General features: G+C 63.7%; 52 protein-coding genes and 1 pseudogene (2 of these 53 running past the window's edge). 30 read left to right on the top strand and 23 right to left on the bottom strand.

What is annotated here, in order from left to right; all coding sequences use genetic code 11:
• The 3 genes in view from ACFOJ9_RS34900 to ACFOJ9_RS34890 are tightly spaced (at most 15 nt apart) and all read left to right on the top strand, a layout consistent with a single transcriptional unit that may run on beyond the window.
• Positions 1-683, top strand: partial view of a mannitol dehydrogenase family protein gene (locus ACFOJ9_RS34900; RefSeq protein WP_378986127.1) — the 3' end only. It extends 796 nt beyond the left edge of the window; only the last 683 of its 1,479 coding nucleotides appear in the window; its start codon lies off the left edge, out of view; the stop codon is at positions 681-683.
• Between the two features lie 15 nt (positions 684-698).
• Positions 699-1,382, top strand: coding sequence for an HAD family hydrolase (locus ACFOJ9_RS34895; protein ID WP_378986125.1), 684 nt, complete (start codon positions 699-701; stop codon positions 1,380-1,382).
• Positions 1,379-2,965, top strand: a complete 1,587-nt coding sequence (locus tag ACFOJ9_RS34890) for an FGGY-family carbohydrate kinase (protein ID WP_378986123.1) — start codon at positions 1,379-1,381, stop codon at positions 2,963-2,965. The genes ACFOJ9_RS34895 and ACFOJ9_RS34890 overlap by 4 nt, the downstream gene beginning before the upstream one ends.
• Before the next feature lie 10 nt (positions 2,966-2,975).
• Here the strand turns inward: ACFOJ9_RS34890 and ACFOJ9_RS34885 are convergent, their stop codons facing one another.
• The 6 genes from ACFOJ9_RS34885 to ACFOJ9_RS34860 form a co-directional block, all read right to left on the bottom strand.
• Entirely contained in the window at positions 2,976-4,064 is a 1,089-nt protein-coding gene (locus ACFOJ9_RS34885; RefSeq protein WP_378986121.1) for an ABC transporter ATP-binding protein, read from the bottom strand.
• A 7-nt stretch (positions 4,065-4,071) separates the two neighbouring features.
• Positions 4,072-5,118, bottom strand: coding sequence for an NAD(P)-dependent alcohol dehydrogenase (locus ACFOJ9_RS34880; protein WP_378986119.1), 1,047 nt, complete (start codon positions 5,116-5,118; stop codon positions 4,072-4,074).
• 15 nt (positions 5,119-5,133) lie between these two features.
• A complete protein-coding gene (locus ACFOJ9_RS34875; RefSeq protein WP_378986116.1) occupies positions 5,134-5,946 on the bottom strand; it encodes a carbohydrate ABC transporter permease in 813 nt (270 codons plus the stop codon).
• Between the two features lie 11 nt (positions 5,947-5,957).
• Entirely contained in the window at positions 5,958-6,824 is an 867-nt protein-coding gene (locus ACFOJ9_RS34870) for a carbohydrate ABC transporter permease (RefSeq protein ID WP_378986114.1), read from the bottom strand.
• Between the two features lie 159 nt (positions 6,825-6,983).
• Positions 6,984-8,255: an ABC transporter substrate-binding protein gene (locus tag ACFOJ9_RS34865; RefSeq protein ID WP_378986112.1), complete on the bottom strand. Its 1,272-nt coding sequence runs from the start codon at positions 8,253-8,255 to the stop codon at positions 6,984-6,986.
• A 241-nt stretch (positions 8,256-8,496) separates the two neighbouring features.
• Positions 8,497-9,414: an AraC family transcriptional regulator gene (locus ACFOJ9_RS34860; protein WP_378986110.1), complete on the bottom strand. Its 918-nt coding sequence runs from the start codon at positions 9,412-9,414 to the stop codon at positions 8,497-8,499.
• A 273-nt stretch (positions 9,415-9,687) separates the two neighbouring features.
• On the opposite strand from ACFOJ9_RS34860, the gene ACFOJ9_RS34855 reads away from it, so the two are divergent.
• Entirely contained in the window at positions 9,688-11,091 is a 1,404-nt protein-coding gene (locus tag ACFOJ9_RS34855) for an MATE family efflux transporter (protein ID WP_378986108.1), read from the top strand.
• Between the two features lie 47 nt (positions 11,092-11,138).
• Here the strand turns inward: ACFOJ9_RS34855 and ACFOJ9_RS34850 are convergent, their stop codons facing one another.
• Entirely contained in the window at positions 11,139-11,294 is a 156-nt protein-coding gene (locus ACFOJ9_RS34850; protein WP_378986106.1) for a hypothetical protein, read from the bottom strand.
• Positions 11,295-11,606: 312 nt separating this feature from the next.
• Between ACFOJ9_RS34850 and ACFOJ9_RS34845 the strand changes: the two genes are divergently transcribed.
• The 4 genes from ACFOJ9_RS34845 to ACFOJ9_RS34830 are packed head-to-tail and all read left to right on the top strand — an operon-like array spanning position 11,607 to position 15,622.
• Positions 11,607-12,149, top strand: coding sequence for a hypothetical protein (locus ACFOJ9_RS34845; protein ID WP_378986104.1), 543 nt, complete (start codon positions 11,607-11,609; stop codon positions 12,147-12,149).
• Between the two features lie 9 nt (positions 12,150-12,158).
• Positions 12,159-13,295, top strand: coding sequence for a phosphotransferase (locus tag ACFOJ9_RS34840; protein ID WP_378986102.1), 1,137 nt, complete (start codon positions 12,159-12,161; stop codon positions 13,293-13,295).
• The gene (locus ACFOJ9_RS34835; RefSeq protein WP_378986100.1) at positions 13,296-14,315 is read left to right on the top strand and encodes a T3SS effector HopA1 family protein; all 1,020 of its coding nucleotides are present in this window, start codon (positions 13,296-13,298) and stop codon (positions 14,313-14,315) included.
• 41 nt (positions 14,316-14,356) lie between these two features.
• On the top strand, positions 14,357-15,622 hold the full coding sequence (locus ACFOJ9_RS34830) for a lanthionine synthetase LanC family protein (protein WP_378986098.1): 1,266 nt from the start codon (positions 14,357-14,359) through the stop codon (positions 15,620-15,622).
• 81 nt (positions 15,623-15,703) lie between these two features.
• Here the strand turns inward: ACFOJ9_RS34830 and ACFOJ9_RS34825 are convergent.
• From ACFOJ9_RS34825 to ACFOJ9_RS34810, 4 genes and pseudogenes are all read right to left on the bottom strand, one after another.
• Positions 15,704-15,861 (bottom strand): annotated as a pseudogene (locus tag ACFOJ9_RS34825) (amino acid ABC transporter permease); the annotation flags it as partial.
• A gap of 53 nt (positions 15,862-15,914) precedes the next feature.
• Positions 15,915-16,876 (bottom strand): IS630 family transposase gene (locus tag ACFOJ9_RS34820; protein ID WP_378986096.1). Its coding sequence is split into 2 segments (ribosomal slippage): positions 15,915-16,535 and positions 16,538-16,876, totalling 960 coding nucleotides; the frame shifts between segments, so codons are not numbered across the junction.
• Positions 16,877-16,966: 90 nt separating this feature from the next.
• Positions 16,967-17,425 carry a nuclear transport factor 2 family protein gene (locus ACFOJ9_RS34815; RefSeq protein WP_378986094.1) on the bottom strand — a complete coding sequence of 153 codons (459 nt, stop codon included), beginning with the start codon at positions 17,423-17,425 and terminating at the stop codon, positions 16,967-16,969.
• 111 nt (positions 17,426-17,536) lie between these two features.
• Complete coding sequence (locus tag ACFOJ9_RS34810; protein WP_378986092.1) at positions 17,537-17,899, bottom strand: hypothetical protein; 363 nt, start codon at positions 17,897-17,899, stop codon at positions 17,537-17,539.
• A gap of 80 nt (positions 17,900-17,979) precedes the next feature.
• Here ACFOJ9_RS34810 and ACFOJ9_RS34805 point away from each other — a divergent pair, with 80 nt between their 5' ends.
• The 3 genes from ACFOJ9_RS34805 (at position 17,980) to ACFOJ9_RS34795 (ending at position 20,783) form a co-directional block, all read left to right on the top strand.
• Positions 17,980-18,558, top strand: coding sequence for a TetR/AcrR family transcriptional regulator (locus tag ACFOJ9_RS34805; RefSeq protein WP_378986090.1), 579 nt, complete (start codon positions 17,980-17,982; stop codon positions 18,556-18,558).
• Positions 18,559-18,605: 47 nt separating this feature from the next.
• The gene (gene fabF, locus ACFOJ9_RS34800; RefSeq protein WP_378986088.1) at positions 18,606-19,901 is read left to right on the top strand and encodes a beta-ketoacyl-ACP synthase II; all 1,296 of its coding nucleotides are present in this window, start codon (positions 18,606-18,608) and stop codon (positions 19,899-19,901) included.
• 66 nt (positions 19,902-19,967) lie between these two features.
• Positions 19,968-20,783: an oxidoreductase gene (locus ACFOJ9_RS34795; protein ID WP_378986086.1), complete on the top strand. Its 816-nt coding sequence runs from the start codon at positions 19,968-19,970 to the stop codon at positions 20,781-20,783.
• A gap of 38 nt (positions 20,784-20,821) precedes the next feature.
• Here ACFOJ9_RS34795 and ACFOJ9_RS34790 read toward each other — a convergent pair whose 3' ends face one another.
• From ACFOJ9_RS34790 to speB, 4 genes are all read right to left on the bottom strand, one after another.
• The gene (locus ACFOJ9_RS34790; RefSeq protein ID WP_378986084.1) at positions 20,822-21,469 is read right to left on the bottom strand and encodes an amino acid ABC transporter permease; all 648 of its coding nucleotides are present in this window, start codon (positions 21,467-21,469) and stop codon (positions 20,822-20,824) included.
• Positions 21,466-22,122: an amino acid ABC transporter permease gene (locus ACFOJ9_RS34785; RefSeq protein WP_378986082.1), complete on the bottom strand. Its 657-nt coding sequence runs from the start codon at positions 22,120-22,122 to the stop codon at positions 21,466-21,468. The genes ACFOJ9_RS34790 and ACFOJ9_RS34785 overlap by 4 nt, the downstream gene beginning before the upstream one ends.
• A gap of 6 nt (positions 22,123-22,128) precedes the next feature.
• Positions 22,129-22,935 (bottom strand): transporter substrate-binding domain-containing protein, encoded by an 807-nt coding sequence (locus ACFOJ9_RS34780; protein ID WP_378986080.1) that lies wholly within the window; start codon positions 22,933-22,935, stop codon positions 22,129-22,131.
• Between the two features lie 80 nt (positions 22,936-23,015).
• Positions 23,016-24,077 carry an agmatinase gene (gene speB / locus ACFOJ9_RS34775; RefSeq protein ID WP_378986078.1) on the bottom strand — a complete coding sequence of 354 codons (1,062 nt, stop codon included), beginning with the start codon at positions 24,075-24,077 and terminating at the stop codon, positions 23,016-23,018.
• A 213-nt stretch (positions 24,078-24,290) separates the two neighbouring features.
• Here speB and gcvA point away from each other — a divergent pair, with 213 nt between their 5' ends.
• The 9 genes from gcvA (at position 24,291) to ACFOJ9_RS34730 (ending at position 34,533) form a co-directional block, all read left to right on the top strand.
• Positions 24,291-25,265 (top strand): transcriptional regulator GcvA, encoded by a 975-nt coding sequence (gcvA, locus tag ACFOJ9_RS34770; protein ID WP_378986076.1) that lies wholly within the window; start codon positions 24,291-24,293, stop codon positions 25,263-25,265.
• 160 nt (positions 25,266-25,425) lie between these two features.
• Positions 25,426-26,730, top strand: coding sequence for a nicotinate phosphoribosyltransferase (gene pncB / locus ACFOJ9_RS34765; protein WP_378986074.1), 1,305 nt, complete (start codon positions 25,426-25,428; stop codon positions 26,728-26,730).
• 168 nt (positions 26,731-26,898) lie between these two features.
• Positions 26,899-28,338, top strand: a complete 1,440-nt coding sequence (locus ACFOJ9_RS34760; protein WP_378986072.1) for a hypothetical protein — start codon at positions 26,899-26,901, stop codon at positions 28,336-28,338.
• A 155-nt stretch (positions 28,339-28,493) separates the two neighbouring features.
• Entirely contained in the window at positions 28,494-29,798 is a 1,305-nt protein-coding gene (locus ACFOJ9_RS34755; RefSeq protein WP_378986070.1) for an ABC transporter substrate-binding protein, read from the top strand.
• A gap of 217 nt (positions 29,799-30,015) precedes the next feature.
• Positions 30,016-30,897, top strand: coding sequence for a branched-chain amino acid ABC transporter permease (locus ACFOJ9_RS34750; RefSeq protein WP_378986068.1), 882 nt, complete (start codon positions 30,016-30,018; stop codon positions 30,895-30,897).
• Positions 30,894-31,856, top strand: a complete 963-nt coding sequence (locus tag ACFOJ9_RS34745; protein WP_378986066.1) for a branched-chain amino acid ABC transporter permease — start codon at positions 30,894-30,896, stop codon at positions 31,854-31,856. The genes ACFOJ9_RS34750 and ACFOJ9_RS34745 overlap by 4 nt, the downstream gene beginning before the upstream one ends.
• Positions 31,853-32,578: an ABC transporter ATP-binding protein gene (locus ACFOJ9_RS34740; protein ID WP_378986064.1), complete on the top strand. Its 726-nt coding sequence runs from the start codon at positions 31,853-31,855 to the stop codon at positions 32,576-32,578. Before ACFOJ9_RS34745 ends, ACFOJ9_RS34740 begins: the two co-directional genes overlap by 4 nt.
• Positions 32,575-33,294, top strand: a complete 720-nt coding sequence (locus ACFOJ9_RS34735; protein WP_378986062.1) for an ABC transporter ATP-binding protein — start codon at positions 32,575-32,577, stop codon at positions 33,292-33,294. Before ACFOJ9_RS34740 ends, ACFOJ9_RS34735 begins: the two co-directional genes overlap by 4 nt.
• Before the next feature lie 156 nt (positions 33,295-33,450).
• Positions 33,451-34,533, top strand: a complete 1,083-nt coding sequence (locus ACFOJ9_RS34730) for a transposase (RefSeq protein WP_056580349.1) — start codon at positions 33,451-33,453, stop codon at positions 34,531-34,533.
• Positions 34,534-34,757: 224 nt separating this feature from the next.
• Here ACFOJ9_RS34730 and ACFOJ9_RS34725 read toward each other — a convergent pair whose 3' ends face one another.
• Both ACFOJ9_RS34725 and pncA read right to left on the bottom strand, forming a co-directional pair.
• A complete protein-coding gene (locus ACFOJ9_RS34725) occupies positions 34,758-36,152 on the bottom strand; it encodes a sodium:proton antiporter (RefSeq protein WP_378986060.1) in 1,395 nt (464 codons plus the stop codon).
• Between the two features lie 256 nt (positions 36,153-36,408).
• On the bottom strand, positions 36,409-37,023 hold the full coding sequence (pncA, locus tag ACFOJ9_RS34720) for a bifunctional nicotinamidase/pyrazinamidase (protein ID WP_378986058.1): 615 nt from the start codon (positions 37,021-37,023) through the stop codon (positions 36,409-36,411).
• A 260-nt stretch (positions 37,024-37,283) separates the two neighbouring features.
• On the opposite strand from pncA, the gene ACFOJ9_RS34715 reads away from it, so the two are divergent.
• From ACFOJ9_RS34715 to ACFOJ9_RS34690, 6 genes are read left to right on the top strand one after another with little or no spacing between them, the layout of a single operon-like run.
• On the top strand, positions 37,284-38,147 hold the full coding sequence (locus ACFOJ9_RS34715; protein ID WP_378986056.1) for an FAD binding domain-containing protein: 864 nt from the start codon (positions 37,284-37,286) through the stop codon (positions 38,145-38,147).
• Positions 38,144-40,960, top strand: coding sequence for a molybdopterin-dependent oxidoreductase (locus ACFOJ9_RS34710; RefSeq protein ID WP_378986054.1), 2,817 nt, complete (start codon positions 38,144-38,146; stop codon positions 40,958-40,960). Before ACFOJ9_RS34715 ends, ACFOJ9_RS34710 begins: the two co-directional genes overlap by 4 nt.
• Entirely contained in the window at positions 40,957-42,498 is a 1,542-nt protein-coding gene (locus ACFOJ9_RS34705; protein WP_378986052.1) for a 6-hydroxynicotinate reductase, read from the top strand. Before ACFOJ9_RS34710 ends, ACFOJ9_RS34705 begins: the two co-directional genes overlap by 4 nt.
• Positions 42,498-43,382 (top strand): UPF0280 family protein, encoded by an 885-nt coding sequence (locus ACFOJ9_RS34700; RefSeq protein WP_378986050.1) that lies wholly within the window; start codon positions 42,498-42,500, stop codon positions 43,380-43,382. The genes ACFOJ9_RS34705 and ACFOJ9_RS34700 overlap by 1 nt, the downstream gene beginning before the upstream one ends.
• Positions 43,375-43,959: an amino acid synthesis family protein gene (locus ACFOJ9_RS34695; protein ID WP_378986048.1), complete on the top strand. Its 585-nt coding sequence runs from the start codon at positions 43,375-43,377 to the stop codon at positions 43,957-43,959. The genes ACFOJ9_RS34700 and ACFOJ9_RS34695 overlap by 8 nt, the downstream gene beginning before the upstream one ends.
• Positions 43,956-44,417, top strand: coding sequence for a MarR family winged helix-turn-helix transcriptional regulator (locus ACFOJ9_RS34690; RefSeq protein ID WP_378986046.1), 462 nt, complete (start codon positions 43,956-43,958; stop codon positions 44,415-44,417). The genes ACFOJ9_RS34695 and ACFOJ9_RS34690 overlap by 4 nt, the downstream gene beginning before the upstream one ends.
• Before the next feature lie 266 nt (positions 44,418-44,683).
• Here the strand turns inward: ACFOJ9_RS34690 and ACFOJ9_RS34685 are convergent, their stop codons facing one another.
• From ACFOJ9_RS34685 to ACFOJ9_RS34675, 3 genes are read right to left on the bottom strand one after another with little or no spacing between them, the layout of a single operon-like run.
• Entirely contained in the window at positions 44,684-45,652 is a 969-nt protein-coding gene (locus tag ACFOJ9_RS34685) for a substrate-binding domain-containing protein (RefSeq protein ID WP_378986044.1), read from the bottom strand.
• Complete coding sequence (locus tag ACFOJ9_RS34680) at positions 45,639-46,964, bottom strand: ABC transporter permease (RefSeq protein ID WP_378986042.1); 1,326 nt, start codon at positions 46,962-46,964, stop codon at positions 45,639-45,641. The genes ACFOJ9_RS34685 and ACFOJ9_RS34680 overlap by 14 nt, the downstream gene beginning before the upstream one ends.
• Positions 46,961-48,544 (bottom strand): sugar ABC transporter ATP-binding protein, encoded by a 1,584-nt coding sequence (locus ACFOJ9_RS34675; protein WP_378986040.1) that lies wholly within the window; start codon positions 48,542-48,544, stop codon positions 46,961-46,963. The genes ACFOJ9_RS34680 and ACFOJ9_RS34675 overlap by 4 nt, the downstream gene beginning before the upstream one ends.
• Positions 48,545-48,764: 220 nt before the next feature.
• Here ACFOJ9_RS34675 and ACFOJ9_RS34670 point away from each other — a divergent pair, with 220 nt between their 5' ends.
• Positions 48,765-49,784: a LacI family DNA-binding transcriptional regulator gene (locus tag ACFOJ9_RS34670; RefSeq protein ID WP_378986038.1), complete on the top strand. Its 1,020-nt coding sequence runs from the start codon at positions 48,765-48,767 to the stop codon at positions 49,782-49,784.
• Positions 49,785-49,884: 100 nt separating this feature from the next.
• Here the strand turns inward: ACFOJ9_RS34670 and ACFOJ9_RS34665 are convergent, their stop codons facing one another.
• Both ACFOJ9_RS34665 and ACFOJ9_RS34660 read right to left on the bottom strand, forming a co-directional pair.
• A complete protein-coding gene (locus ACFOJ9_RS34665) occupies positions 49,885-50,886 on the bottom strand; it encodes an LLM class flavin-dependent oxidoreductase (protein WP_378986036.1) in 1,002 nt (333 codons plus the stop codon).
• Between the two features lie 68 nt (positions 50,887-50,954).
• The gene (locus ACFOJ9_RS34660; protein WP_378986034.1) at positions 50,955-52,115 is read right to left on the bottom strand and encodes an AI-2E family transporter; all 1,161 of its coding nucleotides are present in this window, start codon (positions 52,113-52,115) and stop codon (positions 50,955-50,957) included.
• Positions 52,116-52,347: 232 nt separating this feature from the next.
• Here ACFOJ9_RS34660 and ACFOJ9_RS34655 point away from each other — a divergent pair, with 232 nt between their 5' ends.
• The gene (locus ACFOJ9_RS34655) at positions 52,348-52,965 is read left to right on the top strand and encodes a carboxymuconolactone decarboxylase family protein (protein WP_378986032.1); all 618 of its coding nucleotides are present in this window, start codon (positions 52,348-52,350) and stop codon (positions 52,963-52,965) included.
• Positions 52,966-53,069: 104 nt separating this feature from the next.
• Positions 53,070-53,900, top strand: a complete 831-nt coding sequence (locus tag ACFOJ9_RS34650) for a helix-turn-helix domain-containing protein (protein WP_378986030.1) — start codon at positions 53,070-53,072, stop codon at positions 53,898-53,900.
• A gap of 37 nt (positions 53,901-53,937) precedes the next feature.
• Here ACFOJ9_RS34650 and ACFOJ9_RS34645 read toward each other — a convergent pair whose 3' ends face one another.
• Positions 53,938-54,999: an LLM class flavin-dependent oxidoreductase gene (locus ACFOJ9_RS34645; protein ID WP_378986028.1), complete on the bottom strand. Its 1,062-nt coding sequence runs from the start codon at positions 54,997-54,999 to the stop codon at positions 53,938-53,940.
• Between the two features lie 313 nt (positions 55,000-55,312).
• On the opposite strand from ACFOJ9_RS34645, the gene ACFOJ9_RS34640 reads away from it, so the two are divergent.
• On the top strand, positions 55,313-55,706 hold the 5' portion of the coding sequence (locus ACFOJ9_RS34640; RefSeq protein ID WP_109667244.1) for a DUF6481 family protein. Its footprint extends 35 nt past the window's final position; 394 of the gene's 429 nt are visible here — the first part of the coding sequence; the start codon lies at positions 55,313-55,315; its stop codon lies off the right edge, out of view.

Raw genomic sequence — 55,706 nt, 5'->3', positions numbered from 1 at the left:
TGGAAGACCATTTCACCGATGGCCGGCCGCCGCTGGAAAAGGTCGGGGTGCAGTTCGTGAAGGATGTTGCGCCCTACGAATTGATGAAGATCCGCATCCTCAACGGCGGCCACGCGACGATTGCCTATCCGGCCGGCCTGATGGACATCCATTTCGTCCATGAGGCGATGCAGGAGCCGCTGGTGAGCGGGTTTCTGGCCAAGCTCGAACGGGAAGAAATCATCCCGACCGTGCCGCCGGTGCCGGACACGGTTCTGGAAGACTATTACCAGCTCATCGAGAGCCGTTTTTCCAATCCCAAGATCGGCGACACGGTGCGCCGGCTCTGCCTCGACGGCTCCAACCGCCAGCCGAAATTCATCATCCCGACCATCGCCGACCGGCTGAAGGCAGGGAAAAGCGTCGCCGGCCTGGCGCTGGAATCGGCGCTCTGGTGCCGCTATTGCTTCGGCACGACGGACAGCAGCGCCGTCATCGAACCCAACGACCCGAGCTGGGATCGGCTGCAAGCGACGGCACAAGCGGCAAAGGATGCGCCCGCCGCCTGGCTTGCCATGGAGGACATCTATGGCGATGTCGGCCGAGCGACGGCGTTTGTCGAGGCCTTCGCCCATGCGCTCAACGTGCTGTGGGCGAATGGCACGCGCGCCACGCTGACGCGCTACCTCGCCGGCAAGCTCTGAGACCCACGCAACGCCATGACGCCTGAACTGGTCATCTTCGACTGCGATGGCGTGCTGGTCGACAGCGAGGCGCTCTCCGTCTCGGCGCTGCTCGGCATGATCAAGCTTGCCGGCGGCAGCATTGGCGAGGATGCCGCCTACGAGCATTTCCTCGGCAAGAGCATGAAAAGCGTGCGCGAGATTCTCGGCCGCGAGTTCGGGCTTGAGATCACCGACAGCCACCTGACCGAGATGCGGGTCGAGCTGATGCGCAGGTTTCGCGAAGAGCTGAAGCCAATTCCAGGCGTCAAGGAGATGCTGCCTAAGCTCGGGCTGCCGTTCTGTGTCGCCTCCTCGGGCACGCTCGACCGCATCCGTTACGCGCTCGACGTCACCGGATTGCTTGGGCTGATGGAGCCGCATCTGTTCAGCGCCGCCATGGTGCCGCGTGGCAAGCCGGCGCCCGACCTGTTCCTGCATGCCGCCGCCAGCATGCGAGCCAATCCGCGCAAATGCCTCGTCGTCGAGGACAGCCCGGCCGGTATCGCTGCCGCGCGGGCGGCGGGCATGCGGGTGTTCGCCTTCACCGGCGGCGCGCATGCCGGCAACCCGACCTTGAAAGCGCGGCTTGCGTCGAGTGAACCGGACTTTATATTCGCTGACATGCTGCAATTGCCCGATCTGATTGCAGGCCTGGGAGCGAGAGTTAGAACATCTTGACGAAACAGTTCGTTTGCGCGGTCGATGTCGGCACCGGGAGCGCTCGCGCGGGCATTCTCGACACCAGTGGCACCTTGCTCGGCCGCGCCGAGCAACCGATTGCCATGAACCGGCCGAGGCCCGATCACGCCGAGCATGATTCGCGCGATATCTGGTCGGCTGTCTGCACCGCCGTGCGCACCGCGCGCGAAAAGGCCGGTGTCGAGCCTGAGGATATCTTCGGCATCTCCTTCGACGCCACTTGTTCGCTGGTGGTGCGCGACCGGCAAGGCGGCCAGCTCAGCGTCTCGGTTACCGGCGACAGGCGCTGGGACACCATCGTCTGGCTCGACCACCGCGCCATTGCCGAGGCCGACGAATGCACGGCGAGTGGCCACGCCGTGCTCAATTATGTCGGCGGCGTCATGTCACCGGAAATGGTGACGCCGAAGCTGATGTGGTTGAAGCGCAACCTGCCCAAGACCTGGAATGAAGCCGGCTACCTATTCGACCTGACCGATTTCCTGGCATGGCAAGCGACCGGTTCGCTGGCCCGCTCGCAATGCACGCTGACGGCCAAATGGACCTATCTGGCGCATGAAGAAACAGGTTGGCGGCACGATTTCTTCGAGCTCGTCGGCCTTAGCGATCTTTTCGAGCACGGCAGCCTGCCCGAGAGGGCCAGTCCGATCGGCACCGATATTGGTCAGCTGACGGCGCAAGCGGCGGCAGAGCTTGGCCTGAGCGAAAAATGCCGGGTCGGCGCCGGCGTTATCGATGCCTATGCCGGCGCGCTTGGCGTTCTCGGCGGCTTTGCCGGCGACGAACAGAATATCGGCCGCCACCTGGCGCTGATCGCCGGCACGTCGAGCTGCGTCATGGCGATGTCGCCCGATCCGCAGCCCTTCGCCGGCGTCTGGGGGCCGTATTACGGCGCGGCACTGCCAAAGCTGTGGCTGTCGGAAGGCGGCCAGTCGGCCACCGGCGCCTTGCTCGACCACATCATCCGCTGGCACGGCGCCGGCGGCGAGCCGGATGCCGCCATGCATGCGAAGATCGCCAGGCGTGTCGCCGAACTGCGCGCCACCGAGGGTGAGAACCTTGCCGCGCGGCTGCATGTGCTGCCGGATTTCCACGGCAACCGTTCGCCGCTCGCCGATCCGCATGCCGTGGGTGTGGTCAGCGGGCTGACGCTGGACTCCTCCTTCGACAGCCTGTGCAAGCTCTATTGGCGCACCGCCGTCGGCATCGCGCTCGGCGTGCGCCACGTGCTGGAGGCGCTGAACGAGAACGGCTACCTGATCGATACGCTGCATGTCACCGGCGGCCACACCAAGAACCCTCTGCTGATGGAGCTCTATGCCGACGCCACCGGCTGCACGGTGATCGAGCCGCTGGCCGACGAGGCGGTGCTGCTCGGCACCGGCATGATAGCCGCTACCGCCGCCGGGCTGTTTCCGGACCTCAACGCGGCCTGTCTTGCCATGCAGCAAGGCGGCAGGACGCGCGCCTCGAACCCGAAGTCATCAGGGCGTTTCGACCGTGATTACAGGGTTTTCCTGGAGATGCACCGGCAGCGGCAGATGCTGGACGCCATAAGGTAGCGGAAGCGAGCTACTGCCTCAGCAGGGACACACCCGACGTCGCATCGAACAAATGAAGGCTCGTTTCGTCAACCGTATAACGCACATGGGTGTTGACGACGGGGCATTCGCGGGTGGGCACCAGCGCGCTGATTTCCTTGCCGCCGGAACCGAAAATCACCAGCGCGTCGTTGCCATGAAACTCGATGAGATCGGCCGTGCCCTCCAGAACGCTCTGGCCAGCATCAGCGCCAGCGGTCTTCAGATCCGGAGGCCTGATCCCAAGCACCGCACGATCGACGTGTTGAAGATTGAAGCGCGAGCCTTCGATCGAAAAGACCGCGCCGGCACTGGTCAGGGTCCAGCGGTTTTCCTTGCGGCCCACGGCCACGTCGATGAAATTCATGTTCGGCGTCCCGATGAACCCGGCGACGAACAGATTGCCCGGCCGCTCGTAGATTTCCGCCGGCGAGCCTATCTGCTCGATCCTGCCGTCGCGCAGCAGCACGATGCGGTCGGCGAGCGTCATCGCCTCCAGCTGGTCGTGGGTGACATAGACGGTGGTGGTCTTCAACGATTGGTGCAGCCGGGCGATCTCGATGCGCATGTGGTTGCGCAGCTTGGCATCCAGGTTGGACAAGGGTTCGTCGAACAGGAAGACCTTCGGCGTCTTGATCATGGCGCGGGCAATGGCGACGCGCTGCTGCTGGCCGCCCGACAGTTCGGCAGGCTTGCGGCCGAGATATGGATCGAGACCCAGCGTCTTCGAGACCGCCTCGACGCGCTTTTGTATCTCGGGCTTCGGCACCTTCTGCCGCTTCAGGCCGAAGGCGATGTTGTCGAAGATCGTCATATGCGGATAGAGCGCGTAGTTCTGGAACACCATGGCAATGCCGCGGTCGCCCGGATCGAGATCGTTGACCACCTTGCCGCCGATCGAGACCTCGCCGCCGCTGATGTCCTCCAGCCCCGCCAGCATGCGCAGCAAGGTCGACTTGCCGCAACCCGAAGGGCCGAGGAAGACGACGAATTCGTGCTCCTCGATGGCGAGGTTCAGGTCGCGGATGACGGTCGTGGCGCCATAGGATTTTTCGACATGGGAGCAGGTGATCGCGGACATGGTTCGGTCAGCCCTTCTCGCTCGAAATCAGGATCTGCAGCTTGACGTCTTCCGGCTTTCCCGCGGCGGCCCGCTCGAACGCCTCGATGCTGTCGTCGAAGGCGTAGGTGCCGGTGATCAGCGGGTTGAGGTCGACCTTGCCGGAGGCGATCAGTTGCAGGGCGCGGTCGAAGATGTTGGCGTAGCGGAACACCGTCTCGATGCGCACTTCCTTCGATATGGCCGCCGGCACGTTGAGCGCCACCGGTTCGACCGGCAAGCCGACAAGGACCACCGCGCCACCAGGGCGAACGACATCGAACAGGTTGGCGAATGCCTTCGGGCTGCCGCTGGCCTCGAAGACGATATCGGCCCCCCACTTGTTGGTCGCCTCCGCCACCGCATCGACCAGCGACTGCTCGCCGATGTTGACCGGGACGATGCCGGGATAGCGCGCCGCGATTTCGAGCTTGGGGGCGGAGAAATCGGAGATGAGTACTTTTGAGCAGCCGCCGGCAAGGGCTGCCAGCGCGATCATGATGCCGATCGGGCCGCAGCCGACGACGACCGCCACGTCGCCCGGAACGATGCGCGCACGGGCCGCCGCCTGCATGCCGATGGCAAAGGGTTCGACCATCGCCCCTTCGGCGAAGGAGACATTGTCCGGCAGCCTGTAGGTGAATGCCGCCGGATGGACGGCTTGCGGCGCAAGAATGCCATGCACCGGCGGCGTCGCCCAGAAGCTTACATCGGGGTCGACATTGTAGATGCCGAGTTTTGTTGCCCGCGATGACAGGTTCGGCACGCCCGGCTCCATGCAGACGCGATCCCCAACCTTCAGCGTCCTGACATTGGCGCCGGTTTCGACGATCGTTCCCGACGCTTCGTGGCCAAGCACCATCGGCGCGCGCACGACGTAACTGCCGATGGCGCCATGGGTGTAATAGTGCACGTCGCTGCCGCAGACACCGACCGTGTGGATGGCGATCCTGACGTCGTCCGGCCCGACGTCGAGCGGCAACGCAATCTCGCGCAGGGCCAGCTCGCCCTTTTTCTCAAGAACCAAAGCCCGCATCGTGTCGTCCTCACTTCAAGTCTTTTTCTGCCGGAAAACGGAATTCAGGAAACCGCTGAGCACGCCGAGAAACAAAAGCGGTGGCAGCGACAAAAGCACGACCGAGGCATTCAGGATGCCCCACGGTACGTTCATGCCTTGCTGGGACAGTTCCGAGGCGACGATCGGCAAGGTCTTGGCGTTGGAGCTGGACAGCATCAGCGCGATCAGGAACTCGTTCCAGACCAGCACGAAGCTGAAGGCGACCGCACCGATCAGCGAACGCGCGGCGACCGGCAGTGCGATCCGCCAGAACACCGAATAGGCGCCGTAGCCATCGACGAAAGCGGCTTCCTCGACCTCCTTCGGCACGGCCTGGAAGGCGGGGATGGCCAGCCACATGATCACCGAGATGGTGAGCAGCGAATAGGTGACGATCAGCGCGGCCAGCGTGTCGTAGAGCCCGAGCTGCAGCCAGATCACCATAAGCGGGATGGCCACCGCCACCGGCGGCAGGAAGCGCAGCGACAGCACGAAGAACTGGATGTCGCCGGCCCAGCGGTTGGGATAACGCGCCACCGCATAAGCGGCAGGCAGGCCGAGCACCACGCCGATCAGCACCGCGACGCCGCAGGCGATCACCGAGTTGTAGAGGCCGGTCATGACGCTGTCGCGGCCGATGATGTAGCTGATGTTGGCCAGCGTCGGCGTGAACACCACGCGCGGAACGCGGGTGATGATGTCGACATTGTTCTTCAGCGAATTGAGCGCCGTCCACAGCAGCGGAAACACGGCCATGAAGCCGGCAAATGCCAGCACGGTCTTGCCGATCAGGCGGCCCAGTCTCATGCGATATGGTCTCATGCCTGCACCCGCTTCCACAGCATGGTGAAGGTGATGACGGTGGCGATCATCATCAGCACGGCCATCGCCGAGGCATAGGACACCTTGCCCGACTCGATGAAGCCTTGCGAGAACGCGTACATGTCGAGGGTTTCGGTCGCCACGCCCGGTCCGCCGCGGGTCATCACATAGATCAGGTCGAAGGAGCGCAACGACTCGATCATCTTGACGAACATCAGGCTGATGAGCGGCGCCTTGAGCATCGGCAAGGTGACATAGGCGTGGATCTGCCAGCGCTTGGCGTGATCGAGCCGCGCCGCCTCGATCGGCTGCGGCGGCAAGGTCTCCAGCAACTTCAACACGATGACGGCGAAGAACAGGCCCCATTGCCAGACATCGACGGAAGCGACGGCGAACAATGCCGTCGCCGGCTTGGACAGCGGGTCGAAGATCAGCCCGCCGGTCAGCAGCCGATAGGGGTAGGTGGCGATGCCGTAGAGCGGATGGTAGGCGAACTTCCAGACGAAGGCGGCCGAGACACGCGGCAGCAGAACCGGGATGATGAACAGCAGGCAGTAGATGTTGCGCAGGCGCGGCGATGCGACCTCGAACATCAGCACGCCCAGTCCGATCGCCACGGCCATCGTCGCGACAACGGTGACGACCTCCCACTTCACCGACACCCAGACGGCGTTGAGAAAGCGGCGGTCGAAGAACAGGTCGACGAAATTCGAGAACCAGACATAGGAATAGGCCGTCGAGGAGAGCTCACGGTTCTGCAGGGCGATGACGATCGCGTAGAGCGTCGGCACCATCGACAGGACCAGAAGAATGACGAGCGTCGGCACGACGAAGGTGACCGGCAAGGATGAGCGTCGCGGCATCGGTCTATCCCTGGCTGCGTCTCGAGCGATTGAACATGGCTGGGCCTTTTCGCGCGATGTCTGGCTCAAACGGCAGTGGTGAGAAGGGAGACCTGCGGCGCACAGGCCCCGACATTCGCTTTGAATGCCGCGGACCGCGCGCCGCAGGGGGAGGATGGCTTATTTCTTCACCAGCTCGTTGGCATAGGCTTCAAGCTCGGTGAGACCGCCCTTGATGTCGGTGCGGGTGCCGGTGACCAGTTCCTCGAGGATGATGCCCCAGCGGTCGCCAAGATCCGGCCAGCGCGGATCCTGCCAGAAATTGACCGCCGTGACCTTGCCTGTCTCGGCCAGCGCCTGACCGAGATCGGCGCCGTAGATGCCGGCGAATTCCTTGCTGGACAGGATGCTGGTGCGGTTCAGCTCACCGAACTGGTGGGCGTCGAGCCGCCGCTTCTCGTTTTCCTTCGACGTTGCCCAGGCGATGAACAGGCCGGCGCATTTCTTCGAAGCATCGTCGGCATTGGCCTTTGCCGCGATGGCAAGGCCATGGCCATAGCCACCGCCGGTGAGCGGCGCGGGCGGCGGCAGGAAGCCGATCTTGCCGACCACCTGCGAGGTCTTCGGATCGACCGCCATGCCCGACAGCGGCGTCGATTCGACGAGGATGGCGACCTGGCCCGACAGGAATGCGCCGGTCGATTCATCCCAGCTGCCGGTCTGCGTGCCGGGCGCCGAATCCTTGAACAGCTTCAGATAAGTTTCGGTCGCCTTGACGGCGGCGTCCGAGTTGAAGGCCGGCTTGTCGCCGTCGAACCACTGACCGCCATAGGCCTTGAAGAACGGCATCCAGCGCCAGACATTGGCACCCGAACCGCGTGCGCCGCGCAGCGCGATGCCATATATGCCCTTGTCCGGATTGGTCAGCTTCGGCACGTCGGCGATCAGTTCGTCCAGCGTCTTCGGCGGCTGGATGCCGGCTGCCTCCAGAATATCCTTGCGGTAGACCATCAGGTCGCCGCCGCCGGTGAGCGGCGCGAACCAGACCTTGCCATCATAGGTGGCGACCTTCTGGCGGCCCGGATCGAAATCGGCATAGTCGTAGTCCGCCGGATAGTAGTCGGTGAGCGGGACGATCCATTTCGACGAGGCAAACAGGGCGACGTTGGCTTCGTCGACATAGTAGACGTTGTAGTTGCCGACGGTGGATGCGTCGGCGCGGGATTTCGCCCGGCGGTCGTTCTCGTTCAGATAGTCGATCTGAAAGCTGGCGCCGCTCAACTTCTGGAACTCGTCCTTGGACTCCTCCAGAAGCGTCAGGCCGTCGCGTGGCTGCGCCAGCACCTTGACCGGCGCCGAACAGACCGGCGCCTGCGCCAAAGCGATGGTGGAAACGGTAGCGGAAAGCATAAAAGCTGCGCCAAGGCTGGCAGCAAGCCGAACTGGTTTCATGATCTTTTCTCCTCCAGGAACACGTCGCAGGAAGCGGAAGTCCTCGGGTTACGCGATCCTCACCATCGCCCGAGTGACATGCCACCCATCGCCAAGATGCGGAGTTGTGGAGGACCGCGCTAGAAGCCCCGTTGCAGCAGACCTGTACTTTTATGCATTGTGCAGCGCAAAAACTGGCGCTGGAATACAGCACCTTTCACATGAGTACCGATCGAGCTTGAAACGGTGATTTAGGACACGCTTATGCGCGCAATGTCAGCCGCTGTCGCGACAGCCGTCGATAGGACGACGGCGTCATCTTATGCTTGCGCATGAACGCCCGGTTGAAGTTCGAGATGTTCATGTAGCCGACCTGAAAACAGATGTCGGTGATCGGAATGTCGGTGTCCGCCAGCAGCTTGCAGGCCTGCCAGAGTCTGAGCTTGGCAAGGTGGTCGCTGAAGCTGTTGCCGGTGTTCTTCTGGAAGAACCGCGAAAACGTGCTCTCCGTCATTCCGGCCAGTTCCGCCACTTCCGGCAGCTTCAGATCTTCGGCGAAATGCTGGAACAGATAGGTCAGCGTGCGCTGGATGATGTCCAGCGAGGCGGCATCGAGAACCGGCGAGAAATCCGGTGACGACAACAATTCGTATTCATCGGTCCTGGCGAGAAGATCGACGAGGCGCAGGAAAAGACAGAACCTGCTCAGCCCGCTAACTTCGCCCATCCGCTCCATCAGCTCGGCGCCTTCCAGTGCGGTCTGGCCGTGAAAGACCATCCCGCGCAGCGAGCGTTCGAGGAACGGCTCCAGTTCGCGCAATTCCGGCAACAGGCCTGCCGACCCGCGCAGCCTCTGCGCATCGAACTGCAGGACGATGTCGCGGCCTTCGATCAGCTCTCCCGGTTGCACCGCGGTCACCCAATCATGCGGCAGCCCGCCACCGACGATGGTCAGGTAACCCGGTCCGAACTCACCGATGTGATCGCCGACCAGAACCACGCCGGAGGATTTTCGCAGCAGATGGATCTCGTATTCCGGATGGAAGTTCCAGACATTACGCTCCCAGGGGTAGTCGTCGAGCCGCCACAGGAAACTGTCGCTCGCTTCGGTGACGATATGCTCGAAGGACGGCGCCGTCCGCGGGATCGCGACCGGATTCTTCCTGCGCCTGAACTGCATCCTGCCTCCTGGAAATCCGAGATCTGTCGTCGCACCTCGTCTTTCATGCAATCCGTAGCAGCCCGTCGCCCGCATGTGAAATGCGCCTCGGCGGCAAGCAGTCGCGGTTCGAGTGTTCCCGGCTGGCTCAATCGCTGGCGGCGCCTCCTCTCTTGCCTTCATGTCGCGTTTCGTACAAAAGCTGACGCAAACGCCGCGAAACTGAAGGTTTTGCCGTTTGAAATGCGGCTTCCGGCTCTTGGCCGACGTGCCGTACCTGGAAAGAGCGGAACAATGTCTGCGATCGAAGCCGGCGCTCGCGCGCCGGAAAATCTTTGGCGTCAGGAAATCAGGGCGACGCTGGCGCTCGCCTGGCCGATGGTGCTGACCAATCTCGGCCAGACCGCGATGACGGCCACCGACGTCATGATGATGGGTCGTCTGGGGCCGGATACGCTGGCCAGCGGCGCGCTTGGCGCCAACCTCTATTTCATGCCGCTGATCTTCGGGCTCGGCCTGATGCTGGCGACCTCGCCGATGATCGCCACCGAGCTCGGCCGCCGCCGCTATTCGGTGCGCGACCTGCGCCGCACCGTGCGCCAGGGCCTGTGGCTGGCGATCCTGATCTCGATCCCGATCTGGCTCGTGCTTTGGCACGGCGAGGGCATTCTGCTGGCCATGGGCCAGGAACCGGCGCTCGCCCATCAGGCCGGCATCTATCTGCGCTGGCTCGAATGGGCGGTGTTGCCTTTCTACGGCTATATCGTGCTGCGCTCGTTCATCTCGGCGCTGGAGCGGCCGGGCTGGGCGCTGGTCATCGTCTTCGTCGCCGTCGCCTGCAACGCCTTCTTCAACTGGGTCTTCATGTTCGGCAATCTTGGTATCCCATCGATGGGCATTGCCGGTTCGGGCCTTGCCACCTCATTGTCCAGCACGCTGATGTTCGTCGGCATGGCTGTTGTGGTGATGCTGGAGAAGAAGTTCCGCCGTTACCGTCTGTTCGGCCGCTTCTGGCGCGCCGACTGGCCACGCTTCAAGGGCCTGTTGCGGCTCGGCATGCCGATTGCCGGCATTCTCGCCTTCGAGGTGACGATCTTCAATGCGGCAGCGCTGCTGATGGGCCTGATCGATGCGGATTCGCTGGCCGCGCACGCGATCGCCATCCAGATCGCCTCGATCAGCTTCATGGTGCCGCTCGGCCTCAACCAGGCGGTGACGGTGCGCGTCGGGCTTGCGCACGGCGCCGGCAATCCGGAAGGCGTTTCGCGCGCCGGCTGGACTGCCTTTGTCATCGGCGTCTCGTTCATGGCGCTGATGGGGCTGGTGATGATCCTGTGGCCGTATCCGCTGATCAGCGCCTTCATCGATCTGAGCAATCCGGCCAATGCCAGGGTGATCGCACTTGCCGTGTCGTTCCTGGCCTTTGCCGCGCTGTTCCAGGTCTTCGACGGCGCGCAGGCGGTTGCCGCGGGCATGCTGCGCGGGCTGCACGACACCAAGGTGCCGATGATCTACGCCGCGATCGGCTATTGGGGCATCGGCCTGCCGCTCGGCGTGCTGCTCGCCTTCCATTTCGGCCTGCATGGCGTCGGCATCTGGATCGGCCTGTCGTCGGGGCTGGCCGTGGTGGCGGCGCTGCTGCTGGCGCGCTGGCTGCGGCGGGATCGGATCGCGCCGCCGGTTGCATTTGGTCACTGAAGCAAAACAGCCGCCGACGCCCGGCGGCCGTTTTGTCCTGATGACGCCTACTGCTTCAGGATGGCGAGGAAATCGGGCACGTCTTTAAGCGCCGCTGCATGAGCGGCCGGATTTAGTCCTGCATGAGTAATCCCGTCGCCATTGGCCGTGAAGGCCAATCCCTTGATCTCGTGAAGCTTCTGCGCCTCATTTGTCGAAATCATGATAGGCGCCGGGATAGAGAAGGAGCTTCACGACAAATCACAGTTGCGTGGCGAGTGATCCGCGCCCTTCATTGTTCGGGTGCTGTGTCGTTGAGCGCCCAGGAGATTGATTTCGTACCAGTCGCGACCGACAAATGCCGCGGTGACCGCATCAGGCCGTTATTGTCATTCTTGCCGGCACGTAATTTTTGCTTGCCAATTCTATAAGCGGGCCTCATTCTGCAAGTCATTGCACTGCAATTCCATCAATTGTTCCTGCAGGGCACGGTGATCCATACGACGCAGACCAAACACCGTTGAGGGGAGGAAGCCGTGGCTGTTTCCAAGGGCCGTAAAGGTCCGACCGATCCGGGGAAGCCTTCCGATGTTGACCTGACCATGCACCCGCTCGTTACGCGGCTTAATCCCGATGGCGATAGCCCGCCCAGCACGCTGATGCTGGTTGGTTACCTTGGCCCATCCAAGAAGTCTGGCCGTATCCGGCTGTATCTCGACCTGACCTTCACCGGCTATGTCGAAATTTCCACCGAGGCGATCGTCGCCACCCATCCCGTCAACAAAGAGGACGAGAACAGCCCGACGCAAGTTTTCATCCTTGACGATGCGACGCTCGATCTCGTGCACAATGTTGTGCAGACCGTTGGAGCGAACTATCTGCGTGGGCGTATTGCCGAGGCACACATGGCCGCAGCGAAGCCGGCGGGAGCGCCGCTGGCGAACAATCAGCGCGTCGCGGGTACGCGCGCCAGCGCGAATAACGCCGAGTACCTTGCCGGTACTTTCGAGCTCGGCTGCTACACGCTGGCGGGCACATTGTGCCTGACCTGTACGCCGACGTTCATTTGCCCCCAATAGCAGCCTCTCTTGAACGCCCGTCTTCTGGACGTCGACGATGCTGTGCCGTACCTGCTGGGCTGTGGGCTGATCGATAGCGACGCGATCGTCGAAGGCGACCTGACGATCACCAGCACCATTCGCCGTAACCGTAACCTTCGGGTAGACGGGCCGCCCGGCCGCAGATATCTGGTCAAGCAGGCCGACGGGGCCAAAGCCGGCGACCAGCAGACGCTGCGCCATGAGGCCTCGTTCTACAGCTTCTGCCATCGCAGCCTCGCCCGCACGCCGATGGCAAAGCTGCTGCCGCGCCTCGTGCATACCGACGAGGAATTGGCGCTTCTGGTGCTGGAGCTATTCAGCGGAGCCATGCCGCTCTGGCAGCATTATCTTGCGCAGGCCGAGCTTCCGCGTCCCGTGGCTCGGGAGTTAGGCCGTGCGCTCGGTCTGTTGCACGCGACCTTCCGCGCGCCGGCAATGGCCGGCGCCGAACCCCTCAGCCAGTTGCCTCGCGAGCCGCCAGGTATGCTGCGGGTGCACCAGCCGAGTGTCGAGTGGCTGGCTGTGATCAGCGCAGCCGGCTTTCAGATGCTGCGCATCATCCAGTCTCGGCGACGCTTCTCCCAACAGCTCGACGGTCTGGCGCGGCTGTGGCAGGACGACACCGTGATCCATGGCGACGTCCGAGCCGATAATGTGCTGGTCCTGTCGCCTTCGGGCGACGAGCCGGTCATGCTCCGGTTGGTAGACTGGGAACTGGTGCAGCACGGCGATGCCGCCTGGGATCTCGCCGCGGCGCTGCAGGACCTCGTCGCGCTCTGGGTCAACACGCTGCAACTGCCCACGACGGCACCGGTGTTGGACCTCGAGCGGGCGAACGCGCAGGCACGCTATCCCTGGTCGATGGTGCAGGCCATGCTGCGTTCTCTGTGGCTGGGATATCGCGGCACGGCCGGCCTCGATGCCGACAGCGCCAATGCCCTGCTGCTGCGGGCGGTGCAATTCTCGTCGGTTCGCCTCATTCAGGCGGCGCTTGAATCGACGCAGCAGGCGCCCGCGTTAACCTCGCAGGCGGTGCTGCTGCTGCAGATCGCAGCCAACATCCTCGACGACCCCGCGTCCGCACAAGCGCGTTTCTATGGCATTCCGCTAGGTCTGGATACCTGAATGGCCGCGCTTCACCCCGACTGGCTCGCCGCGATCGATGCCGCCGAGATCCTCGGACCCACTCGCTATCGGGTCCTGGAGCAGGTGCGCAATGTTCCTGCCGGCGAGGGCGAAGCGCCCGGAAGCACCCAGCACCGCCGGCGTCCCCCACCGCCCCTGCTGCGCGCGTTCGAAGCGGAGCTTTATGCCCGGCTGTACGTTCGCCCCGGCCTGGTCGAGCCGGCGCGGATCACACCTGAAGCCGATCGCGACTTCGTGATCGCGCTGTCAGCCGCCAATTGCGGGCGCGGCGGCTGGGAACCGGGGTGGACCATCGCGGCGCCGACCGGCGTTGCAGGGCAGATCGGCGTGATGAAAGACGGCCTCATTTTCCGCGTGGCGTGGCACGATGTCCGCGCCAGCCCTGGCGGTCTGCATGCCGGCAAACCGTGCCGCGTTCGCATCGCCAAGGAGTTCCGCAACCTTATGCCGCATTTCTATGTCGCGGTCGGCGACGGCGATACCGGCGAGCCAGAGCCACGTCCGGCCATGCGAATCTATTGGCACCTCACAGCGGAGGCCGCAGCGCCTTTCATCAGCTCGGTGACGCAGCATCTTAACGCCCATGGCGTGCCGTTCCGCGCCAAGGTGCTTCGCGCGCCGCAGGCGTATCATCGCGCCGATGCCGGCGTGCTTTATCTGGAGCCGCGCTGGTATCGGCGCGCCGGCAACCTTCTCGCCATTGTCTATCGCGAGGTGGCGGACGGCCTGCGGGCCGAGACACCCTTGTTCGCGAGGCGGCTGGCGCGGGGTCTGGCACACGCCGAGGACCCGGGCAACGGGCAGAGCTTCGGGCAGCATCGCTGCCACCTCGTCGCGCTGGCCGGCTGGTCTTCGTTCGCCAGGCATGAGACCATGCGTGCGGCGCGCGCGGCCACGTTGGCGGCCATCGTCCGGGCGGCTGGTCTGGATCCGTCGCGCCCCCATCTCGGCCCGGGCTCGCGCGACTACCATGCGGTCAAGCAGGCACTGGATGGGTAACAGCGAAAAAGACACGCTGCCGGGCGATGACAGGTGCGCTCGTGAGCATCTTCCTTGAGGCCGCCGCGCGGATCGGCACCGCTGTGTGCCGCTCCGCTCATTGGGACCGTGAAGGCGAGCTCTGCAATTGGGTCGGCCGTCTTGCAATGGTCGCGACGTCGGACGGCGAGGTGGCGAACCCGCAAGCCGGCGCACTCGGGCCGGAGCTCTATGGCGGCACGAGCGGCGTCGCACTGTTCCTCGCGGAATTGTTCGGCCGCACCGGCGAGCCGGAATTCGGCCGCACCGCGCTCGGCGCCGTGCGCCGCGCGCTGCGCCAATGCGAGCGATCACCGAACCCGATCGATGGCGGATACGCCCTGTCCGTGTTCGACGGCGCGCTCGGCGTCGCCTATGCCGCCTGGCGGGTCGCGCTACGGGTCGAGGCTGACGGGCTGGCAGAACACGCCTGTGCGCTGCTGATCGCTGCGACCGAGGTGCGACGGGCCTCGCATCCGCTCGATGTGATCGGCGGCAATTCCGGGGCGATCGCTGCCTTGCTGACACTCCACCACGCCGGCGTCTGCCCGGACGGTCGTGACCTCGCGGTCGGACTTGCCGAGGAACTTTGCCGCGTGGCCATCCGCCGGAACGATGTCGCGATTTGGCAACAGCCGGGTGGTGCGCGCGTCGAATCGGTGCCTCTGACCGGCTTCGCGCACGGCGCCGCCGGCATCGGTCTCGCTTTGCTCGAAGCCCATGGTGCCACCGGGCGAACGGATTTCCTGGAAATCAGCCGGCGTGCATTCGCCTATGAGGACAGGCTGTTCGAGCCTGTTGTCGGAAACTGGCCTGACTTCCGTTGTGTCTCGGGCATGGGTCATGGGGACGAGCGGCCGCCTTATGCGGTCGCCTGGTGCCACGGCGCGCCCGGCATCGCACTGTCACGGCTGCGCGCCATGGCGCTCGACCCGGCGCGCCGCGACGATCTCGCCGCAACTGCGCGCGCCGGCCTGCGCACGACGCTCGACACTGCCCGCCTATGGAGCCGCGGTGACGTCACGCTGTGCCACGGACTTGCCGGCCTCAGCGAAATCCTGATGATCGCCGGCCTCACTCTCGACGACGAGACTTATGCCGGCGCCGCGCAGACCATCGCCCGCGGCCTGATCGAGACCTATTCGGAGCGCGGCAACTGGCCTACCGGAACCGGTGGCCCGACGCCTTCGCTAATGCTTGGCACCGCCGGTATCGGCTACCACTTCCTGCGCCTCGACGCGCCGGAGCTTATCCCCACGATCCTCGTACCTGGCAGCCAGATTTGGTAAATCCGTGGGGCATGGGCCGTGGCGGGCCGTCGTCGTCAGTCGCAATAGAACTTGTTTTTGGAGAGCGCCGAGTTTCGCACGAATGGCGTTGGAGGTCCGCATCAGTTCCTCGAAACCTATGATCGAGGTCAGCGCCGTCGACTTGATGAGCTGCACCAGGAAGCGACGGTGGGCGCGCGGGTGATCGAAAAGGCCTGCGGCAGGATGATCAGCCGGAGCTCCCGCAGATAGTGCAGGCCACTGGGTGATACACTCGCGGCGACGTAACCCGGCGGGCTCGACTGCGCTTCTGCTAGAGCGGGATGAATTTAGGTTGGGCATATCCGGCCTCAGTGAAGTAATTTCGGCATTCGGTTGAAGTGACGGTGCCGAGGATTTGGCCGATGGCGTCACAGACAGTTTCGACTGTTCGCTTGGCAGCCTTGCGCAGCCAGTGCTTGAGCTTGGCGAAGAGCTTCTCGATGGGGTTGAGGTCGGGCGAGTATTTCGGCAGCAAGAACAGCCTGGCGCCGGCTGATCGAATGGTGCGGCGCACGGCCTTGCCCTTGTGCGAGCCGAGATTGTCCATGATGACGATGTCGCCGGACTTGAGGGTTGGGACAAGAACCTCATCGACATAGAGCTGGAAGCGCTCGCCGTTGATCGGTCCGTCGATCAGCCATGGTGCTTCGACACGGTCGTGGCGCAGCACCGCCAGGAAGGTCATGGTCTTCCAATGGCCGTGCGGCACCTTGGCTTTGATCCTCTCGCCGCGCGGCGCCCATCCCCTGAGTGGAGCCATGTTGGTTTTGGTCCATGTCTCGTCGATGAACACCAGGCGGGAAGGATCGATACGATCCTGATATTTTGCCCACTGTGCCCGCCGGCGCGCCACATCTGGGCGATCCTGCTCGGCCGCGATCAGCGTCTTTTTTTGTGACTGAGCTTCTCGGCGTGGACGAACTCCCATACCGAGCGGTAATCAACCTTCAGGCCGCGCTCAGCCAGTTCGGCCACCAGTCCGCGCAACGTGAAATCAGCGGCCCGGCAGCGCAGCAACAGCCACTCCCGATGCTCTCCGGCAATGTTCTTCGGTCTGTGCCCACCCATCTTGCCGGGCGCAAGACTGCTCGTCTCGCGCAAGCGGCTTACCCATCTGATGACGGTGCTGATCCCAACCCCAAAGCGCACTGCTGTCTGCCGCCGCGACAGCCCCTCCTGCTCAACTGACGCTACAACCCGTTCGCGAAGATCCATCGAATAAGGCTTGCCCATCCATGCCGGCCTCCTTGTCCAGCCAGCATGTTGAATCAGATTTGCAAGCCTTAGGGAATCCCATCCGATTCAGCCTCAATTCATTCCGCTCTAGCTTGTTATCTGTTCGGCGACAGCTTCTTCGAGGCCGGCTGCCGCTTGGGCGGCGAGACCGCGAGCCGCTGCCTGTGAATCGTAAAATTCCTCGAGCGCATGGACCCTGCCCCACCGCAGCGTGAACACGTGAAGACCACGGTTGACGTAGGACGTGTCGCCGTTGAGCAGGGTTGCGGTGCCATCCCACTGGGCAAACACGGTGGTATGCCACGGCCAGCCCTTCACCCAGATGTGGTTGACCGTGAGATGGAGAGTGGGCAGAACACGGCCGAGGCGCTCAAACCACCGGCGCAGGGCTTCCTTGTCGCGGCGTTCCCCACCAAGCGCGTGGGCGCCACCAACCCGGTGATGGACATGCGGCGCGATGGCCTTCACCGCCGCATCCCAGCGATGATTGTTGACGTCATCGAAGCTCTGCCGGATCGATTTCTCGACAAAATAGCTATAAAGCATGTGACTTCTCCTCCAAACTCATTGGTGGCATGATCGAAGGCCACCCTGTGGCGCGCCATTCCGACGCGAGAGCCCCGGCCAGCATCACGCGGCCGCGGTCTGCGCGTCAGGTCAGGGCATTGTCGCGTCGGCCCGCAGGGATGTGTCAGCCTCGGTCGAGACCGTCACCTCCTTACCGGACCTTGAGAACGCGTAAAGCGAGCCCGGGTGGCCAGGTATGGAAAACGCCACGGAGTCGCTGTTGGCGAGGCCCATGACGACCCGCAGCGGATCACCCCCCGCCTTCGGCGCGAAGGTGGCGGTGACCTCCAGAAGGTCGCCGTCGACCGGGACGTAGTAGGCCACCATGTCTAGGTGTCCCTCGTGCAGGCTGCCGCCCTCGATCGGGCGTCCGATGGTGGCTTCCTCGGCAAGAGCCGGGGTTGCAAGAAACAGCGCTGCCAGCAGCGAGGCGTTCAGGGTTTTGCGGATCATCTCATTTGTCCTTTTTAGATTGCGTTCGCCCTCTATATATGTTATAGATTACGAATGCAATCTAAAAAAAGGAGATGACGATGCGCGTAAGTCGCACTCAAGCTGCGGAAAACCGCGAGACCGTGATCAACGTGGCAAGCCGCCTTTTTCGGGAGCGCGGCTTTGACGGTATCGGTCTCAAGGATCTGATGAAGGGGGCCGGGCTGACCCAAGGCGCCTTTTACAAGCAATTCGAGTCAAAGGACGACCTAGCGGCGCAGGCATCCAGGCGTGCGATGGAAAGCGCTACGCACCGATGGTCGGTCGCGACTGCGGCAAGCCCTGAGGATCCGCTCGGCGCGGTGACCGCGTTCTACCTCAGCATGGACCATAGCGGAGAAAAGAGGGACGGTTGCCCAATCGTGGCGCTCGGTTCGGATGCCGCCAGACAGGGCCCGGACGTAAAAGCGTCGTTCGAAGCCGGCATCAAGGAGCATCTCGAGATCCTCGGCCGTTTCATTGCCGAGGCCAATGCCGAGGAGGCCGGCGGCAAGGCCATGGCTATTCTCTCGACAATGGTCGGTGCGGTGCTCCTCTCGCGTGTCGTGAACGATCCTGACCTCGCGCAGGCCTTTCTGGATGCGGCGGCCGATCAGGTTCGCGAAACAGTGGCCATCTGAACGGTGCGGCGTAGCGGCGCCGGCACACCAAAATGATAGGAGAGCAGATGCGACGGATTGTCGTCACCGGCATGGGAGCGGTCACGCCTCTGGCCGCCAATGTCGAAGCGTCATGGTCACGCCTGCTTGCCGGTCGTTCGGGCATTCGCAGACTTCCGGACGATGTGGTGGGAGACCTGCCGGCGAAGATCGGCGGCGTGGTTCCCTCCTTGGACGAAGATCCGGAAGCAGGTTTTGATCCCGATGTCATCTTGTCCGCGAAGGATCAACGCAAGGTAGATCGGTTCATTCTCTTTGCGCTGGCGGCAGCAGAAGAGGCGCTTGCGCAGGCGCAATGGAAGCCTGCCCTGGAAACGGATCGCCTGCGCACGGCCACGATCATCGCTTCAGGGGTCGGCGGGTTCCCCGCCATCACCGAGGCGGTGCGCACGGTGGACCTGCGTGGCGCTCGCCGCCTGTCTCCCTTTACGGTGCCGTCCTTCCTGGTGAACCTCGCGGCGGGCCACATCTCGATCCGTCATGGTTTCAAAGGTCCACTCGGCGCACCGGTGACGGCGTGCGCGGCGGGCATCCAGGCGATCGGCGACGCCGCCCGCCTTATACGCGCAAACGAAGCCGACATCGCCGTGTGCGGCGGAACGGAAGCGTGCATGAACACCGTCAGTCTCGGTGGTTTCGCCGCGGCTCGCTCTCTTTCCACCGGCTTCAATGAGGCACCCGCTCAAGCCTCGCGCCCTTTCGACACATCGCGGGACGGCTTCGTCATGGGCGAAGGAGCCGGCGTGCTGGTCATCGAGGCGTTGAGCCACGCGTTGGCGCGCGGCGCAAGACCGCTCGCCGAACTCGTCGGCTACGGCACGACGGCGGATGCCCACCACGTCACCTCCGGGCCTGAGGACGGCGACGGCGCGCGCCGGGCCATGCAGATCGCGATTGCCCAGGCTGGGATTTCGCCACGCGAGGTTCGTCATCTCAATGCGCATGCGACCTCCACGCCGGTCGGCGACCTGGGTGAGATCGAAGCGATCAAGAGCGTGTTCGGACACGATTTCGCGATTGCTGTCAGTGCAACGAAATCGGCGACCGGACACCTGCTCGGAGCGGCCGGCGGGCTTGGTGCCATCTTCGCGATCCTGGCGCTCAGGGATCAGGTGGCGCCGCCGACACTCAATCTGAGTACTTCCGATCCGGCCGGCGACGGCATCGACTTCGTCGCAAACGCGCCCCGGCCCATGGAGATGGAGTACGCGATCTCCAATGGCTTCGGCTTTGGCGGCGTGAATGCCAGCGCGCTATTCAGACGCTGGAACCTTCCGGCGAGCGCCGGAGGCAGTCATGACTGATGCCCTTTGCGCCGACCTTTCATGCTTCTCCAACTCCGATCCAACACAAAGAAAGATTTGATTCCGATGAACAAGACCAATGCTGGCGTCGCCCTCGTGACAGGGGCATCATCCGGTATCGGGCGGGCTACCGCCGATGCCTTGCTAAGCGCCGGCTTTCGCGTATTCGGAACCAGCCGTCGCACGGCCTCCCAACCATCCGACGGCGTTACCATGCTGACCTGCGACGTGACCGACGACGCGGCCGTCGCGAAAATGGTCGATGACGTTCTGGCCAAGGCCGGACGCATCGACCTGCTTGTCAACAATGCCGGCATGGGTCTGTTTGGCGGCGCGGAGGAGTCCTCGATCGCGCAGGCCCAGGCGCTGTTTGACGTGAACGTCTTCGGCGTTTTCCGCGTGACCAACGCGGTGTTGCCCGCAATGCGACGCCAAGGGAAGGGCAGGATCGTTAATTTGAGTTCGGTACAGGGGTTCATCCCCGCTCCCTATTTCGCGCTCTACTCGGCGACCAAACATGCCATCGAGGGTTATTCCGAGTCGCTCGATCACGAATTGCGCCCGTTCGGCATTCGCGTTTCGCTGGTGGAGCCCGCCTATACCCGCACATCATTCGAGGACAATCTCGCCGCCCCCGATCAGTTGCTCGATATCTATGACTCCGCGCGCGCCGGCATGACTACATCAGTGCGGAAATCGATGGAAAAAGGCGATGCGCCCGAAGTGGTAGCCAACACCGTTTTGGCCGCAGCGATCGATCCCGCTCCGAAGAGACGCTATGCGGCGGGAAAAATGGCGCGCCAGGTCAGTTTCCTGCGCCGTTTCGTCCCCGCGTCCGCATTCGACAAGAGCCTGCGAGAGCAGCTCGGGCTGCCGGCCTGAAGTCGAGCGCTAACCGTAAGGACAGCTGCCTTGGCGCGTCAGCGCGCCGGCATCCGCTTCTCAAGCCGCCGCGCATATTGCGTCAGCGGGAAGCACATGACGAAGAAGATCAGCGCCACCAGCCCATAGACCTTGAACGGTTCGAAGGTGGCGTTGTTGATGGCGTTGGAGGTTCGCACCAGCTCCTCGAAGCCGATGATCGAGGTCAGCGCCGTCGATTTGATCAGCTGCACCAGGAAGCCGACGGTCGGCGCACGGGTGATCGAAAAGGCCTGCGGCAGGATGATCAGCCTGAGCTCCTGCAGATAGTGCAGGCCGAGGCTGGCGCCGGCGTCCCATTGGCCCAAGGGCAGCGCGGCGACGCCGGAGCGCCAGATTTCGGCAAGATAGGCGCTGGCGAAGAAGGTAAGGCCGAGCGCCGCCGCTGTCCACGGCTCGATGCGCAGGCCGAGCATCGGCAGGCCGAAGAACATCAGGAACAGCTGCATCAGCAGAGGCGTTCCCTGGAACAGGGCAATGTAGCCGGAGGCTATGCGCCGGCTCCACTTGTTCTTGGCGATCCTGAAGAACAACACGATCAGGCCGACGATGCCGCCGCCGATGAAGGCGGCCAGCGACAACAGCACCGTCCAGCGGGCGGCGAGCAGCAGGTTGCGCACGATGTCCCAGAAGGTGAATTCGATCATGACACGCCAGCCCCCAGGACGCGGCGTCCGCCTGACACCAACAGCCGGCGCAAGGCCATCGACAGGACGAGATAGACCAACGTCACAACAAAATAGGTCTCGAAGGAACGGAAGGTGCGCGCCTGCAGCATGTCGGCCTCGTAGGTCAATTCGCGCACCGCGATCTGCGACACCACGGCGGACTCCAGCATCATGATGACGATCTGGCTGGTGAGCGCCGGAAAGATCACCTTGAGCGCCTGCGGCAGCACGATCTTGATGAACACCTGGCGTGGCCGCAGCCCAAGCGCGAGCGCTGCTTCCGTCTGTCCGCCGGGCACGGCGTCAAGCCCGGCGCCGACGATCTCGATCGTGTAGGCCGCCATGTTGAGCGTCATCGCCAGCATGGCGGCCAGCATCGGGTCGAGCCGGATGCCAAGGCTGGGCAGCCCGAAGAAGATGAAGAACAGCTGCACCAGGAACGGCGTGTTGCGGATGATTTCGACATACCAGGCGATGGCCTGCTTGAGCAGCACCGGGCCGTTTCGGCGTCCCGCGGCACCCAGGATGCTGAGGAACGTTCCCACGAGCGTGGTCACGGCGATTAACAGGATCGTCGTGAGTGCACCGCGCGCGATGTCGCCGACAGCACCTGGAAGCCAGGCAAAGGCCACGGAAACTTAATCCTTGAGGTTTTCGGGATTGAGCGGCGTCTTCAGCCAGGCTTTCGAGCTTTCGTCCAGCTTGCCGTCGGCCAGCATCTTGGCGACGGCATCGTTGATCGCCTTCTTCAGGCTGTCCTCATTCTTGTTGAGGCCGATATGCGAAGGCGAGGTCAAAAGCTGGAATTTCTGCTCCGGCTTCAACGCGTCCTGCTTGGCCAGCACCTGCGCGCCGACATCGTTGCCGACGACCATCAGCTGTGTCTGGCCGGAGATGAAGGCCTGGATCACCGAATTGTAGTTGTCGAAGCGCTTGATGTCGGCCGACGCCGGCGCTGCCTCGGTGAGCGAGGTGTCTTCCAGCGTGCCGCGGTTGACGGCGATCGACTTGTCGGCAAGGTCTTCCTTGGCCTTGACCGCAAGTGCCGCCGGACCGATCACGGCGATGTAGTAGGGCGCGTAGGCGGCAGCGAAGTCGATAACCTGCTCACGTTCCTTCGAGTAGCCGACGCTCATCAGGATGTCGACGCGATGGTCGTTGAGGTACGGGATGCGGTTCTGGCCGGTGACGGCGACGGGATTGAGCTTCACCTTGAGCGTGTCGGCAATGTATTGCGCGACATCCATGTCATAGCCCTTGAGGCTCATGTCGGCGCTGGCCGAGGAGAAGGGCGGGAAATCGGCGAAGACGCCGACATTGATGGTGCCGGCCTTGGTGATGTCCGCCAGCGCATCGGCGCCGGCGGCCTGAATTGAGAAGCCGAAACCGGCCGTGCCAAGCATCAGCACAGCGGCCATGGAGGTAAATGTCTTGCGGATTGTCATTTTTATTCCCCTCTGGAAGCTTTGTTTGTTTGGGTCGGCCGCCGGCTCCAGCGCGGCGGCCGCCTTTGCTTTTCTGAACGTCAGGCTCCCTTGCCTGTTATCGCCGGGCTGAACACCATCAGGCTCAAGATCTCGAACAGCACCTGTGCGGCGGCATGTGCCGTGTTGGTGGTCGCGTCATATTGCGGCGCCACCTCGACGACGTCGCCGCCGACGATGTTGAGACCTTTCAGGCCGCGCAGCAGTTCGAGCACTTCGCGCGTCGTCAGCCCGCCGACTTCGGGCGTGCCGGTGCCGGGCGCGAAGGCCGGATCGACGCTGTCGATGTCGAAGGAGACGTAGGTCGGGCCGTCGCCGACAATCTTGCGCGCCTTCTCGATGATGGCCGGAATGCCGAGGCCGGTCACCTCCTCGGCATGGATCACGGTCATGCCGGACTCGTAGGTGAATTCCCACAGATATTCGGCCGAGCCGCGGATGCCGATCTGGATCGTGCGCGTCGGATCGAGCACGCCGTCAAGCACGGCGTTGCGGAACGGCCCGCCATGGTGGAATTTGGTCATGTCGAACAGGCCACTGGTGTCGCAATGGGCGTCGATGTGGATCAGGCCGACCGGAGCCTTCTTGCCGACGGCCTTCAGGATCGGGTGGCTGATCGAATGGTCGCCGCCGATCGAAAGCGGGATGACGCCGGCATCGACGATCTGGTTGGTGCGGCGCTCGATATCCTCATGGCTGATCTCCAGCCGGTAGCGGCTGCGGAACGGCGTGTCGCCGATGTCGGCGACCCGGAGCTCATGCGTCGGCGCGCATTCCAGCACGTGATTGTAGGGACCGATGCGCTCGATGGCGCGCAGCGCCCTTGGCCCGAAACGGGAGCCTGGCCGGTTGGTGACGCCGAGGTCCATCGGCACGCCGATCATCGCCACCTGCAAATCGCCGAAATCCGGATTGTCGGCCGATATTTCGCGGTAGGGCGCGGCGAGGAAGGTCGGGATGCCGGAATAGGGCGCCAGCCGCGTGCCGCTCTTGGAAAAGATCTTGTCGGCGACCTTGCGGAATTTCGGGTCGAACATCTCGCCGCCATGGCTTTCACCATATTTGCGACGCAACGCGTCGAGCTTGCCGCGATCGTAACCCATCTGCACTCCTCCTGCCGGGCTGATGCAGTGCGACCGTTGGTGATGCCTGGCGAACCGACCGTCATCCGGCCGGGTCGCTGTCCCGCTGGCTGCCTGCAGATTTCACGTCTTGATGCTGTTCCGGGCTCAAGTGTCTGGCAGCCGCATTGAAAAATCAATTGATATTGTTAGGGTGTTTTCTGTGAGAAAATCTCACAATAAACGTGGATGTTCATGGCCCAACGCCTGCCGCCCCTCAATCCGCTGCGCGCCTTCGAGGCAACGGCCCGGCATGGCTCGCTGACCAAGGCGGCGAGTGAGCTGAATGTCACGCACGGCGCCATCAGCCACCAGATCAAGGCGCTCGAGCAGTCGCTCAGTGTCAAGCTGTTCGAGAGGGTCGGCCAGCGGGTCAAGCTGACACCGCATGGCGCGGAACTTTTGCCGGCGGTATCGACCGCCTTCGACAGCATCGCCGCCGCCACCCAGCGCATGACAAGGCCGGCGAGCAGCGGCACACTTTCGGTCTCCTGCGTGCCGGCGCTGCTGTTGCTGTGGATGACACCGCGGCTCGGCAGTTTCATGGCGCAATATCCCGACATCAGGCTGACGCTTATTCCCTCCAACGATCCCAAGGATCTGCGGGCGCCGCATATAGACGTCTGCGTGCATTATGGCGACGGCAGCTGGACCGATTGCTGGATGCGCAAATGGTCGGGCCTCGAACTGTTTCCGGTGGTCAGCCCGACCTTGATCAACAACCGCCCGATCCGCAGCGTCAGGGATCTCGCCGACCATGTCTTCCTGCATGGCGACGACGGCCGCGAATGGCACACCTGGCTGGCGGCCGCCGATGCGCTGGATCTGGAGCGGGGCCGCCGCCATCACCTTGGCGATGCGCGCATGGCGACCGAGGCGGCGGTGCATGGCCATGGCGTGGCGTTGGGCGACTCCGTGACGGCAAGCGCGCTGCTGGCCAGGGGCATGCTGGTCGCGCCGTTCAGCCTGTCGGTGCCGGCGGTCGACGATTTCTATGTCGTCTGCCGCAACGAGATGAGAGCGACGCCGATCGTGCAGGTGTTCATCGACTGGCTGTTTGCCGAGAAGGCGCAGGATGACGGCCGCGCCGACGCCCCGGTGGCGGGCCGCATCGTCAGCCGCCGCAAGCGTCCGGCGCTCAGGGTCATCGGCGCCAAAACCGGAACCTGACCCCGGCCCGCGGCTTGCGGCAATCGTCGGCGGTCGTTCAGTCCCATGCAGGGTTTTCTTTTTGTCGGGCCAGCCTGAAACCGGGCAGCGCTTTGGCCAATTCGATGCTATGAGGCCTGTCGCGGTTGTGGATGGCAGGCAGCAAAGGCGGTGTTGAAACATGGCTAAGACCGATATTGCGCGGCGGGTCTACAACCACACCTGGAAGCTCGATCCGATCGTGCGCAGCCTGCTCGACACGGATTTCTACAAGCTTCTGATGCTGCAGATGATCTGGGGCATGTACCCCAAGGTCGACACCACCTTCTCTCTGATCAACCGCACAACTTCGGTGCACCTTGCCGATGAGATCGATGAGGGCGAGTTGCGCGAGCAGCTCGACCATGCCCGCACGCTGCGCTTCTCCAAGAAGGAGATGATCTGGCTCGGCGGTAACAATTTCTACGGCCGCAAGCAGATCTTCGAACCGGAATTCCTCGCCTGGCTGGAGAATTTCAGGCTGCCCGAATATGAGCTGTCCAAGCGCGACGGCCAGTATGAACTGACCTTCAGCGGGCCGTGGATGTACACCACGCTGTGGGAGATTCCGGCGCTCGCCATCATCAACGAACTCCGATCTCGCGCGGCCATGCGGGCGTTCGGGCCTTTCGCGCTCGATGTGCTCTATGCCCGCGCCAAGGCCAAGATGTGGGCCAAGACCGAGCGGCTGAAGGCGCTGCCCGGCATCCGCATCTCCGACTTCGGCACGCGCCGGCGCCATTCCTTCCTGTGGCAGCGCTGGTGCGTCGAGGCGCTGAAGGAAGGCATCGGCGAGGCGTTCACGGGTACCTCCAACGTGCTTCTGGCGATGGACAACGACCTCGAAGCGCTCGGCACCAACGCGCATGAACTGCCGATGGTGTTCGCCGCCCTCGCCAATTCGGAAAAAGAGCTGAAACAGTCGCCCTACAAGGTGCTGCAGGACTGGCAGCGCTACTATGGCGGCAATCTGCTGATCGTGCTGCCCGACGCCTTCGGCACCGCCTCCTTCCTGCGCGACGCGCCGGACTGGGTGGCCGACTGGACCGGCTTCCGCCCCGACAGCGCGCCGCCGATCGAGGGCGGCGAAAAGATTCTCGCCTGGTGGCGCGACAAGGGCAAGGATCCCCGGCAGAAGCTGCTGATCTTCTCCGACGGGCTCGAGGTCGAAACGATCGAGGAAACCTACCGACACTTCAAGGGCAAGGTGCGCATGTCGTTCGGCTGGGGCACCAATTTGACCAATGATTTCGAGGGCTGCGCGCCAACGGAAACCAACAGACTGGACGCCATATCGCTGGTCTGCAAGGTCACCGAAGCCAATGGACGCCCGGCGGTCAAGCTTTCCGACAACCCGGCCAAGGCGACCGGCGACGAGAAAGAGATCGAGCGTTATATCGGCATTTTTGGGCAGAAGGACCGCGTGGAGCAATTGGTCAAGGTGTGAGGGAGCGGGCTCGTCGATAGTATGAGTTCCGTCGGGCCCCCCTCTGTCCTGCCGGACATCTCCCCCTCAAGGGGGGAGATTGGCGGTTTCTCTGCCGGCGCTTCCCTGGCAACGCTGGAAATTGGTGAAGGCGAAGATGACGGCATGATCTCCCCCCTTGAGGGGGAGATGTCCGGCAGGACAGAGGGGGGCGCCGTGGAGCGCCGTCATCTGTCGTTGGCCTTAATGCTTGCCGCCTTGTGCCTCGCCTCACCCACCTCCGTCTTCGCCCACGCCTCCGACCGTGGCCATGTCCTGCTTCTCCCGACCGGCTACTATCTGGTCGGCGGCGCTTTCGCCGTGGCCGTCAGCTTTCTCGTATTGGCGCTGTTGCCGGCGGATTGGCTTGACCGGTTCTGGCGCCGGCGCCAATCCTGGTTCGCGCTCGGCGATGGCGCCCGCACCGCCATCAGCCTGATATCCTTTGCCGGCTTTGCAATTCTCATCGCCGCAGGCCTTTTCGGCAGCCGCGACCCGCTTTCCAATCCTCTGCCACTGGTAGTCTGGACGCTGCTATGGGCCGGCGTCACCCTGCTGCAAGGCGTCTTCGGCGATCTCTGGTCATGGCTCAACCCTTGGGTTGGGCCGTGGCGCCTTGCCTCGCGCCTGTTGGGCGCAAGCAATGAAGGGAGATGGCGTCTCCCGCGATGGATCGGCTGCTGGCCGGCTGTCATCTTGTTCTTCGCCTTTGCCTGGTTCGAACTCATCGATCCGGCGCCCGACGATCCGGCGCGGCTGGCCTTGGCCGCCGGCCTCTACTGGCTGCTCACCTTCCTTGCCATGCTGGCGTTCGGCTATCGAAACTGGAGCCGCAGCGGCGAATTCCTGACGGTCTTCTTCTCGATGGTGGCGCGGTTCGCAATCGTGGAACGGAACGAACATGGCCGGCTTGCACTTTGCTGGCCGGGCGCCAAGCTGCTTGCCGCCGAGCCATTGCCGACCAGCGGCATCGCCTTCTTGCTGCTGGCTTTGTCATCGGTATCCTTCGACGGCCTGTCGAAAACCTTCTTCTGGTTTGGCCTGTTCGGCATCAACCCGCTCGAATTTCCCGGCCGCACCGCGGTGATCGGCAGCGGCACTCTCGGGCTCGTGCTGACATTCGTGCTGCTTGCCGGGGTGTTCCTGCTTGCCGTCTGGGCCGGCCAGCGTCTCGCCGGCAGCGATCACACCCTCGGCCAGGCGGCTGGGCTGCTGGTGTGGTCGATCGTGCCGATCGCGCTCGCCTATCATGTCGCGCATTATCTGACGGCGCTGCTCGTCGACGGCCAATATGCGCTTGCCGCGCTCTCCGATCCGTTCGCGCTGGGCTGGAACCTGTTCGGCACCGCCGACATGCAGATCGAGACCGGCATCGTTGCCGGGGCGGACTCGGCGTGGTGGCTGTGGAATGTCCAGGCCGGCGCCATCATCCTTGGCCATGTGCTCGCCGTCCTCGTCGCCCATGGCTTCACCTGGCGCCTACACCCGCAGCCCTCCCGCGCGGCACTCAGCCAGTTCCCGCTTACCTTGCTGATGATCGCCTACACCGTCTTCGGCCTCTGGTTGCTTGCCACGCCGACCGCCGGATGAGAAAAAGGGCGGCCTCGATATCGTTGGGGAAAGCTCGCTTGCCACACCAAGGCTTTGGTGATTTAGTTTGTACACATGCAATTTTTTGCATCTTCTGAGCGAGGATGCCGAAGCCGCCTTATCGTTGGTCAAGACTGAAAAACAGGGGAACGAACATGGCTGACAAGAACGGATTTTTCGACCTCTCCAAGACTGCCCTCACCCGCCGCACGGCGCTGAAGGGGTTGGCCGCGGGCGCCGGCCTCGCCGTCGCCCCCGGCTTCGTCCGCTATTCCCAGGCGCAGAGTTCGGCGCCGATCAAGATCGGCTTCCAGTCGCACCGCACCGGCATCGGCGCCGCCTATGGCCGCTGGTACGAGAAGACGACGGCCGCCGCGGTCAAGGCGATCAATGCCGCCGGCGGCATCAATGGCCGCCAGGTCGAGGTGATCATCGAGGATGACGGCACCGATCCCGGCCGTGGCGCTGAAGTGGTCGGCAAGTTCGCCACCCAGCACAAGACCGACATCGTCTTCGGCACGCTGTTCTCGCATGTCGTCATCGGCTCGGCGCCCGCCGCCGGAGAGGCCAAGATCCCGTACTTCGTCGTCAGCGAAGGCCACCATGTCGCTTCGACCAAGCTCAACCGCTATGTCTTCCAGCCCGGCATCACCGACGTGAAGAGCCAGATCCAGTCGATGGCGCCGTGGATCGCGGCCAATGCCGGCAAGAAGGTGACGCAGATCTTCCCGGATTTCGCCTTCGGCTACGACCATCGCGACTACCTGCCGCCGGCACTGAAGGCGCAAGGCGCCGAGGTCATCGCGCAGATCGCCATCCCGCCGACGGAATCGTCCTTTACCAAGTATTTCCCGCAGATTCCGGCCGAGACCGAAGTGATCTATCACGTCATGGTCGGCCCGGCCGTGCTCACCTTCGTCAAGGAGCTCGGCGAGTTCTACGGCTCCAACCGGCCGCAATTGTTCGGCTTCATCGATTCGCTCGAAGCCACCGACATCAACAGCCCCGGCCTCGAATTCTTGGACGGCAGCCATTTCTGGGAAGGCTCGCCGCGCTATGCGCAGGCCGATGATTCCGAGGCGCAGAAAGCCTATCGCGCCGCCGTCGGTATCGACGACAATGGCGCCGCCGTCGGCGACCCCAAGGACGTCTCCACCGCAGCCCACATGTTCGGCTGCTGGGAAACGCTCTACGTCGTCAAGAAAGCGATGGAAGATGCCGGCTACAAGGGACCGGAAGACCGCGCCAAGCTGGTCGAAGCCACCGAAGCGCTGACCGAATTTGCCGAAGGCCCCGAGCATCCGCAGGGCCCGAAAACCTTCAACGGCAAGATCCACCAGTGCTTTGGCATCCAGAACATCTCCAAGGTCGAAGGCGGCAAGCTCAAGGTCGTGCATAAGACCAAGATCGAGGATGGTCTTTACGAGGCCGAAGGGGATTATACGACGCAGGCGCTGTGAGTCTGACCGCCCAGCAAGCGTGAGCGCCAAGCCACCCCCCTCTGGCCTGCCGGCCATCTCCCCCGCAAGGGGGGAGATCGGCGGTTCGTGCGGCGGCGCCTATCTACCGGCATTGACGATTGGCGAAACCTTGCGTGAAATCCAATCTCCCCCCTTGCGGGGGAGATGTCCGGCAGGACAGAGGGGGGTGCTCTTGGCACCTACGTGTGCATAACCAATGCACTTCGGTCCCCACCTCCTCCTCGCTGCCCTCGAAGGCCTCGTCACATCAGCGGTGCTGGCGCTGACGGCGCTTGGCCTGTCGCTGGTGTTCGGCGTCATGCGGGTGGTCAATGTCGCGCATGGCGAGTTTTTCATGCTGGGCGCGGTGCTCGCCTGGGCGATCACAACCGCCATCGGCGGCCACCCGGCGCTCGGCTTCCTCGCGGCTTTGGTGATTGCGCCGCTGATCGTCGGCGCCATTGCGCTGGTCGCCGAACGGCTGGTGCTGCGCCGGCTCAATTACAATCCGGAAGCCACCATCGTCGCCACCATCGGCATGCTCTACATCATCCAGCAGCTGGCGCTGTCCTTCTATGGTCCCGAGGCGCGGCCCGTCGAGCCGCCGTTCAGCTACCGCATCCTTTTGCCGTGGTTCGGCTACTCCGGCTACAAACTGTCCATCATCGCCACTTCGGCGCTGCTGCTGATCGCGACGTGGCTGGTGCTGACGCGCACCAAGATCGGCCTCATCATGCGCGCCACGCAGTATGACAGCGAAACGGCACAGGCCTTCGGCATTCCCGTCGGCCGTGTCTATGGCGGCGTCTTCGCGCTCGGCGCCATGGTGGCGGCCATTGCCGCGGTGCTGATCGTGCCGATCAGCCAGGCGCATTATTTGATGGGGCAGGATCCGCTGCTGCTCTCCTTCATCGTCGTCATCATCGGCGGCCTCGGCTCGCTGCGCGGCACGGTCGTCGCAGCCGTGCTGATCGGCCTGTCCGACGGCATTATCTCGATGTTCTTCTCACCGACGCTGGCCAAGATCATCGCCACACTGCTCGTCGCCATGGTGCTGGTGTTCCGCCCGCAAGGCCTGTTCGGGACGGCGTCGCGATGAGCGAAGCGTCGCCGGCCAAGGCCTATGCCCTGCATCTCGGCGTCATCGCGCTGCTCTTCGTGCTGAGCTTCCTGCTGCCGGACTACTATCACGGCCTGCTTGCCCGCATCATGGTGCTGGCGGTCTTTGCCATGGGCTACAACATGCTGTTCGGCTATGTCGGCCTGCTCAGCCTTGGCCATGCCATGTTCTTCGCCGCCGGGCTCTATGGCGCCGGCCTTGCCGTCATCCAGCTCGGCTGGGGCGTACCCCTGGCCTTCCTCGGCGGAATTGCCTGCGGCGCTGCCCTGGCGTTAGTGATCGGCTTGCTGGCACTGCGCACGACGGGTGTCGCCTTCATGATCGTCACCATGATGTTCGCCCAGGTCTTCTACCTCCTCATCCTCTATTTCGCGTCATGGACCGGCGGCGACCAGGGCATGGTCGTGCCGCAGCCGGCGCGTGTCCTTGCTTTCGGCGCGACGTCGCTCGAGCTCACCAATCCGACCGTGCGCTACATGACGGCGCTCGGGCTGTTTTCGATCGTGCTGCTCGTCACGCTGGCTATTGTCCGCTCCAGATATGGCCGCGTGCTGGTCGCCATCCGCGAGAACGAGGAGCGGACGAAGATGCTGGGCTACGACACGTTCTCGAACAAGCTCGCCGCTGTCGTCATCTCCGGCACCATCTGCGCGGCCTCGGGGGCCGCCTATGCGCTGCTGTTCGGCTATGTCGGATCGAGTTTCGCTTCGGTGCAGTATTCGATCCTGCCACTGCTGTGGGTGCTGCTGGGGGGTGCTGCCACAACGCTTGGGCCGCTGATCGGCACGCTGTTCATGTATTACGTCATCGACATCACCAGCGGTTACACCTCCGCCTATCTACTGATCGTCGGCATCGCGCTCATCCTTTTGGTGCTGTTTTTCCCCAAAGGCATTCTGGGCAGCATCCGCCAGCGCTGGCTTGGGTGGCTGCCATGATGCCGCTTTTGACCACCAAGGATCTGTCGCGCAATTTCGGCGGTCTGCGCGCCGTCGACGGCGTCGACTTCGCGCTGATGCCGGGAGAGATCCGCGCCGTCATCGGCCCGAACGGCGCAGGAAAAACCACCTTCGTCAGCCTGGTCAGCGGCCGCATCCAGCCGTCTTCCGGCATGATCGTCTTCGACGGCGCCGACATCACCAGCCAGCCGGCCTATGTCAGGGTGCGCCAGGGCATCGCCTACACGTTCCAGATCACCAGCGTCTTTGCCAATCTCTCCGCCTACGACAATGTCGCGCTGCCGGTGCAGCGGACTTTGAGCGATGGCCGTTCGAAGGGTGCGGTGCGCGCTGGCGTCATGTCGGCGCTCGAACGCACCGGCCTGGCCGACCGCGCGCACATGCCGGCCGGGCAGTTGTCCTACGGCCATCAGCGCCTGCTGGAAGTGGCGATGGGCCTGGCGCTGAAGCCGCGCCTGCTGATCCTCGACGAACCGACGCAAGGCTTGGCCGACTCTGAGATCGACAATTTCATCGCGCTGGTGCGCGAGATCGCCAAGAACGCCACCGTGCTTCTGATCGAGCACAACATGCCGGTTGTCATGCAACTCGCCGACCGCATCACCGTCTTCAACGCCGGCAAGATCCTGGCCGAAGGCACGCCCGAAGCGATCCGCGAGGACGTGTCGGTGCAGGAAGCCTATCTGGGGACCGCCCCATGACTGAACCTAAGTCTCAAACACTGACCATATCGGGGCTCGACTGCTTCTATGGCGAGGTCCAGGTGCTCTATGGCCTCGATCTGGTGCTGAACAAGGGCGAGGTGCTGTGCCTGTTCGGCCGCAATGGCGCCGGCAAGACGACGACGCTCAAGGCTATCATGGGGCTGGTTCCCTCAAGCGCCGGCTCGATCAAACTGGCTGGCCTAGAGTTGACCGGGCTGCCGGCGCATGAAGTGCCCAAGGCCGGCGTCGCCTATGTGCCGCAAGGCAGGCGGCTGTTCGCCGAGATGACGGTGGCGGAAAACATCGAGATCGGCCTGATGGCGCGCGGCAAGGGCAAGGCCGTGCGGGAAAATGTCCTCGACCTTTTCCCGCTGCTGCGCCAGCGGCTCAGGCAACGCTCTGGTACTCTGTCCGGCGGCGAACAGCAGATGCTGGCGATGGCGCGGGCGCTCTGCCTCGAGCCGCAGGTGCTGCTGCTCGACGAGCCGACCGAAGGGCTGATGCCGTCGATGATCGCCAAGATCCGCGAGACGGTGTCGAAGCTGCGCGACATGGGCGTTTCGACCATCCTGGTCGAGCAGCGTGTCGATGCGGTGCTTTCGGTCGCCGACCGCGTTGCCTTCATCGAAAACGGCCGCAACCGCGAGACGGTCGATGTCGAGGAGTTGCGCGCCGACCCGTCGGCGGTCAGGCGGTATGTGGGGGTAGGTTGAGGATCACCCTCCCCCTTGTGGGGAGGGTCGCTGCGAAGCAGCGGGGCGGGGGTGCGGCGCAGACCCCCACCCGGACCTTCGGTCCGACCTCCCCACAAGGGCATATGCGCTAAGATAGGTGTTGCAGTGGGGAATCGGTTGTGATTCTACGCTGCGATGACTCACGAATCGCTTGTAGATGACGGCTGGGCCGAGACGATTGAGCTCCTCGGCGGTGAAGAGTTGATTGCAGGGAGTGCCCGCGAGACGAAGGCGTTTCTGCGGCCGCGGGGCGTCAGGTCGGCTACTGATCTGTTGCGCCTGACACTGGCTTACTGCCTTGGCAAGGTGGGCATGCGGGGCGTCGTGGCCTGGGCGGCGGCAAGCGGGATCGCCGACATCTCGGACGTGGCGTTGCTCGGCCGGCTGCGCAATGCAGGGCCGTGGCTGCAGCAGTTGATCGGGCACCTTTTGAAGCGCGAGGAGGAAGGCTTGCCTAAGGGCCGGCTGATCCGCATCCTCGATGCGACATCGGTTGCCAAGGCGGGTGTGCATGAGAAGAAGAACAATGGCCTTTGGCGTATGCACTGCGCCTTCGATCTTGAGCGCGAGCAGTTCGATTTCCTCGAGATCACCGACCAGAGCGAGGCCGAGCTGATCGACCGCGTGCCGGTGGTGCCGGGCGAGATCCGCATCGGCGACCGCGCCTATCTGCAGGCCGAGCGGATCGCAAAGGTCATGGCGCAAGACGGCGACGTTGTCGTGCGCGCGCCGTGGAAGAATGTGCGATGGCTCGACGCCAACGGCAAGGCGTTCGATCTCATCGGCCACCTGAAGAGCTGCCGGGAGGAGGTCATCGAAACGCCTGTCTGGCTGGGCCTCAAGAAGGGCGAGCCCCTGAAGATGCGCCTGATCGCCTTGCGCAAATCCGAGGCTGCGACACAAGAAGCGCGGCGCAAAATCAACAAGGAAGCCAAGGCCAAGGGCAAGCAGGTTCAACCGGAGACGCTGATTGCCGCCGGCTTTGTCATCCTTGTGACCTCGCTTGACCAGGAGGAGTTTCCCTCCGGCACAGTTCTCAAGCTCTATCGCATGCGCTGGCGCATCGAGCTCGCCTTCAAGCGTCTGAAGAGCCTGATCGGACTGCGCGCGCCTCCAGCCAAAGACCCAAGGATCGCAAAGCCTTGGATTCTTGCCCACTTCCTCATCGCGCTTGTGACCGAACCCCTTTCGCAGGAGTTGGGTGTCTCTCCCCCTTGAGCGACGGGCGCCCGCTGCTGTGGCGCGCCACCCGCCAGATCGTCGCCTCTCTGATCGCAGCGATCTTTGCTCAACCTCCCTTGGCAGCCCTGCGCCAAAATCTCCATGCCTTGCGACATCGATGGCGTGAGCCACCACGAAAGCGCAAATTTCAGTCCATGCCGAAGCTATCTTAGCGCATATGCCCTCAAGGGGGAGGTAGGGGCTTGGCGCCCTTCGCCGACTCACCCAAAGAATAGGATTCCAGCGACCAGGAATATCGGGATCAGCACCAGGCCCGACCATGCCATATAGCCGAAAAAGCCCGGCATCTTCACGCCGCGATGCCGGGCGATGGCATAGACCATGAAGTTCGGCGCATTGCCGATATAGGTGTTGGCGCCCATGAACACCGCGCCTGCCGAGATCGCCGCCAAAGTCGAGGCGAACTCCGTCATCAGATGCCGTGGGTCGCCGCCGGCAAGCTCGAAGAACACCAGATAGGTCGGCGCATTGTCGAGGAAGGACGACAGGGCACCGGTCAGCCAGAAATAAGCGAGATCGTTGGGCGTGCCCGAGGGCGAAGTGACGAGGGCGACCAATGGCGCCAGCGCGCCGTCATGGCCGGCCCTTAGGATGGCGATCACCGGCACGATGCAGATGAAGATGCCGGCAAACAATTTGGCCACCTCTGCTATCGGACCCCAGTTGAAGCCGTTCGCTTCCCGGTGGCTCTTGTATGAGAGCGGAAGCGACAGCAGGGCCAGCGCCAGGATGATGGCGTCACGCACCAGATTCTGCAGTTCAAGACTGACGCCGAACACGGAGAAGCTGACGCCCGGCTTCCAGGCCGCCGACAGCAGGATGGCGCCGATCACACCGGCCAGGAGCGGAATGTTGGCCAGGCCGCGCAGACGCACCTTCGTGTCCGGCGTCGGATCCTTGATCTTCGGCGCGCCAGCCTCGCGCCGGTGCAGGATGATGTCTATGCCTAAGAAGACGGCCAACACGACGCCGCCGACGAACAGTGTCTCGCGGTAGAGGTTGGCGGTCGTCCAGAAGAAGTCGACGCCGCGCAGGAAGCCGACGAACAACGGCGGGTCGCCCAAAGGTGTCAGCGAGCCACCGATGTTGGAAACCAGGAAGATGAAGAAGATGACGACATGGGCGTTGAACGGCCTGTTATCGTTGGCGCGCAGGATCGGCCGGATCAGGATCATCGAGGCGCCGGTCGTGCCGATCACCGAGGCCAGCAGTGCGCCGACCAGCAGCAGGCAGGCATTGACCAGCGGCGTCCCGTGGATGTTGCCGGCAAGCAGGATGCCGCCTGAAATCGTATAGAGCGCAAACAGCAGGATGATGAACGACATGTATTCGGTGAGCAGCGCATGCAGCACCGCCTCGGTTGCCTGGGGGATACCGAAGGCAAATGCCAGCGGCACAATCACCAGTGCCGCCCAAAGTGCTGCGATCTTGCCGTAGTGGTGCTCCCAGACATGGTGGAACAGCAGCGGGCCGGTGGCGATCGACAAGAGCAGCCCGGCAAAGGGCAGCCCCCACCACAGCGACATCACGGCGCCGGGCAGACCGTGTTCCTCCGCCGCGAGGGCCTGTGCTGGAAACAGCGTGGCGGCAATCATTGCAGCACATGCTGCCCACAGGGGGACCGGATATGAAAAAGGCCCCCTCATCCGGCCGCTACGCGGCCACCTTCTCCCCGTTGGGGAGAAGAGACGAGCTTCGGCGCCGGCGACCTCCTCTCCCCTCGGGGAGAGGTCGGATTGCCCCGAATTGCCCTTCGCAATTCGGCTGGCAATCCGGGTGAGGGGGTTCCTACCCAAGGGCGTTGACCCTGCCTTGGGGCATCTACTCTTTACCTGTTGCCCCACGGTCCGTTCAATCCGCCAAATGGTCTTCGAGCGTCACGCCGGCGCCGCGCATGCGCTGCAGCATTGTATCGAGCGAACCGTTGAGATCGATGCCACGGCAGGCATCGAGCCGGACGGTGGTTTTAAAGCCCTGGCTGACGGCATCCAGCGCCGAGAAGCCGACGCAGAAATCGGTCGCCAGGCCGACCAGGGTCAGCGTGTCGATGCCGCGCTCCCGGAGATAGCCGGCAAGGCCGGTCTGCGTCGTGCGGTCGTTCTCGAAGAAGGCCGAGTAGCTGTCGATATCAGGCCTAAATCCCTTGCGGATGACGAGCTCGGCCTTGGTCCAGGCGAGGCCGGAATGGAAATCCGAACCGAGGCTGCCCTGGATGCAATGGTCCGGCCACAGCGTCTGCTGGCCATAGGGCATTTCGATCATCGTGAAAGGCTGCGCGGCCGGATGGCTGGAGGCAAAGCTGGAATGACCGGCGGGATGCCAGTCCTGCGTCAGCACGACATGGTCGGTTCTCCGGATCAGGTCGTTGACCAGCGGCACGATCTCGTCGCCGCCGGCAACCGCCAGCGCGCCGCCCGGACAAAAGTCGTTCTGCAGGTCGATGACAACAAGCGCTTCGTCGGCCATGGGGCTTCCTCTTTTGTATGCAGGCTCCAGTGGAAAATGCCGCTGCCGCGACCGGAGGCAGAAACTCGACCAGATGGCCGGCCGCGTCAACCTCTGGCTTCGTAACAAATGCGTGCCGATCAAGCCGCCGCAAACTCCGGCTTTGACAATTCCTGCCGTCTTGATATCATTTGCATACGAATGAATTTTCCGGACCCGAACACCGGAAGCTCTTTTGAAAATACCTGGTTCGGCAAGGTCCCTTTTCTGGAAGGCAAAGCGTGATCCGTTACGCGAAACCCACCTCGGTCGACGAAGCGCTCGCTTTGCTTGGCGAGAGCGCCTGGCGCATCCTTGCCGGCGGCACCGACTTCTATCCGGCGCAAGGCAGCAAGCCCTTCCGCGACAATGTCCTCGACGTCAACGGCCTGGCGGCGCTGCGCGGCATTGCCGAGACGGACGGATATTTCGTCATCGGTGCGCGCACGACCTGGACCGACCTTATCCGCCATCCCTTGCCGCCGGCCTTCGATGCGCTGAAACTGGCGGCGCGTGAGGTCGGTTCGGTGCAGATCCAGAACGTCGCCTCGGTCGCCGGCAATCTCTGCAACGCGTCGCCTGCCGCCGACGGCGTGCCGGGTCTGCTCGTCCTCGATGCCGAGGTCGAGCTGCGCTCGGTGGCCGCGACGCGGCATCTGCCGTTGCAGGACTTCATTCTCGGCAACCGCCGCACTGCCTTGCTGCCCGGCGAGATGGTGACGGCCATCCGCGTGCCGAAACCCGCCGCCACGGGCACGTCGGCTTTCGTCAAGCTCGGCGCGCGGCGCTACCTCGTCATTTCCATCGCCATGGTGGCGGCACGTCTGGTCGTCGAGGATGGCATCGTCAGCGACGCCGCTGTCGCCGCCGGGTCATGTTCGGTGGTGGCCAAGCGGCTCGCCGGCGTCGAAGCCGCGCTGCGCGGGCTGCCGGTGGACGGCGGACTTGCCGATGCGGTCCTGTCCGCACCGATGGCTGAACTGTCGCCGATCGCCGACGTGCGCGGCAGCGCCGAATACCGGCTCGATGCGGTGCGCGAAATCGTTGCCCGCGCCGTGCTTGCGGCTGTGGGACGGACGACCGATGACGAGGTGGCGGCGGCATGAGCCAAGTTCAACCTGAAGTGCGTGAAGCCCTGTCCGACCTCGGCAACGTCCAGCCTGGCTTCGGCGCTGCGCGCGCCGACATCGTCTTCGAGGTCAATGGCACCGCCATCTCGGTCAATGTGCCACCGCTGCGCCGGCTGTCCCTGGTGCTACGCGATGAATTGGGGCTGACCGGCACCAAGGTCGGCTGCGACGCCGGCGACTGCGGCGCCTGTACGGTGCTGGTCGACGGCGATCCCGTTTGCGCCTGCCTGATGTCGGCGGCTTCCGCAGCCGGAACGTCGGTGACAACGGTCGAAGGCCTCGCCAATGGCCGGCTGTCGGCGCTGCAGGCCTCGTTCCTCGCCCATGGCGCGGCACAATGCGGCATCTGCACGCCGGCGCTGCTGGTCGCGGCAACCGCATTGCTGGACAAGCAGCCCAGTCCTACCGAGGTGGAGGTGCAGGACGCACTGGGCGGTATTCTCTGCCGCTGCACCGGCTACCGGAAGATCATCGCGGCGGTGATGGATGCCTCCCTGCAGGCGCCAAGCCTCGATTTCCGCTTGCCTCAATCAGGCCATGCGATCGGCTCCTCGCCCATCAGGCTCGACGGCGTGCCGAAGGTTACCGGTGGCGAGAAATTCGGCGGCGATTCCTTCCCTGCCGATGCGCTGGCGGTGCTGGTTGTCCGCTCTCCGCATTACCATGCCAGCTTCGCCTTCGGTGACCTCGACGGCTGGGCGAAACAGCACCCTGGCCTCGCCGGTGTGTTCACGGCAGCCGACATTCCGGGAAAAAACTGTTTCGGCGCTATCGGCCCATTCGCCGACCAGCCGGCTCTGGCCGAAGGGTTTGCGCGGCTTCGTGGCGAGGCGGTGGCGCTGGTTGCCGGCGAGCGTGAGGCGATCCTCGATCTCGACCTGTCGGATTTTCCGATCCGCTGGAGCGAACTACCGCATTTTCTGCAACCCGCCGAAGCGCAGGCTGACGGAGCCGCGCTGATTCATGAAAGCCGGCCGGCAAACCTGCTCACCTCCGGCCTGGTCGAACGCGGCGACCCGGAAGCGGCGCTAGCCGACGCTGTCGTCACCGTCTCCGGCGCCATCGACACCTCCTATGTCGAGCACGCCTATATCGAACCGGAAGCCGGCTATGCCTATCTGGACGGTGACACGCTGGTGGTCGTCGCCTGTACCCAAGCTCCCTACATGGACCGCGACGAGACGGCGAAGGTGCTCGGCCTTGCCGTCGACAAGGTGCGTATCGTGCCGACCGCGACCGGCGGCGGTTTCGGCTCCAAACTCGACGTTTCGCTGCAGCCTTTGATCGGCTTGGTGGCGCTGAAGACGGGGCGACCGGCGGCACTCGCCTACACCCGCACCGAATCGATGATTTCCACCACCAAGCGCCATCCAGCCGAGATGAAAGCGACGATCGGCGCCGATACCGATGGCCTGATCACCGGCATGATCTTTGAGGGCGATTTCAACACCGGCGCCTATGCAAGCTGGGGGCCGACGGTCGCCAACCGCGTGCCGGTGCACGCCTCCGGGCCCTATGCGACGCCGAACTATCGCGCCGAAGGCCGCGCCATCCATACGCATGGGCCGATCTCAGGCGCTTTCCGCGGCTTCGGCGTGCCGCAGGCGACGATCATGCAGGAGACGCTCTATGACGAGCTGGCCGGCAAGCTCGGCATCGACCGGCTCGACTTTCGCCTGAAGAACTGCCTTCGGAACGGCTCCGAAACGGTTACCGGGCAGCTTCTGGACTCCGGCGTCGGCATTGCCGAGTGTCTCGAATCGCTACAGCCGCATTGGGTGCGGGCGACGGCTGATGCGGATGCATTCAACAGTGCCAATAGGGATAGAAAGCGCGGCGTGGGCGTCGCGTCCTGCTGGTACGGCTGCGGCAACACCTCGCTGCCTAACCCGTCGACAATCCGGGTCGGCATCGCGGCTGACGGCGCGGTCATCCTGCACCAGGGCGCCGTCGATATCGGCCAGGGTTCCAACACCGTCATCGCCCAGATCTGCGCCGACGCGCTCGGCCTGCCGTTGGAGAAATTCCAGCTGAAGAGCGCCGATACGGCCATCACTCCCGACGCGGGCAAGACATCGGCCTCGCGCCAGACCTTCGTCACCGGCAAGGCGGCTGAAAAGGCCGGCCGCGCCTTGCGTGAAAAGATCCTGCGCTTTGCCAATGTTTCCGAAAACGCAGCCCTGCAACTCGACGGCCCGGCAATCGTCATCCGCGAAGGCGAAGCCACGCGCCGTATCGACCTCGCCTCGCTCGACGTGGATGCCGAAGGCTTCGTCTTCCGCGCCGAGGAGACCTACGATCCGCCGACGCTGCCGCTCGATGCCAAGGGCCAGGGCAAACCCTACGCCGTCTACGGCTATGGCGCGCAGATCGCCGAACTTGAGGTCGACCTCAAGCTCGGCACGGTCAAGCTGATCAAGATCACCGCCGCGCACGATGTCGGCAAGGCGATCAACCCGCTGCTGGTCGAAGGCCAGATCGAAGGCGGCATCGCGCAAGGCATCGGCATGGCGCTGATGGAGGAGTACATCCCCGGCCGCACCGAGAATTTGCACGACTATCTCATTCCGACCATTGGCGACGTGCCGCCGATCGAGACCATCCTGATAGAAGTTCCGGATCCGGAAGGACCCTTCGGCGCCAAGGGTCTGGGCGAGCATGTGCTGATCCCGACGGCACCGGCGATCCTCAACGCCATCCGCCACGCCACCGGTGTGCTGGTCACCAAGGTTCCGGCGACGCCGACGCGTATCCGCGCCGCCATCCGCGAAAAGGAGGCACGCCGATGAGCGAGCTTGCCGAACGCTTCGAAACCCATGATCCCGGCGAGAAGCTGGTGGCGGAGAAGATCCGCTGCGATGCCTGTCCTGTCATGTGCTACATTGCCGATGGGCGCACCGGCGCCTGCGACCGCTACGGCAATGTCGGCGGCAGGATCGTGCGGATGGATCCGCTGACGATCCTGGATCATACGTCGCAGACCGGCGCGGCAATCGTGCCGTTCGTTGCCGAGGGCGAGGCATGGGACGGCGAACTGGTCAACACCGGCCGCCGCTTCGTTACGGCAATAGGCGCTGGCACCACCTACCCCGACTACAAGCCGGCCCCGTTCATCGTCAGTCAGGAAGTCGAGGGCGTCGATCTCGTTACTGTCGTCACGGAGGGCATCTTCTCCTACTGCGGCGTCAAGGTGAAGATCGACACCGACCGCCATATCGGACCCGAAACGGCAATAGTCCGCGCAGCGGGCGAAGCGATCGGCCATGTCACGACGGGCGAATATGGCTCGCAGATGCTGTCGCTGGGCGGCGTGCATCATTTGACCGGCGGCTCCAAGGCCGAAGGCCGCGCGACCTGCGACGCGCTGCTCGATCTGTGCAACCGCAAGCCTGTCGAACTGGCCATCGACGGCGGCGCCACCACCATCGTCGAAGCCGGCAAACCACCAGTCATCGACGGCAAGCAGGAACACCGCATGCGCGTCGGCTGCGGCTCGGCCACCATCGGCATGTTCGCCACGCAATGGCGCGGGCTGGTCGACGAGGTGGTGGTGGTCGACGACCACATCACCGGCGTCGTTTCCGAGCACCAGGCCGGCAAGGTGCTGGGCTGGCAGGATACCGGGATAAAAATCATCGGCCGCCGTTCGACGCCGGGCCGCTATTTCAAGGTGTCCGAGCCCGGCCTTGGCTGGGGCGGCACCAGCATTTCCGACCCGCTGTCGATCCTCGGCGAATGGAATGCCAAGAAGGGCGCGCGGCCGGGCCTGTCGCTGCTGATGGTTTCGACCACCGGCGAGCAGTTCGCCTATTACGAGCTCGATGACGAGCTGAAGCCGGTGCTGAAGCCTTTTCCCGAGCGGCTGCAGAAATCGGTCGGCCTGATCGAGGACAATTGCGAGCCGGCGCTGTGCACCGTGCTGTTCATCGGCGGTGCCGGCGGTTCGCTGCGCGCCGGCGTTACCGAGAACCCGGTCAACCTCACGCGATCGGTGCAGGGCCTGACCACCTATGTGACGGTCGGCGGCGCGCCGGTCTATGTCTGGCCGGGCGGCGGCATCACGCTGATGGTCGATGTCACCAGGGTGCCGGAGGGCGCCTTCGGTTATGTGCCGACCCCCGCACTTGTGGCGCCGATCGAATTCACGCTCCGCCGCGATGACTATATCAGGCTCGGTGGCTACGAGGCCGAGATCCGCAGTGTCGAGGATATCGTTGCCAAGGGTGGCGAATATTTCAATCCTCGACGCGGCACCGGTGCTGCGGCCAGCAATCCATGGCCACCGCTGGCGCAACTGCGCCGCGCTGCGTCGAACGAGACCGGATGATGGACCGCCCGCAAACGCATTGGCTGCAGGACGGGAAGCGGCTGCATCTCAACCACGGGCCGATCGATCTGATCATCGAGACCTTTGGCCACGCGGATGAGTGTCGCGCCGCTTACGCGCAAGCTGTCGCGCGCTTCCAGACGATCCTGATGGAGTTGGTCGAGGAGCTCCCCGAATTGCGGCTCCCGGCGTTTTTCCTGGCGCCGCGCACCTTCGCCGGCCCGACGGCGCGCCGGATGGAAGCAGCCGTCTTGCCCCTGGCGGAATGCTTCATAACACCGATGGCCGCAGTCGCAGGATCGGTAGCCGACGAAATGCTCGCCGCATTGCTTGCCGGTCGCAAGCTCAAGCGCGCCTATGTCAACAATGGCGGCGACTGTGCGCTCCATATCGGCAAGGGCCAGTCGATGAGCTTGGCGGTCGCCGGCACCGGCAACGGCATCGCCGACCGCATCACGATCCGCGCGGAAGATGGTGTGCGTGGCGTTGCCACCAGCGGTTGGCGTGGCCGCTCCTTCTCGCTTGGCATTGCCGACGCCGTCACCGTGCTCGCGCGGACTGGCGCCGAAGCCGATGCGGCGGCGACGCTCATTGCCAACGCGGTGGACCTGCCCGGCAATCCCGCCATCAGGCGCATTTCCGCACATGAATTGTCGCCCGACAGCGATCTTGGCCCGCGGCTGGTGACGCAAGGCGTCGGCACGCTTGCGCCTGGCGAGGTGGCGCGGGCGCTGGACAATGGCCTTGTCGTCGCCGAAAATTTTCGCCGGCGCGGCCTGATTGCCGGATCGGCGCTGTTTCTTGGCGGTGAGGCCCGCATCAGTGGCTCGGTCGCGCTTGCAGCGCCCAACAAGCATGAATGGAAGGAAGTTGCCCATGCCTGAGTTTCCGATCCGCAAGATCGCGGTTCTGACCGAAGAGATCTTTCACGAGGGCGGGCCGCTGCCCAAAGTGCCGCGCCGCCGCGCCGCTGCCATGGCGCTGGTCAAGAACCCGTTCGCCGGGCGCTATGTAGAAGATTTGCAGAGCGCCATGGACGATCTGAAGCCGCTCGGCCTGCTGCTCGCCGACCGGCTGATCGCGGCGCTCGGCGGCGACGTCAAACAGATCGACGGCTATGGCAAGGGCGCCATTGTCGGCACGGCGGGTGAGCTGGAACATGGCGCGCTCTGGCATGTGCCCGGCGGCTACGCCATGCGCGAGCGGCTCGGCGACGCCAAGGCGATCGTGCCGTCGGCGAAGAAGGTCGGCGCTTTCGGTTCAAAGCTCGACGTCCCGCTCGGCCACATCAACGCCGCCTATGTGCGCAGCCATTTCGACGCTATGGAAGTCGGCATCAATGACGGGCCGCGTCCCGACGAGATCCTGTTCTGCCTCGCCATGACCTGCGGCCCGCGCATTCACAATCGCTTGGGCGGTCTCGCGGCCGAGGACATCAAAGCTTGGGATGGGCTGCGGTGAGCGCCGAGGACAATCTGCTGAAGCTGGTCGAGGCCGAAGAGCCTGACGACCAGGATTACCTCTTGCAGGAGCAGGTGGGCTTCATCCTGCGCAAGGCCCATCAGCGCCATGTTTCGATCTTTGCCGCGCATATCGGCGACCTGACGCCGCCGCAATTCGCGGCGCTCGCCAAGCTGCGCGACGTCGGCGAGACCTCGCAGAACCAGCTCGGCACGCTGATCGCCATGGATGCGGCGACGGTGAAGGGCGTCATCGACCGGCTGAAGGCGCGCGGCCTGGTCGAGCTTTCCAAGCACGAGGTCGACAAAAGGCGGCTGCTGGTCAATCTGACCACGGAAGGCCGCGACGCCATCGAGCGCCTGATCCCGCTGGCCCGCGAGATCACCCAGGAGACACTGGCGCCGCTCTCGGCCAAGGAGATCGCCACCTTCATGAAATTGCTGGCGAAATTGGCGTAGGTGCGGCGGCGAGGTCCTTTCCTCTCCCTCCGGAGGGGGGAGAGGTGGCGCTGCGAAGCAGCGACGGAGTGGGGGAACCACCTGGCAACCGCCGCCAACGAATACTGAAAGAGGACCAGGGCGCAAGAATCTTCCTGCATCGCGCCAAGGGTCGACCCCCACTCCGTCTCGGCTTCGCCGAGCCACCTCCCCCGATCGACGGGGGAGAGGAAAGGGTGCCAAGCTGTCCCTGGGACGAAGAACCTAGACCTTGGCCCGGCGAAAACTCAGAGGCCGTTGTCTTTCAGCACCTGAGCGGCGTTTTCCTTGGTGATCTTCTCGGTCGGCAGAGTGATGGTCTTTTCGACCTTCTCGCCGTTGAGGAACTTGATCGCCTGCCGCAGGCCTTCGGCGCCGGGGGTGACATAGGTGAAGGTCGCCGTCAGCTCGCCCTTGTTCACCATCTGCACGCCTTCGTTGGGCAGACCGTCGATGCCGATGAACTTGATGTCCTTCTCGCGGCCGACATCCTTGGCGGCGAGATAGGCGCCGTAGGCCATCGGGTCGTTGTGGCCGTAAACGAGATCGATCTTCTCGTTGCTCTTCAACGCGTTGGCCATCAAATTATAGGCCTGGTCCTGCTTCCAGTCGCCCGATTGCTGATCGAGCAGATATTTGATGCCCGGTTCCTTGTCGGTGAATTCATGGAAGCCGTCATGGCGGTCATGCGCCGGCTGGGTGCCCATGCCGCCCCAGATCTCGACGACGTTGCCTGAAGCCTTACCCTTGCCGCCGAGCAGCTCGACGGCATATTCGCCGGCCGCACGGCCGATCAGCGCATTGTCGCCGCCGACGAACTGCGTGTAGTCCTTGGTGTCGACATTGCGGTCGAGGACGAAGACCGGAATCTTGGCATCGATCGCCTGCTGCACGACGCCGGTCAGGCCGGCGGATTCCTTCGGCGACACCAGCAGCGCGTCGACCTCCTGACGGATCAGGTTCTCGACATCGGCGACCTGCTTTTCGGTCTTGTCCTCGCCGTCCGTGATGATCAGCTCGACATCGGGATGCTTGGCGGCTTCGGCCAGGATGTCCTTGTTGAACTGCGCGCGCCAGGGCTCGATGGTCGTCACCTGCGAGAAGCCGATCTTCCACTTCTTGTCCTGGGCGAAGGCATTGCCGGTGGTCATGAGCGCGGTGGTGGTCAGCAGTGCCGCGCCAACGGCGGCAAGCTTCAGCATGTCACGTCGTTTCATTTTTGTTTCCTCCGAGATTGAGAGACGAGGTCTCTTGCGACAGCCGCTTTGCCGCGGCCGTTTCCTTGTGCGCCGCTTGCCCGCCGGGCAGGCGCAGATAGGCCAGGAGATCACCGGCATTGCGCTCCTGCACGAGCACGGTGCCGATGATGATCATCCCCTTCAGCACCAGCTGAAGGTTCGAATTGATGTTGTGGAGCTGCAGGATGTTGGAGAGCAGCCCGAAGATCAGCACGCCGCAGAACGTGCCGGTGAGGCTGCCGCGCCCGCCCATCAGGCTGGTGCCGCCAATGACCACGGCGGCGATGGCGTCGAGCTCCAGCCCGGCGCCGGCATCCGGCTTGCCTTGCCGGTACTGCGCGACATAGAGCACGGCGGCGATGCCGGCGAGCAGCCCGGAGACGGCATAGGTGGCGATCTTGACGCGGCCAGCGGCGATGCCGGAGAGCCGCGCCGCCTCCTCATTGCCGCCGATGGCATAGACATAGCGGCCGAACGGTGTGAAGCGCAGCACCGCGCCATAGATCAGGATGGCGCCGAGGAAAAACAGGCCCGGCATCGGGATGACGCCGAACACCAGCGAGCGCAGTATCTCGAAATCGGCGGTGGCGTTCGAACCGGTATAGACCGGCAGCACCGCATTGTTCTGGCCTGCGGTCAGCCGGGCAATGCCGAGCGCCGTCACCATCATCGCCAGGGTGACGATGAAGGGCTGCAACCGCCCGGCAACGATGATGAAGCCGTTGAGCGCGCCGAACAGCAGCCCGACGCAGGGCGCCACCAGCAGCACGCCGAGCACGCCGAATTTCGACTCGATCTGCGGCAGCAGATACCACAGGGACAGGCAGCACAGGACCACGCCGACGACGGCGGGCGTGACCACGCCACGAATACCGTCAAGCCTGATTTCGCGGACAAGATCGGCGCCGGCACGGGATTTTGCGAGGTTCTGGAAGATGAAGCGGGTGACGACGAAACCGAGGCAAAGCGCCACCAGGGCGACGGTCGGCACGCCCAGCACGACGCCCGGCGTCACGCCTGGAACCGTCAGCAGCATGGCGCAGACCACCGAGCAGATCGCCATCAGCGAGCCGACGGAGAGATCGATGCCGCCGGTGATGATCACCGCCGTCATGCCGGTGGCGATCAGTCCGGTGGTCGAGACCTGGCGCAGCACGTCGAGCAGATTGCCGTAGGAGAGGAAGATGTTGTTGCCCTTCGAACTCATCGGCGAGCCCAGCACGCCGATCAGGAAGATGGCGATCAGGCCCCAATAGAGCTTGGTCCGGGACAGGAGCTTCAGGGCAGTCATGCGGCTGGTCTCGATATCGTCCGGCGCGGGGCGGCGAGGCGCATGATGGCCTCCTCGCTGGCCGCGTCGCGGGAAAGAATGCCTGTCTGGCGGCCATCGGCCATCACCAGGATGCGGTCGGAGAGGTGCAGCAGCTCCGGCAGTTCGGAGCTGATGACGGCGATGGCGAGACCGTCGCGCGCCAGCTTGAAGATCAGGTCGTAGATCTCGCGCTTGGCGCCGACATCGATGCCGCGCGTCGGCTCGTCGAGCAACAGCACCCTCGGCTTCGTCGCCAGCCATTTGCCGATGACGACTTTCTGCTGGTTGCCGCCCGACAGCGTGCCGGCGGGCTGGTCGATGTCCTGGCAACGGATGCCGAGCGCCTTGACCGCCTGCCGCGCCAGCCCCTGCTCGCCGGCCAGCGAGCGGATGCCGAAGCGCGCCAGCGATCCGACCAGCGGCAGCGCGACATTGTCCGTGATCGATGCCTGCAGATGCAGGCCTTGCGTCTTGCGATCCTCGGTGACCAGCGCGATGCCCAGCCGCCTCGCGTCGCGGGGTGAACGGATATACACGGGCCGGCCGTCGACCTGGATTTCGCCACCGGTACGGCCATCACTCGAGCCGAAGATCGCTTCCAGGATCTCGGTGCGGCCCGAACCCAGCAGCCCGCCAATGCCGAGGATTTCTCCGGCGGCAAGATCGAAGCCGACGCCGTCGATCACCGTGCGCCAGCCATGGGCATCGGGTTTCGACAGCGACAGGTTTTCGACCGAAAGCACGATCTTGCCACTGGCGCTGCGCTCTTCCTGGGTGGAAGCGAGCAGGTTGCGTCCGACCATCGCAGAAATGATCGCATCTTCGTCGAGCCTGGCCATCGGCTCGGTCAGCACATGGCGCCCGTCGCGAAACACGGTGACGCGGCTGGCCAGATGCATCACCTCGTCGATACGGTGCGAGATGTAGACGATGGCGACGCCGCTCTCGGCAAGCTGGCGGATGATGCGGAACAGCCGCTGGCATTCGGCCGGCGACAGCGCCGAGGTCGGCTCGTCCATGATCAGGATGCGTGCCGACATCGACAGCGCCTTGGCGATCTCGACCAGTTGCTGCTCGCCGACGCGCAAGGCGCCGACGCGGGCTTGCGGATCGAGTTCGATGCCGAGCCGCTGCAACAAAGCACCCGCCGCGCGGCCGCTCGCCTTGCGGTCAACGATCAGCCCGGCGATCAGCTTCTCGCGGCCGAGGAAGATGTTGTCGGCGACGCTGAGTTCGGGCACCAGGTTCAGCTCCTGGTGGATGATAGCGATGCCGGCATCCTCGGCGTCGCGCACGCCGGCGAAGCTGACCGGACGGCCATCGACGCTGACCGTGCCTTCATAGCCGGTGTAGACGCCGGAGAGGATCTTCATCAGCGTCGACTTGCCGGCGCCGTTCTCGCCCATCAAGGCATGGACCTCGCCGCGCCGCAGCTCGAAGCCGACATCGACCAGGGCGGCGATGCCGCCGAAGCTCTTGGAGATGCGCTCGGCGCTCAGAACGGTGCCTGACCGATCCGCCGCACCGTTCTCCGGGGAAAGGGGACTCGCGTGTTCCATGACAATGGCGGCCTCCCTTCCGTCGTCGTCAACTTCCCGCAAACGCTAATCTAAACGTTTCGATCGTGTCAAGCCGATATACGATGACGGAAGTTTTATGCAGTTCGATTCTTGCTTAATAGGACGGTATTCCGTAGGTATTGGCAGCAAGGGGTGGCGAAACGTTTCGAAAATGACAGCGTCAGGGCGAAAAAAGCAGCGCAAATCAACCGCACCCACCATGCTTCATGTGGCTGAGGCGGCGCGTGTATCGGTCGCCACCGTGTCGGCGTTGATCAACGGCACGGCGACGGTCAGCCCGGAGCTCAGCCAGCGCATCGAACAGGCGATCCGCGATATCGGCTACAAGCGCAATGCGATCGCCCGCAGCCTAAAGATGGGCACGACGCGCACCATCGGGCTGACCGTGCCGCACATCACCAACCCGTTCTTCACCGATGTCGTATCGGTCATCCAACAGGCCTTCGACCGGGCCGGCTATGCCGTCATGCTGTGCTGCACGGACGAGGACCTGAACACCCAGGACGACCAGATCAGGCTGCTGCTCGACCGCATGGTCGATGGGCTGATCGTGGCGCGCGTCGGCGACGGCGCGATCCTCAAGCGGATCGTCGACGACGCCAATGTGCCGGTCGTGCTGCTCGACCGCATCTGCGAGGGCGTCGACACCGATACCGTGGTGCTCGACAACCAGCGCGCGGTGTTCGACGCCATCACTTATCTGATCAATCTCGGCCATCGACGCATCGGCTACATCACCGGCACGTCGGACATTTCACCGATGCATGACCGCATGGCGGGATATCGCGAGGCGCTTCACGCCGCTGGCCTGCCGATCGCGGAGGAGCTCATCCGCTTCGGCAATTTCCACGAAATCGACGGCTATAACGCCACCATGCAGATGCTTTCCTCGCACGATCGGCCAAGCGCGATCTTTTCGGCCAACAACCCGATGGTGATCGGCACCATGAAGGCGATCCGGGACATCGGCCTGTCCTGCCCGGAAGACATTTCGGTCGCCTGTTTCGACGATTTCCCATGGTCCGACGTGTTCCAGCCGCAGCTGACCACGGTCGCCCAGCCGGTGCAGGCGATCGGCGAACAGGCGGCCAATCTCTTGCTCGACCGTCTCGCCGGCAACAGGGACGCGCCGCCGCGAAAGCTGCTGCTCAAGGGCCGGCTGATGATCCGCAATTCATGCCGCCCGCTCGGCGCGATTGCGCAGAGCGTGAGCGCGTAGTTTTCGCGCGTCGGCGGCGCTCGATCTTGCGGAAGGGTGCCCTGCCTTCAGCAGAGGCGGACCGCAGCTTCCAAGCCAAGAATCTCTCGCACCAAGACTGTCAGGCCGCCTGCGACAGCGATTTGTGCGCTTCGGCCAGTATCTCGAACGACCGCACCCGCGCCGCATGGTCTGATATCTGCGCGGTGACCATCAACTCATCGGCGCCGGTGCGGCGCACGAAGGCATCGATGCCTTGCCGGACCGTTTCTGGGGAGCCAACGACGGCGCAGGACAGCGCCTGGTCGAGCATGGTCTTTGCCATCGGATCGAGATCGCGGTCATAGTTCTCGATCGGGGGCGGCAGCCGGCCGGGCCGACCGGTGCGCAGATTGACGAAGGCCTGCTGCAACGAGGTGAACAGCAGCCTGGCCTCCGCATCGGTGGGCGCGGCAAAGACGTTGAGGCCAAGCATGACACGCGGCTTGTCGAGCTGCTCGGACGGCTGGAAGCGCGAGCGGTAGACGTCCAGCGCGTGATCCAGCTCCGCCGGCGCGAAATGCGAGGCGAAGGCGTAGGGCAGGCCGAGCATGGCGGCGAGCTGCGCGCCGTAGAGGCTGGAGCCGAGGATCCAGACCGGCACGTTCTGGCCTTCGCCGGGCACGGCGCGGATGCGCTGGCCTTCCTCGGCCGGCTGGAAATAGCCCATCAGCTCGACGACATCCTGCGGGAAATTGTCGACCCCGGCCTCGAGGTTGCGGCGCAAGGCGCGGGCCGTGCCCATGTCGGTGCCGGGCGCCCGGCCGATGCCGAGATCGATGCGGCCCGGATGCAATGCTGCCAGCGTGCCGAACTGCTCGGCAATCACCAGCGGCGAATGGTTGGGCAGCATGATGCCGCCGGCACCGACACGAATGGTCTTCGTGCCGCCGGCGACATGGGCGATGACGACAGCTGTTGCCGCACTGGCGATCCCCGGCATGTTGTGATGCTCGGCCAACCAGTAGCGTGTGTAGCCCAGCCGCTCGGCATGGCGGGCAAGATCGAGCGAGTTGGCCAGCGACTGCGAGGCATCGCTGCCTTCGACGATCGGCGACAGGTCGAGAACGGAAAGAGCGGTCATGGGTGGGGTCCTGTGTCAGGACCGCATGTAGGAAGCACCCGGCGGCGCCGCAAATTCAAAAATATTGATCAGCCTTTGACAGCTTCGGTGTCGTCCTCCTCGACGACGGCCGTCTGCTGCGCGGCGAGAAAATTGCCAACATGGCTGAGTCCGTCGAAATGGTCGCAGAACACCTTGATGACGACCAGCAACGGCACCGCCATCAGGGCGCCGACGAAGCCCCACAGCCATGACCAGAAGGCGATGGCGATCAAGATCGCCACGGCGTTGATCTCCAGGCGCCGGCCGACCACCATCGGCGTCACGAACTGGCCTTCGACGGTGTCGCACAAGATCACGAAGACCGGAGCCAAAAGCGCGTAGAAGATGGTGTCGAAGCTGATCAGCGCCATGATCGTGACAAGCACGATGGTGATCAGCCCTCCGACATAGGGCAGGAAGTTGAGCAACGCCGCGGCGGCTCCCCAGACCAGCGGATTGGGCATGCCGAGCGCCCACAGACCGAGAGCGATGACCGTGCCGAGGCCGGCATTGATGATGGTGACGGTGAGCAGATAGTGCGAGATTTCGCGCTCGACGTCATAGACGACGCGCAGCGCCCGTTTCTTTTCGCTGAGGCTGGCGAAGGACTGGATGATCTTTTCATAAAACATCGTTCCGGAGGCGAGCAGGAACAGCGACAGCACGAAGATGATGGTCAGGCCTGTTCCGGCCGACAGGATATTGCTGGCGGCCGCCGACAGGATGCCGGACTGCGCCACCGCCACCCTCTGGATGCCCGGCTCCTGCGACGTCTGGGTCAACTGTTCGATCTGGTGCGAAATCTGCATGATCCTCTCGAGCGGGCGGCGCAACTGCGCCAACCGTTCGGTGAGTTGCTGGCCTATCGAAGAGGTGTTGTTGATGAGGTCGATGATCGGGCCGCTGAGCAGGTAGCCTACGCTGGCAAAGATGCAGATCGACAACAGCACGAGAAGGGTCGCCGAAATCACTTCGGGGATGCCGTGCTTGCGCAGAAGCCGGACGATCGGCGTCAGCGTCAGCGCCAGCAGAAAAGCCAGCATGACAGGCATGAAGAAGGCGCGGGCGAAGTAGAGCGCATAGACGGCCATGAACAGGAAGATGCCGACGAGCAGCAAACGCATCAGATGCGTGTCGGCACGAGCCGCGACGCGCGAATCCGACTCTTCGGCTGCGGCTTGGCCCAAGGCAGTGGGTTCGGTTTTCATGCTCGCCCCTCAGGCCGGCGCCCCTCAGCGATCGCCAATTGCCCGTATGAAACGCAAAGTTACGGTCGCAGGTTCCATGAGCCGGCTTCCGGAATGAGGCCCTTATACGGGCTCGGCGGGAACCAGACGGCAATGCGGGGCGCATCGGTCGAAATATTACATGGCGTGTAATTGAGACCACGCCTTCGACAAGCCTAATACAGGCAGGCTTTCGCGACGCCAGAAGGAAGCAATGACCGAACATTGGCGCAACGCGAGGTGCAAACAGAAACTGATCTTGGAAGAGGACATTACGATGCAGAGATTCAACCTTCAGACAATCGAGTCGGCGCCGGAAAAATCCAAGCCCGCGCTGAAGGCGTTGGAAGAGAAAATCGGCTTCCTTCCGAATGCGCTGGCGACAATGGCGAACAATCCGGTTCTTCTCAACGGGTTCGTCGGCATCTTCGGCAGTTTTCACGGCGGCAGCTTCGACGAGATCGAAAAGCAGGTTCTGCTGCTTACCAACGCGGTCACGATCAAATGTCCCTGGACCGTTGCCGCGCATTCGACCTTCGCCATCGAAGATGGGATTGCCGAAAGCGAAGTCGAAGCGATCCGCGCAGGCAGATTGCCGAGAGATCCCAGATATGCGGCACTCTCGGCGCTGACAAAGGCGCTGATCGAGAACAAGGGAAACGTGAGCGATGCGGACATCGACGCGTTTATCTCGGTGGGCTATTCGAAGGCCCAGATCCTGGAAGTGGTGACCGGTGTTGGCGTTTCCACCGTGGCGGCAACCACCACCAATATGGCCGGCACGCCGATCGAGGAACGCCTCCAGCCCCAGGCGTGGTCCGCGGCGGCCTGAACCAATCGACGGCGCATGGATTGGTGATGCCATCCATGCGCTGTCGGGCATCAGACGCTGCCGGTCGCCGTGTATGGTGCAGGTGGGTTGCGAGGATATGAGCAATGAAATCGGCGAAACTCACGACCAACATGATGCCGAACCTGGGCGTGCTCCTGCGCCACTGGCGTGATCTGCGTGGCAGCAGCCAGCTCGACCTATCGCTCGATACGGGCATTTCGCAAAAGCAGATCAGTTTCGTCGAAAGCGGCCGCAGCGTTCCCAACCGCCAGACCTTGATGGCCATCGCGCAGGCGCTCGATATGCCCCTGCGCGACCGCAACACATTGCTGCTGGCGGCAGGCTACGCGCCAATGTTTTCCGAGAGCTCGTGGGACTCCGAAGAGATGACAAGCGTGACCAATGCCCTGACGCGCATGTTGCGGCAGCATGAGCCATTTCCCGCCGTGGTCATGGATCGATACTGGAACGTGCTCATGACCAACGAATCCGCACCGCGCTTCTTCGGCTGTTTCATCGACATGGACGCTCGCCAGGGACCGCGCAACATTCTGCACTTAATGTTCGATCCTCAGGGCATGCGGCCGTTCGTCGCCAATTGGCAGGACGTGGCGAGGAGTTTGTTCGAACGCGTCTACCGCGAATCCATCGGCCGCGTCGTCGACGAGAAGACCAAGGCCTTGCTGGCAGAGCTGCTCGCCTACCCGGATGTGAAAAGTGACTGGAAGAACCCTGTGGCGATCGGCTTCATGCCCTTCATTCCTTTGGGTTTCATCAGGGGAGACCGGGTCCTCAACTACTTTTCGATGATCACCACCGTGGGCACGCCGCAAACCGTTGCCGCCCAGGAACTGCGCATCGAGTGCATGTTCCCGGCGGACGAGGCGACCGAAATCCATCATGCCGAGATGATGCGGGCCGCTGGCAACCCGTAGCGTGCAACAGCCGGGCTGTGGGCGAGCCGCCCGCCGCTCAGGCGACAGGCGCTGCCAGCGCCGGCGCGGATTTCGCCGTTTCCTTGCGCACCGTCGGCGCCACCCTGGTGCCGTAGAGTTCGATCGCCTTCATGATTTTGGCGTGCGGCATGGTGCCTATCGCCATCTGCAGCAGGAAGCGGTCATTGCCGAAGATCTTGTGCTGGGCGACGATCTTTTCGGCCACCTGCTCGGGACTGCCGACGAACAATGCGCCGTTCGGGCCGCGCGATTGATCGAAATGCGCCCGCGATGTCGGACCCCAGCCGCGCTCGCGGCCGATGCGGTTCATCACCTCCGCCTGCGGGCCGTAGAAGTCGTCGGCCGCCTGCTCGGTCGTTTCGGCGATGAAACCGTGCACGTTGATGCTGGTGGCGAGATCAGCCGGATAGCTGCCGGCGCGCTTGGCGGCCTCGCGGTAGAGATCGAACAGCGGCGCGAAGCGCGCCGGCTCGCCGCCGATGATGGCGAGCGCCAGCGGCAGGCCGAGCGCACCCGCGCGGGCGGCAGACTGTGGCGTCCCACCAATGGCGATCCAGACCGGCAGCCTGTCCTGGAAGGGCCTGGGATAAACGCCGCGATCGTTGATCGGCGCCCGCAGATTGCCGGACCAGGTGACCTTCACGCTATCGCGGATGGCAAGCAAAAGGTCGAGCTTTTCGGCGAACAGCTCATCATAGTCCTCTAGATTGTAGCCGAACAGCGGGAAGGATTCGATGAACGAGCCGCGCCCCGCCATGATCTCGGCGCGGCCGCCCGACAGAAGGTCGAGCGTGGCAAACTGCTGGAAGACACGCACCGGATCGTCGGAAGACAGAACGGTGACCGCGCTGGTCAGCTTGATGCGCTTCGAGCGCTCGGCGGCCGCGGCCAAGGCCACGACCGGTGCGGAGGCGGCATAGTCAGGCCGGTGGTGCTCGCCAAGGCCGAACACGTCGAGGCCGACCTGGTCGGCCAGTTCGACCTCCTCGATCAGGTTGCGCAGCCGCTCATAAGGGCCGATGGCGCCGGGGCCCGGCTGCGGGCTGACGTCGGCGAAGGTGTAGAGACCGAGTTCCATCTGATGTCATCCTGGTGTTGGGTTTTCGGGCTAGAGCAATTCCAGGAAAAGTGTGAAACGGTTTTCCGTCCGGAATTGCGTCAGAACAGAGAGAAAGAGCGGTTCACCGTTCGGTGAACCGCTCCAGAGGTAGCGATGCGTCAACCGCCCCGCCAGAGGGGCGGACGGTGAACAGTGCATGTCGGTTTCGGCCGAAAAGGCGTCTCCCGGCTGCAACAGCCAACAATTTCATGGCTGCCATGCCGTTTTGGCGCTTGAACTCTCGGTTTTCGCGCGTATGTAAGCGTCGCGAATTGACTTCAGGGAAGTGGACTTGGCTATCTACAGGGAAAAAGACGTTTTCGAGCGGCGCAACGCCGCAAACGAGGCAAAGAAGGCGCTCCTCGAGCGCTTCAAGGCAAAGCCGGCGGCGGATGATCCCGCGGTGCTGGCGCGACAGGCCGAACGCAAGGCGATCCTCGAGGCTCGCGAAATCCGCGAGGCCGAAAAGGCCCGGCTGAAGCAGGAAAAGCTGGCACGCGAAGCGGTTGAGAAGGCTGAGCGCGAGGCAGCAGCCGAAGCGGCACGTATCGCCGCCGAGGAAGCTGCACAGGCCGAGGCCAAGATTCGGGAATCCGAAGAGAACGAGCGCATCGCCCGTTTTCTGGCCGATGAAGCCGAACGCAAGGCCAAGCGCGACGCGCGTTATGCGGCGCGCAAGCAGCGCA

The organism is Mesorhizobium cantuariense (assembly GCF_042647205.1).
GTDB classification, from domain to species: domain Bacteria; phylum Pseudomonadota; class Alphaproteobacteria; order Rhizobiales; family Rhizobiaceae; genus Mesorhizobium; species Mesorhizobium cantuariense.
The sequence above is the reverse complement of the archived record's forward strand: the minus strand, read 5'-3'. Positions and strand labels throughout refer to the sequence as shown.

Excerpts from the sequence above, each read along its gene's own strand:
- fabF (WP_378986088.1), top strand. The coding sequence starts at position 18,606 with ATGCGACGGATTGTCGTCACCGGCATGGGAGCGGTCACGCCTCTGGCC.
- ACFOJ9_RS34645 (WP_378986028.1), bottom strand. The coding sequence starts at position 54,999 with ATGGAACTCGGTCTCTACACCTTCGCCGACGTCAGCCCGCAGCCGGGC.
- ACFOJ9_RS34755 (WP_378986070.1), top strand. The coding sequence starts at position 28,494 with ATGGCTGACAAGAACGGATTTTTCGACCTCTCCAAGACTGCCCTCACC.
- ACFOJ9_RS34795 (WP_378986086.1), top strand. The coding sequence starts at position 19,968 with ATGAACAAGACCAATGCTGGCGTCGCCCTCGTGACAGGGGCATCATCC.
- ACFOJ9_RS34815 (WP_378986094.1), bottom strand. The coding sequence starts at position 17,425 with ATGCTTTATAGCTATTTTGTCGAGAAATCGATCCGGCAGAGCTTCGAT.
- ACFOJ9_RS34860 (WP_378986110.1), bottom strand. The coding sequence starts at position 9,414 with ATGCAGTTCAGGCGCAGGAAGAATCCGGTCGCGATCCCGCGGACGGCG.
- ACFOJ9_RS34695 (WP_378986048.1), top strand. The coding sequence starts at position 43,375 with ATGCCTGAGTTTCCGATCCGCAAGATCGCGGTTCTGACCGAAGAGATC.
- ACFOJ9_RS34850 (WP_378986106.1), bottom strand. The coding sequence starts at position 11,294 with ATGATTTCGACAAATGAGGCGCAGAAGCTTCACGAGATCAAGGGATTG.
- ACFOJ9_RS34740 (WP_378986064.1), top strand. The coding sequence starts at position 31,853 with ATGATGCCGCTTTTGACCACCAAGGATCTGTCGCGCAATTTCGGCGGT.
- ACFOJ9_RS34710 (WP_378986054.1), top strand. The coding sequence starts at position 38,144 with ATGAGCCAAGTTCAACCTGAAGTGCGTGAAGCCCTGTCCGACCTCGGC.
- ACFOJ9_RS34810 (WP_378986092.1), bottom strand. The coding sequence starts at position 17,899 with ATGATCCGCAAAACCCTGAACGCCTCGCTGCTGGCAGCGCTGTTTCTT.
- ACFOJ9_RS34865 (WP_378986112.1), bottom strand. The coding sequence starts at position 8,255 with ATGAAACCAGTTCGGCTTGCTGCCAGCCTTGGCGCAGCTTTTATGCTT.
- ACFOJ9_RS34675 (WP_378986040.1), bottom strand. The coding sequence starts at position 48,544 with ATGGAACACGCGAGTCCCCTTTCCCCGGAGAACGGTGCGGCGGATCGG.
- ACFOJ9_RS34700 (WP_378986050.1), top strand. The coding sequence starts at position 42,498 with ATGGACCGCCCGCAAACGCATTGGCTGCAGGACGGGAAGCGGCTGCAT.
- ACFOJ9_RS34760 (WP_378986072.1), top strand. The coding sequence starts at position 26,899 with ATGTCCGGCAGGACAGAGGGGGGCGCCGTGGAGCGCCGTCATCTGTCG.
- ACFOJ9_RS34835 (WP_378986100.1), top strand. The coding sequence starts at position 13,296 with ATGGCCGCGCTTCACCCCGACTGGCTCGCCGCGATCGATGCCGCCGAG.
- ACFOJ9_RS34750 (WP_378986068.1), top strand. The coding sequence starts at position 30,016 with ATGCACTTCGGTCCCCACCTCCTCCTCGCTGCCCTCGAAGGCCTCGTC.
- ACFOJ9_RS34705 (WP_378986052.1), top strand. The coding sequence starts at position 40,957 with ATGAGCGAGCTTGCCGAACGCTTCGAAACCCATGATCCCGGCGAGAAG.
- ACFOJ9_RS34670 (WP_378986038.1), top strand. The coding sequence starts at position 48,765 with ATGCTTCATGTGGCTGAGGCGGCGCGTGTATCGGTCGCCACCGTGTCG.
- ACFOJ9_RS34650 (WP_378986030.1), top strand. The coding sequence starts at position 53,070 with ATGAAATCGGCGAAACTCACGACCAACATGATGCCGAACCTGGGCGTG.
- ACFOJ9_RS34735 (WP_378986062.1), top strand. The coding sequence starts at position 32,575 with ATGACTGAACCTAAGTCTCAAACACTGACCATATCGGGGCTCGACTGC.
- ACFOJ9_RS34875 (WP_378986116.1), bottom strand. The coding sequence starts at position 5,946 with ATGAGACTGGGCCGCCTGATCGGCAAGACCGTGCTGGCATTTGCCGGC.
- ACFOJ9_RS34655 (WP_378986032.1), top strand. The coding sequence starts at position 52,348 with ATGACCGAACATTGGCGCAACGCGAGGTGCAAACAGAAACTGATCTTG.
- gcvA (WP_378986076.1), top strand. The coding sequence starts at position 24,291 with ATGGCCCAACGCCTGCCGCCCCTCAATCCGCTGCGCGCCTTCGAGGCA.
- speB (WP_378986078.1), bottom strand. The coding sequence starts at position 24,077 with ATGGGTTACGATCGCGGCAAGCTCGACGCGTTGCGTCGCAAATATGGT.
- ACFOJ9_RS34745 (WP_378986066.1), top strand. The coding sequence starts at position 30,894 with ATGAGCGAAGCGTCGCCGGCCAAGGCCTATGCCCTGCATCTCGGCGTC.
- ACFOJ9_RS34805 (WP_378986090.1), top strand. The coding sequence starts at position 17,980 with ATGCGCGTAAGTCGCACTCAAGCTGCGGAAAACCGCGAGACCGTGATC.
- ACFOJ9_RS34880 (WP_378986119.1), bottom strand. The coding sequence starts at position 5,118 with ATGCGGGCTTTGGTTCTTGAGAAAAAGGGCGAGCTGGCCCTGCGCGAG.
- ACFOJ9_RS34725 (WP_378986060.1), bottom strand. The coding sequence starts at position 36,152 with ATGATTGCCGCCACGCTGTTTCCAGCACAGGCCCTCGCGGCGGAGGAA.
- pncB (WP_378986074.1), top strand. The coding sequence starts at position 25,426 with ATGGCTAAGACCGATATTGCGCGGCGGGTCTACAACCACACCTGGAAG.
- ACFOJ9_RS34665 (WP_378986036.1), bottom strand. The coding sequence starts at position 50,886 with ATGACCGCTCTTTCCGTTCTCGACCTGTCGCCGATCGTCGAAGGCAGC.
- ACFOJ9_RS34885 (WP_378986121.1), bottom strand. The coding sequence starts at position 4,064 with ATGTCCGCGATCACCTGCTCCCATGTCGAAAAATCCTATGGCGCCACG.
- ACFOJ9_RS34660 (WP_378986034.1), bottom strand. The coding sequence starts at position 52,115 with ATGAAAACCGAACCCACTGCCTTGGGCCAAGCCGCAGCCGAAGAGTCG.
- ACFOJ9_RS34895 (WP_378986125.1), top strand. The coding sequence starts at position 699 with ATGACGCCTGAACTGGTCATCTTCGACTGCGATGGCGTGCTGGTCGAC.
- ACFOJ9_RS34870 (WP_378986114.1), bottom strand. The coding sequence starts at position 6,824 with ATGCCGCGACGCTCATCCTTGCCGGTCACCTTCGTCGTGCCGACGCTC.
- pncA (WP_378986058.1), bottom strand. The coding sequence starts at position 37,023 with ATGGCCGACGAAGCGCTTGTTGTCATCGACCTGCAGAACGACTTTTGT.
- ACFOJ9_RS34730 (WP_056580349.1), top strand. The coding sequence starts at position 33,451 with ATGACTCACGAATCGCTTGTAGATGACGGCTGGGCCGAGACGATTGAG.
- ACFOJ9_RS34680 (WP_378986042.1), bottom strand. The coding sequence starts at position 46,964 with ATGACTGCCCTGAAGCTCCTGTCCCGGACCAAGCTCTATTGGGGCCTG.
- ACFOJ9_RS34780 (WP_378986080.1), bottom strand. The coding sequence starts at position 22,935 with ATGACAATCCGCAAGACATTTACCTCCATGGCCGCTGTGCTGATGCTT.
- ACFOJ9_RS34790 (WP_378986084.1), bottom strand. The coding sequence starts at position 21,469 with ATGATCGAATTCACCTTCTGGGACATCGTGCGCAACCTGCTGCTCGCC.
- ACFOJ9_RS34855 (WP_378986108.1), top strand. The coding sequence starts at position 9,688 with ATGTCTGCGATCGAAGCCGGCGCTCGCGCGCCGGAAAATCTTTGGCGT.
- ACFOJ9_RS34685 (WP_378986044.1), bottom strand. The coding sequence starts at position 45,652 with ATGAAACGACGTGACATGCTGAAGCTTGCCGCCGTTGGCGCGGCACTG.